Genomic DNA, 48932 nt, shown 5'->3' on the forward strand with positions numbered 1-48932 from the left:
CGTGGAACGGGATTTTTTACGCGATGCCTCTGCTCGGTTGGGCGTGATCAGAGGCGGCAGATGATTGACCCGAAGCGAGCACGTCTGCCGATCATCCGGCAATGCACGCTGCTACAACTCAACCGGTCGGACGTGTACTATCGGCCTGTGCCACAGAACGAGGCCAATCTGGCGTTGATGCGGCTGACCGACGCCTAGTTCCTGGAAACGCCGTATTATGGCTCGCGGCAAATGACATGGCATCTGCGCCGCCTGGGACATGAAGTCGGTCGCAAGCGGGTCCGGCGGCTCATGGCGATTATGGGGCTGCGGGCGATCTACCAGAAGCCACGCACGAGTGTGCCCCATCCAGAGCATCGGAAATATCCGTATCTGCTGCGGGATCTGGTCATCGACCGGTCCAACCAGGTCTGGTGTTCCGACATCACGTATCTCCCCATGAAACGGGGATTTCTCTATCTCGTGGCGATCATGGACTGGTTCACGCGCAAGGTCCTGTCCTGGTGTCTGTCGAACACGATGGACGCGGAGTTCTGTATCGAGGCGCTCCGGGATGCGTTGATGCGCTACGGCACCCCATACTGACCAGGGCTCACAATTCACGACGCCCCGTTTTACCGGGCTCCTGGAAGAGCGTCAGATCCGCATCAGCATGGATGGACGTGGGCGCTGGCTGGATAACGTGTTCATCGAGCGTCTGTGGCGGTCGATGAAATACGAATGCGTCTCCCTGCACGCCTTTGAGACCGGATCAGAACTTCGAGTGGGGCTCACGAAATGGATCACCCATTATAACGGGCAGCGTCCGCACGCGGCACTGGCTGGACGCACGCCCGATGAGGCGTATCATGACGTGCCGATGCCCTCTGGTCCGGGGTTAACCCCGGACCAGAGGGCCAACAGCAGCGCCGTCAGAATGGCGGCATGACAACAACCGGGTATAGCTTATTCAAACCCAAAAGCTGTCCGAACAGACGGGGCCACCTCTGGCTTCCTTCCACTCGCGTGAAAATAATACCCCATCAAATCCCGGGACTAAACACCTGAGAGAGGAATATCCGTCATCTATTAACTTCGTGATCCGAGACGCGAAATCACCCGAATGAAAATGAGTTCGGCAAGCAATTCGACAAGTGTCTGGGTAACGATAACAGTTGGTAGGAGAGGCACTGCACCGGGGACTGATAAAGCCAGTGGCAGCACAACCAGAGAGTTTCGTGATGCACCGCTAAATGCAACTGCCCGACCTGCAGTAGCCTGCAATCGACAAACTCGAGAGACAACCCAGCCCAGCAGGGGCGCGCATATAGCAAAGGAAATATAGAGCGGAACGATATGCAGAACCGTATTGAGTTCCTGATCTAGACGTGGAACTACAGAGGCAATCACGAGAAAGAAGACACTCGCTGTAACCGGAACGGGAAGTAAACCTAGGTTGCGTTGACAAAAGGTCTATACGCTCATTCTGAGATCTGATTCACTGTTGTCTTTAACGAAGACGATAAGGTGAAGCGGGGATGGCACGAGGGGATCTGACGGATCGTGAATGGGCGCTGATTGGTCCGCTTTTGCCATCCGAGCGTGGCCGTTGGGCACGGCCATCCGGAGACAATCGCCGGTTTCTCAACGGCATGTTGTATGTCCTGCGCACCGGTTGTCCGTGGCGGGACATGCATGAGCGCTACGGAAAATGGAACTCGGTCTATGTCAGGTTCCGGCGTTGGGCTGAACAGGGTGTCTGGGATGCCCTGCTGCAAACCCTGGTTGACCTGGGTCTGAGTGATGACTGGCAGCATATGGTGGACAGTACCGTGGTCCGCGCCCACTCCCAGGCAACGGGTGCAAAAGGGGGGCTCATACGGAAGGTTTTGCTCGATCACGCGGCGGTTTTACGAGCAAAATCCACGCCCGGTGCGACAATCAAGGACGTCCTTTCGGCTTTGCCCTTAGCGGAGGTCAGGTCTCGGATTACAAAGCCACAGATACCCTGATGGCGTTTGCGGTTCCAAACCCCAAAGCCATGCTGGCCGACCGGGGCTATGACAGCGACTGGTTCCGCCAGGATCTGCTGCTCCGTGGTATCCTGCCGGTTATTCCCTCACGAAAGGCCGCAGTGTTCCACAGAAAACAGACTGGCGGCGTTACGAAGACCGCAATCGCATTGAGCGGATGTTCAATAAACTCAAGCAGATGCGGCGTATTGCAACCCGCTACGACAAAACCGCCTTGTCCTTCATGAGCTTCCTCAATATCGCCGCCGCGAGGCTTTGGATTGAATCTTTTGTCAACGAGACCTAAGCACATCAATCAAGGGTTCTTCGATCCCTCCACCTCTCCAGGAACAGAAAGCCCCGCATGTTGTAGACGATATTGGCCAGGCCGATCCTCATGGTGGCCCGGTTGATACCCACGGTCCGGACGAACAGACCCGTCTGCGATTTCTGATCGGCAAAGACGTGCTCGACGCGGGATCGGATCACCGACTTCCCTGCGTTGGACCGCTGGATATGGCGGGGCATGGGCTTGAGATGCGGCTTTTTCCTGTGGACCTTCGAGACGAAACCCTCTTTGTCCATGAAGTCCTCATTGGCTTTCGAGCGATACGCGGTGTCAGCCCAAACGCTTGAGGCCGTATTGGTTTTATCCAGCAGGCCCTCGCGCAGTCTGGCGCCATCACTGGCGGCGGCATCCGTCGCTTTCCATTTCCGGATCAGTCGAAACTTTCGATCAATGGAAACATGCGATTTGTAGCCAAAGAACGCAATGGCGAGGTCCGTAGCCGGGAGCGTCCCGTCCTCCTGCCGCTTTGCCTTCGTGAACTTCAGTGTCCATCGCGCATGGCGATCCTTGTGGGATAACTTGGCCGGCTTGTCCTGCCAGTCCTGCGGAATGCGGCCTTCCCGAAGATCAACTTTCTCCCCGTTGGTATTGCGCTGCTTTGGCGCTGCCACCAGCGTGGCATCCAGGATCTGGCCGGACATCAGCAAATACCCGGCGTTGCGCAGAGTTGCATCAAACCGGTCAAACAGTCTTTCAATAGCTCCCGCCTGGGTCAGGCGTTCACGGAACAGCCAGACCGTTTTGGCGTCAGGCACCCGGTCCGATAACGCCAGGCCGAGGAAGCGCATGAAGGACAGCCGGTCGTTGACCAGATACTCCGTTCGCTCGTCGGAGAGATTGTTCAGCGTCTGGATCACTAGGATCTTGAACATCAACACGGGATCAAATGGGGGTCGTCCGCCTTTATTCCCATCCGAATAGGCCAGAGCCAGCTCCAGATCGGGGCGGAACACTTCAAAATCCACCGTCCGGGAAAACACTTCGAGCTGATCGCCAAGCCCGCTCAATCGCGCAAGCCGCTCTTCAACGTCAAAGCAATCAGCCTGCTTCATAGCCCTATTCCCTCAGTCAGAGCCAGACGAATGGAATCACAGAGCAGACCTCAAAACCAGGGGTTGTTTTCGAACCCCCCAAGTATAAATACCGCGTATCTTAATAAAATTCAAACGGAACTGATAATATAAATCACCATCGCATATGTATAATAATTAATTATTTATTTTAATATTTTTTAAATCTATAGAAGAGACACATTTTATCCCGTCATAGTAATTAATGTTTATCTTTATAAAATTATTAATAACTGAACTATATAAAAAATCAATTTCTGATATATAAAGTCTGTTATTAACAATGCTTGAGAACATATCAGGATTCAAACATTTTTTCGATGAGTTAAATCCGATAAGAATTTCACTAATATACGGGGGATTAAACATTTTTTCTTCAACAAAATCTATATAGTATCCGTCGATTGTAATAAATTTTTTATCTATTTTAGATACTCCTCCTTTATCTGTTTTACCATTGTATAGAATAAAATTATCATTAGCTCTAACCAAAGGAGGGAATATTCCAAAAATATTTGATACCATCTCTAATGGCATTGGTAAATTTTTACCAATATATTTAATAGTATCGTTTATGCTACTATTGTATATGTTGTATTTTAATAAGCCAACCTCATGGGAGATTCCATCTTCTGGATATAAAATTCCTAAAAAAATAGAGAAAACTACAATAAAATATTTCATGGAAATATCCTAAATTCATAAAGGGTTATAATATTATTTTTTTATATTTATATCATAATATTTTCCATAATATTCACTATAATCTTCTCCTGATCCAGTCTTTTCGGAAGTTCCATATGTCTGTGCTATCTCGGAATAAGCAGTGCTCATATTACCAGATGGAGGGTTCGAAAAACCCCCTGGTTTTGAAATCAGCTCTGTGATTCCATTCGTCAGGTTCTGACTGAGGGAATGGCGCTATGAAACAGGCGGGATTTTTTGACGTTGAAGAGCGGCTTGCTCGACTGAGCGGGCTTGGCGATCAGCTCGAAGCGTTTTCCCGGACTGTGGATTTTGAGGTTTTCCGCCCGGAACTGGAGAAGGCTCTGGCCTATTCAGATGGGAGTAAAGGCGGTCGACCGCCATTTGATCCGGTGCTGATGTTCAAGATCCTGGTGATCCAGACGCTGAACAATTTGTCCGATGAACGGACGGAGTATCTGATCAACGATCGCCTGTCGTTCATGCGCTTCCTTGGTCTGGGACTTTCAGATCGTGTTCCTGATGCCAAAACAATCTGGCTGTTCCGTGAACGCCTGACGCAGGTGGGAGCGATCGAGGGTCTGTTCAATCGCTTTGATACAACCCTGCGGAAAGCCGGATATCTGCCGATGTCCGGCCAGATCCTGGATGCCACGCTGGTGGCAGCGCCAAAGCAGCGCAATACGAACGCAGAGAAAGCCGACCTCCGGGCAGGACGTATCCCTGAAGACTGGCAGGACAAGCCGTCAAAGCTGTCGCACAAGGATCGCCATGCGCGCTGGACACTGAAGTTCACCAAAGCAAAGCGGCAGGATGATGGGACGATCCCGTCAACGGATCTTGCCATTCCGTTCTTTGGCTACAAATCGCATGTTTCCATCGATCGGAAGTTCCGGTTCATCCGGAAATGGAAGACAACGGATGCCGCCGCCAGTGATGGTGCGCGATTGAGAGAAGGGCTGCTGGATAAAACCAATACGGCCTCAAGCGTTTGGGCGGACACGGCGTATCGCTCAAAAGCCAATGAAGACTTCATGGAAAAGCAGGGCTTTGTCTCAAAGGTTCACAGGAAGAAGCCGCATCTCAAGCCCATGCCCCGCCACATCCAGCGGTCCAACGCAGGGAAATCGGTGATCCGGTCGCGTGTCGAGCATGTCTTTGCCGATCAGAAATCGCAAATGGGTCTGTTCGTCCGAACTGTCGGTATCACCCGGGCCACCATGAGGATCGGACTGGCCAATATTGTCTACAACATGCGCCGCTTCCTCTTCCTCGAAAGATTAAACGGGAACGCATAGCTATCCAGCGGGGGACAGCCCCTGATCTGCTCAAAACGCAGATGGAGGGTTCGAAAAACCCGCTGGTTTTGAAATCAGCTCTGTGATTCCATTCGTCCGGTTCTGACTGAGGGAATGGCGTTATGAAACAGGCGGGATTTTTTGACGTTGAAGAGCGACTTGCTCGATTGAGCGGGCTTGGTGATCAGCTTGAAGCATTTTCCCGGACTGTGGATTTTGAAGTGTTCCGTCCTGACCTGGAGCAGGCTCTGGCCTATTCAGACGGAAGCAAGGGCGGGCGACCGCCGTTCGATCCAGTGTTGATGTTCAAAATCCTGGTGATCCAGACGCTGAACAATCTGTCCGATGAACGGACTGAGTATCTGATCAACGATCGCCTGTCGTTCATGCGCTTCCTTGGCCTGGGGCTTTCAGATCGTGTTCCTGATGCCAAAACGGTCTGGCTGTTCCGTGAACGCCTGACCCAGGCGGGAGCGATCGAGGGTCTGTTCAATCGCTTTGATACAACCCTGCGCAGTGCTGGTTATCTGCCGATGTCGGGTCAGATCCTGGATGCAACGCTGGTGGCTGCTCCAAAGCAGCGCAACACGAACTCCGAGAAAGCCGATCTCCGGGCAGGCCGTATTCCCGAAGACTGGCAGGACAAGCCGTCAAAGCTGTCGCACAAGGATCGCCATGCGCGCTGGACACTGAAGTTCACCAAAGCAAAGCGGCAGGATGATGGGACGATCCCGTCAACGGATCTTGCCATTCCGTTCTTTGGCTACAAATCGCATGTTTCCATCGACCGGAAGTATCGGTTCATCCGGAAATGGAAGACAACGGATGCCGCCGCCAGTGATGGTGCGCGATTGAGAGAAGGGCTGCTGGATAAAACCAATACGGCCTCAAGCGTTTGGGCGGACACGGCGTATCGCTCAAAAGCCAATGAAGATTTCATGGAAAAGCAGGGCTTTGTCTCAAAGGTTCACAGGAAGAAGCCGCATCTCAAACCCATGCCACTCCATATCCAGCGGTCCAATGCAGGAAAGTCCGTGATCCGATCCCGCGTCGAGCATGTCTTTGCTGACCAGAAATCGCAAATGGGTCTGTTCGTCCGAACTGTCGGTATCACCCGGGCCACCATGAGGATCGGCCTGGCCAATATTGTCTACAACATGCGCCGCTTCCTCTTCCTCGAGAGGTTGAACGCGAGCGCGTAGCCAGCCAGCGGGTGCCAATCCTCGATCTGCTCAAAACGCAGACCGAAAACGACCCCAAAAACCAGAAATTACTCGCCAAGGCATATCAACAAACAGTTTTTCGATCCCTCCAATTTGTGATCGAACCCAAGACGCTGCCTTGGGGTAACCGCACGCTCCAGTTCCGCGACCCCGAGGGGACTATCATTAGCTTGTTCACACCTGTAACCGAAGCCGCCCGCGTCCGGTTCGGGAGTCTATGACAAAGTACGGTCGGCGCTGATAATAATTCTGTGGAGCTGTAGACCACTGGACACTTGCGGACACCGAAAGACGAGGGCTAAGCGGAATATCGGCTATCTGTTGAAAACATGATAACTCGGTCATTACTGTAATACATACCGCTCTGTCCTTCAAATAACCAAAACCGCATTATTGCGCCTCAGGCGTAGAAGAAGGATAGAGTTTGCGGGCAACCCGCTCCATGGTTAGCCCCTGGACAATAATCGTAAACACCACCACCCCGTAACAGACAGGCAATAGAAGCTCCCGCAAGTCTCCGGGCGGTAGTCCAAGTGCCAGCGAAACCGAGATGCCGCCACGCAGACCGCCCCAGGTCAGGATACCAAGAACACGCCCTCGTTCCCATTGCCTGAGATGAACCGGAAGCGTTGAAAACAGCACGCTTAATGCCCGCACGGCAATGGATAGCGGTATCACGGCAAGTGTCGCCAGCACCGCAAACAGATGCGGCGTGATCTCAAGAATTTCAAAGCCAATCAGCATGAACAACAAGACGTTTAGCACCTCGTCAATGAGTGTCCATGCGACGTCGAGTTCTTTGCGGGATGCCTCATCAAAAACGGAATGGCTATAGCTTGTGCCAAAGCACAGTCCCGCCACCACGACGGCAATCGCACCCGACATGCCAAGTTGGTTGGCAATGCTAAAGGTTCCGGTCGCAAGAGCCAGCGACGTCAACAGATCAATGTGCGGATCCCGCTGTCCCTTAAGTATACGGAGTGCAATCAATCCGGCCAGTGCGCCCAACAGACCGCCACCGATCGCCTCGCGGCAAAAACTCAGAGCAATCTCGGAGGCGGTCACTCCTTGGCTGTCCCCGGTCGCCAGTCCTATCGTGACGCCGAAGATCACCACCCCCACGCCGTCATTGAACAGACTCTCACCTGCGAAAACAGCCTGCAGGGGGGCAGGCAGTCCGAGACGTTTCAGCATCCCGACAACCGAAACGGGATCAGTCGGAGCGAGGATAGCCCCCAAGACGATGCACCATGTGAAAGGAACGGTGTGACCTAACAGAGGGAAAGCGTACCATACCGCGATCGCCAGAAATGCAACGGCCAGAACGGTTCCCAAAACAGAGAGAGCAGCCACGGAGGCAAGCTTTGCGCGCAGATGTCCGACATCCACCTGCGTGGCCCCGGCAAACAGGAGCAGAGACAGCGCGCCATTCAGGAGAGCCGTGGGAAGATTGATGGCTCCGAGAACAGATCGCGGGAGAGCCTGAAGGTCATAGGCCGGTATCAGCGGATTCAGGATCATGACCAGCAAGGAAGCCAGCAATGAGAAGACCAGCACACCGATCGTGACAGGAAGGCGAAACGTGTGGTGATTGAGAATACTGAACCCCGCCGAGAGAGTTAGAAGAAGAGCGAGGATGCTGATGGTATCCATATTGTTATGTCTGACTTTTTTCGCTTTGCATAAAGAAATATTGGAAAAATTCTCGTCTTTTCTCTCATTTGGTAACGTTTATTTTTTATCTTTTTCTCTAAATTCCGATAATTTTACATAAAGAGACGGAAGAACAAGCAAAGTTAACGCCGTACAAGATAGCAAACCACCGATAACAACGGTGGCCAATGGTTTTTCGACTTCAGCTCCTTCGCTCATTGAAAACGCCATAGGAAAGAAACCCAGACAGGCTACCGTCGCGGTAGCCATGACAGGGCGGAACCGTTCCTCGGCAGCTTCCTGGCTGGCAACACGCGCCGACAACCCTGCTGCTCGCTTTTCCCGAATGCAGGAAACAAGGACTACGCCATTTAAGGTGGCCACGCCGAACAGGGCGATAAACCCAATCCCAGCGGAGACACTAAACGGCAGGGCTCTCACGGTTAGCGCCAAAATCCCCCCGGTGGCCGCGAATGGTAGATTTAGGAAGACCAAACCAGCCACCCAAACATCTCCAAAGGCGAACACCAACAGAAAAAAGATAAGAGCTAAGGTAGTCGGTACGACAATTTCCAATCGAGCAACAGCAGACTGGAGATTGCGAAACTGCCCACCCCATTCAACACGATATCCGTGGGGCAGTTTAAGTTTCTGGACAACGGTCTTCTGTGCTTCCTGCACGAAGGAGCTCATATCACGCCCGCGTACGTTCGCCTGCACCATCATCCGTCGCTCTCCCTGATAGCGGCGGATGGCTGCTGGCCCATCATTCAGCGTAATTTTAGCGACCTGAGACAGTTCAACCATCTGGTCATCACGTGTAGCAACCGGGAGGCGTTTGATATCATCAAGAGTACGCCTTTGCGGGGCATCAATTCTTACTTCAGTCGGAATTAAAGCGTCACCAGTTGAAACCGGCGGCCCGACATGTCCCCCCAATGACTCAACAACATCAAGAATAGTCGCTGTATCTACATTAAGCCGACCTGCAGCTGTTCGGTCTACATCAATATGAAGGTATGGAATGGTTCCAACGTCCTGAGGAGCGACGTCTGCAGCACCGTTGATTTTACTGACAATGTCAGCCGTCTGCTTTGCTAGCGCTTGAAGCGTGCGGATATCAGGGCCATAAATGCCAATCGCAATCTGCGAGCGCACTCCTGCCTGCATGTCATCCATGCGCATCTGAATGGGTTGGCTCCAAGAAAAAAGCGAGCCAGGATTGTTTTGGCGCAGTGCTGCGTCAAACGCTCTAATCAACCCTTCCTGAGAATGTGCCGTCTTCCACTCTGATCGTGGCTTGAGCAGAACATAACTGTCAGTCTGCTCTACACCCGATGGGTCTGTCGGAATGGCAGACGTGCCCGTGTTACTCACAATTGTTCGTATGTCAGGGAACGTTTTCAGCGTCTTCTCGATTGCAGTGACTTCGCGGATCGAAGCACCCAATGAAATCGCCGGAAGGCGTGTTGACGTGACAATCAGATCACCTTCTTGGAGTTGTGGAATAAATTCTCCTCCAAGGCGCGCCGCCAAAAAGACAGACACCAGCAAAATGCCGACTGCAACTATAAAAATCTGATTTGTATGCGTGCGGCAGTATCGCGCTGCCGGGTTGAATCCTCGCCGTAAAAAGGCAATAAATCGCGTGTCATGGCTCTCGATACTGCCATCATGTCCATGCCTTTCAGGAACATTCTTTGTTTGAACGCTTCCAGAATGGCTCTTCATGATCATCGCACATAATGCGGGCACGCCCAAAAATGCGAATACCAAAGACGCCAGCAGTGCCAAGATGATTGTTTCCGCCATTGGCCGAAACATCCGGCCTTCGACACCTTCCAGTGTCAGGATCGGCAGATAAACCAGCATAATGATGCAAATAGCAAAAATGACTGGTCGCGCGACGGATGTTGTTACTTTCGCTACGCGCTCTTGCAGAGTCAGTCCGGCCACAATGGAAATACTAAGAACGCCTTCAACAATCACCAGTGCGCTATCAACAATCATCCCAAAATCAATGGCGCCAAGACTCAGGAGATTGGCCGAAATACCGAGATGATGCATTCCAACCATTGCAGCCAATAAAGCAAAAGGGATGATGGACATGATGACAAGAGAAGCCCTCCAGTCTCCAAGAACGACAAGCAGCACCACCAGAACAAGCAACGCGCCCAATGCAAGGTTTTCCTTGACGGTATCAATCGTCACATCTGTCAGAGTTGTACGGCTGTAATACGGCTCCAGGGTGATGCCCTCTGGGAGTGTTTTTTGAAGCGTTGGGAGAATTCTGTTTAATCGATTGAGCGTGTCACGGGCACTTGCGCCTTCCTGCAAGAGAATAACTGCATTCACAGCTTCTCCTTTACCATCCCGTGTTACAGCTCCTAGCCTTGGCAGAGCCCCCTTGCGGACAGTGCCAATATCCCTGATATGAACAACTTCTCCGTTTGGACCACTTTTGACCTGAATTTCTCCCAGTTCCTTGAGGTCATCGATAAGTGAACGCCCCACAATAATGTGCTGCTCATCGTTATGCTCTATCCACGCCCCCCCCGCAGCTTCATTACCAGTATCGACAGCTTTGAAAACATCCGAAACGGACACATTGAACCGACGCATAGCCATTGGATCGAGCGCGACTTCGTAGGTCTCCGACGCACCACCATTGACGTTGACATCCACCACCCCAGGAACCAGTCGCAGCTTAGGTACAACGGACCAGTTCAGAATACGGTTCAGATCTGTAAGAGACTGGCCTTTCCCTTTTATCTCCAATTGCATGATTTCACCCATGCCTGTGGCCATTGGTCCCATGCTAATGGAGAGGCCGTGAACTGAAATGGTATTTTTTGCCTGATCCAGAAATTGGGACACCAGGTCCCGATCGCGATAAATACTCGTGTTGTCATCGAATTGAAGATACAGAACCGACACGCCTGTGCGGGAAACCGATCTGAGATTTTTTAGCCCGACAACCCCAGATAGCACTGTCTCAATAGGGAATGTAACGAGCTTCTCCACCTCTTCCGTCGGTAATCCAGGGGCCTGAATGGTGACCAGGACCTGACGTGGAGAAATATCTGGAACAGGCTCTACAGGAAGAGAGCGAAGGTCGAAAAGACCAGCCACCATCAAAAGCAGAATACAGCCTAGAATTCCTTTACGGCCTCTGACGACATGCAAAAAGAAATTCATGATCTAGTCCCGTGCTTCGGAATGATCAGGTGTCGGCGCCAGAAGATATTGTGACTTCAGGACAAAGCTTCCTTGAGAGACGACTTTTTGCCCAGCCTTGAGACCCTCTGTCACCAAAGCTTTTCCCTCAAGAGTAGTCGCCACAGTCACATTCCGCGGGACAAATTCATGATCTGACTTTTGAATAAAGACACAATTTCTTCCATTCAGTGTCTGAATGGCGACTTCTGGAACAAGAACACCGGAGACACGATTTCTTGTCATCAAACGAGTTTTTACAAGCATATCAGGGCGTAAAACCATATCAGGATTTGTTACAAGGCTGCGTACCAGAACATGTCTGGTTCTGGGATCGATACTGGCCTCGATAAGAGTAATATTTGAAGTAATAGGAGCCTGATTTGCAGAGATGTATGTTAGCTGCTGCCCTCCAGAAGCCAACAGTCCAGCTTTCTGTGGATCAACCTGCGAGATGACCCAGACCTGCGAGAGGTCGTCAATTTCAACAGCTGGTAAGGCTGTATTCGAAACACTCTCTCCCTGAGCCACTGAAATCGTACGGATAATACCGCTGATCGGAGAGGTCACGGTAGAAACCAGACCTTCTCCTTTTTCCAATTGTATTGAATACCGCGCAAGACGTTGCCGTTCCATAGTTAACTCCGCCTGTCTCTGACGAAGCAGTTCACGTGCAGTTTTAAACAATGAGAAACGTCGCTCTACTTCGCTGGAAGAAACAACGCCTCCCTCCAAGGCGCGCCCACGTTTATACGTATCCGTTGCGTTACTTTCTTGCGCCAGGGCCTGTTGATAAGCCGCCTGCGCCTCGTTAACTCTTTGTTCTTGATCGGCCAGACTAAAGTTTTCGTACTTGAAAAGAGGGGTGCCCTTCTGAATTCTCTCTCCTGGCGTCACAAATACTTCTTGAACACGGCCGTTTCCGACTGGGTGGATACGGGCGACATGACGCTCATCAAGCGCGACATAGGCTGGAACATCCATATGATCAGACAGCGTTCCGGCTATCGCCGTAGAGATCACAATATTTTCCGCTTTAAAGGCATCCGGCGAAATCTGAACAGTCTTTTCAGCCATGCCTACGTCAGGAAAGCACAAAGAACTCATGCCCAACAGGACAAGAAAAAAAAGTGATTTTTTCATGGGGTCTCTCCTGTCAGGAGCATCATTCTGATCATAGCCGTGTGCCAGACGACATTCGCCTGAGAGGCTCTTTGCTGGGCTTCGAGTGCACTACGGCGCGCACGGAGATATTCTATGATGGGCGCTTCACCCATCTTCCAAGCCTTTTCCAAATTGTCTGCACGCTTCTGTAGTGCGGCATTTGTTGCTTTACTGTGCTGCAAAGTTATGAGTGAAGAACGAAAGCGAGTATGGATTTGTCGGTATTCGGTTTGGACTTTTCTACGTGCCAGAATGGTATCACGATCAGCCGCCGCCATAGCGCGCACCGCCTTCATTTCTCTAGGTGTGTTTCGTGCGGAGCTTGGGAGAGGAATCTGGAGCTGAACCCCTACTTGGGTATCCCAGGGACTTTCATACTGCTCTTGCCGACTTACCATCACACCAATCCGAGGGTTAGGGATTTGAGAATGACGAACGACAGCGTAAGAAGCTTTGGAAAGTTTTCTAACGGCTTCAGCCAACCTGACTCTTGGATCTTTTTCAATATCCAGAGCCATATTACGACCTTCTAAAATATGCCCCGAAAGCGATAAAAGATCGGGAATCTCATCAGAGCCCGTTAATGCCTGGATGTCTGACTGAATACTCTCTAGAGATTGAGATGCGTCAGAAATTTTACCTTCTAGTTCCTCTTTCTCGGCAATTATCGCGTCATTATCAGATCCAGATACTTCACCGTTCTGATAAGCGACTGCCGTTACATGAGCGATATTCCCCAAAAGTACGTCAGCGTGGCGAAGGTTTCTAACGGTCTCTCTTTGCAGGGTAGCCTGACTCGTCAATGTGACGATGCGCACAGCGGTCACCAATTTCTGAACTTGTGCTCTAGCCTCTGCTACGGCCTGATTCCCAAGAGCTTCGTTTGAAAGAGCACGGCTTTGACCTGGCAACCACAGAGGGAAATTAATACCTCCTTGGTACGTTGTGTAACCAACTTTACTACCAATGAAATGATCGTCGAGATATTCCCCCGTAATCATCGGACTGTCTGGGAACCAAGATCGGGCGGATTTTACTTCTTTCTTTGAAGATAGGGCATCGATATGAAAAGATGAAAGATTAGGATCGTTTTTCCATGCCCTTTGTATCGCATCGTGGAGAGTCTCCGCCCGAGCATAAGAAACAACACTTATAATAATCACCGCAGTACTGATATAATGTATCAATAAAGAGATTTTCACGAATTCATAACTTCCAGATCGGCCCAACCGAGCCAAAAGCATACATCTTGATAAGGGAAGATGTTTTTCAAAGAATGTCTTAAGAAATTAAAATAATTTTAAGACGTAAATCAAAGAAATAAATAGAATATTCTTTAGTTTTTACATAAAAATTATAATTAATATAAAATATACACTGTGAACTTTATTTATATTTAGTATTAATTAATTTATTACAATTATATATTTTATCCAGATTGGCAATCATGAACACCATATTCTCTTGATGGGATAGTGATCAATTTGCTCGTCTTCGGAAAGGAATGTTGCGTGTTCAGCTTGCGCCTGCGCCATAAGGAGATGGTCAAACGGATCACGATGATGCAGAGGCAAAGACATCAGGATCTGCAGGTGTTCGGGCTGTATTGGCAGCAGAGAAAAACCTTCCGCAGGAATCGCTGCCAGAATGTCGTTCATATCGGCATCCAGCTTTCCGATACGGATTTTGATCGCAATCTCCCATAGCGACACGATACTCACCAGAATATCGTGGGCCGGGTCTGCGATGATCTCCCGTGCAGTCTCACCCAGCCGCTCTGAGTCCGAAAGCCACCAGAGCAACGCATGAGTATCAAGCAGAACCTTCACAGATCGCGTTCCATACTTTCAAGAATGTCCGGCGGTGTCTGATCAAAATTTTCACTTATTCTGATCCGCCCGCGAAGAGCTCCTGGCTGACGGCGGGGGCGATAGGAAGGAGCCGGCGGTCGCAGTTCAGCCACAACCTCATCATGAGATGTCACCAAGATCGTGCTGCCCTGTCTGACCTGACGCAGATAAGCCGTTAGGTTTCCGCGGAACTCTCGAACACCGATTTTCTGTGGGGACGGTAAATTATCTAAAAGATGCTGACTCATAGTCTCCTCCCTATGTGTCACCATAACATGTACACATAGGGAGGAGGTAGAGATTTTCCGAGGCATATTCGATTTCAGAGGTCCGTAGCTTCAGACAATGCCAGAGCGTCCTCGACATCCACCCCAAGGTATCGAACTGTACTATCCAGTTTTGTATGGCCGAGCAGGATCTGAACGGCCCGGATATTGCCGGTTCGTTTATAAATCATGGCAACCTTTGTCCGACGGAGTGAATGAGTTCCATATTCACCGGGGATCAGTCCCACCGCCTGAACCCATTGATCCAGAAGCCGGGCGTATTGCCTTGTGCTCAGATGAGCTTTGGCGCTTAGGCGGCTTGGAAAAACATACTCATTCAGGCCACCGCCGCGATGCTCCAGCCACGCCCGCACGCTTTCCCGGGCTGTTTCTGTAATTTCGAACTGTACAGGTCGCCGAGTTTTCTGCTGGACGACCATGGCTCGGTGACGCACCTGACCGCTGGTCACGATGTCGCCGATACGAAGGCTGACAAGATCGCAGCCTCTGAGCTTGCTATCGAGAGCAAGATCAAACAAAGCCTTGTCTCTGATACGCTGCTCGCTACCCAGCCAGAACCGAATAGCCCAAACGTGCTTTTCTTTGAGCGCCCTCTTGGCTCCAACCATTTTTCCTGCATTCCAGGGCACGGACGCCTTCAACGTAGGCGATGGAAAATGCGTTTTCTTCTCCATGATATGTTCTCCTGATCAGCTGCACATGCAGCAATCAGAAGTCTGGACGAGGACATCAGCGGATAACGAGAACTATTGCCGACCGTCCGCTTTGCGGAAACTGGAACTGCTCGTCTTATGACTGAGAAGAGGCGTAAGCAGCAGGTCCGCTTACGCCTTGATTGTGTTGAAAAAGCCTTGCTGTGATTGCGGATGAAAGCACCGTGGGGTTAGCCTGATTGGCCTCTTCACCTCACTCTGCCGCCATCGCTACCCGCGGTGGGACGAGCTTGGCCATCTTGCGGAGGTTTTGGGCGGTTGCGGCGAGGAGAAACTCATCATGAGCGCCCTTTGGACCGCGCAATCGCAGGCGGTCCAGTTTTAGAATTCTCTTGAGATGGGCGAACAGCATCTCGACCTTCTTTCGCTGTCGACGCGCCGTGACATAGGCGTCCGTCAACGCGAGGTCGCGGGCCATATCCCGGGCGCCTTCATGGATCGAGCGCATGATTTTGCGGGCTGGCGTATTCGGCGTGCAGCGCTGTCGAAATGCGCAGCCGTCGCAATCGTGCTTGCTGGCACGGTAGCGAATGAACCCGTCCTGATCGACCTGTGAGCGAGACACCGCAGAGTTGCGTTGCGATGAACGCAATTCTTTGTTGGCCGGGCAAATATATCGATCGTGCTCGTGGTCAAACCTGAAATCAGACCGGGCAAACGTCCCGTCGCTGCGGGCAGATTTGTCGAACACCGGGATATGAGGTTCGATACCGCGTTCGTCGACCAGCCACGCCAGGTTCGGCGCATCGCCATAGGCGGTGTCGGCGGCCAGTCGCGCCGGCCAGACACCGAACCGCTCCTGCACGCGATCGACCATGTGGCGTTGGGCGGTGACTTCGGCCTGACGCACAGCAGTTGTGGCTTCCACATCCATGATTACGGCGTGATCCAGATCGATCAGGTAGTTCGTGCTGTAGGCAAAGAACGCTCGTTCCGGCGTGGCGGCCGTGAAGCGGGCGGCCGGATCCGTCGGCGCCAGCTTCTTCGGCACGACGGGTGTTGAGCCGCCGAAGGCTGCGTCGTCCAGCGTTTCAAGATATTCCTGCACCGCGCGGCCAGCGGCATCGGGCGGTAGTCCCTCGTCTCCGGGGACGGCCCGCTGCCGATTGACATCGGCCCGGATCAGGCTGGCGTCGACACCAAAGCTCTCGCCGCCTACCAGGTTCTCGGCAATGCAACGGCGAACGGTCGTCTCGAAAACCTGCCGAAGCAGGTCGCTCTCCCGAAAACGGCCATGCCGGTTCTTGGAAAACGTCGAGTGATCCGGCACTGCGCCGTCCAAACCAAGACGGCAGAACCACCGATAGGCGAGGTTCAGGTGAACCTCCTCGCACAGGCGACGCTCGGAACGGATTCCCATACAGTAGCCGATGATCAGCATACGGATTAGCAGTTCAGGATCGATAGAGGGGCGACCTGTATCGCTGTAGAACGGCTTCAAGTGATTACGAACCGCAGTCAGATCTGCGAAACGATCAATCAGCCGCATCATGTGGCGTTCAGGAACATGTTGCTCAAGCCTGAACTCGTAGAACAGCGCCTCCTGCATCACGATCCGCTCGCCCATCATCCGCATCGCCCTCCAGCCTGTGACGATACTGAATCAGCAGGAAACAATTACCGCAAGACGGAGTTTTTCAACACAATCGCCTTCATGTCGGACGTAAAGGATCTATCTTTATATTCTTGAAAGCGGATGTTCCCGGGTGATCACAATTCAAGATTGGATAAGGGCCCAACCACTTGAACGATGAGTAAAAATCTTCTGGAAAATCGTTGTTGGCATAAGTGAATGAAGCCTTACCGGAATCGCGAAGTAACTCCATAACATATTCGCACCGAATTATCAGGATCAGGATTTATAGCCAGAACATGATGGCTGTCGTGCAGAAATAATCGAGAAGAAGCGGCGCCCGGCATCTGTCATATCTGCGGGCTTTCCGGCCTGACATTCTGGTTCCCTCCCCTTTTTTACCACAATGGATATAAATATGACGGGTGCCTTGTGAAGTTGCTCACTTATCGAATTGCAGAAAAGCTTTGGAGAATACCGACCATCTTCCGCCTGTTTTGATCAGATTAAGATATTCACAACAGTCAGAGCCAATGGCATCATTTTCGGTAATAATGCGCACGACCGCCGTGACAGGAGTAATGTCGAGTATATCGATATGAGATGTGATTTCCGGGGAAGCTCCGTGGGCCCTGATAAATTCGGCCGCCAGATTGCCAGTGCCCCCCACAAGCTCACCGTCGACGATACCATGCGTCACGACATCTTTATGAAATATGCCGGACATGCTGTCGGCATTGCCAGTGCGCAAGGCCTCGACATATCTTTCAAGGAGCCCTCGAACATCTTTATATTCACTTACCGGTATATTTTTCTTGTTCATGATCAGCCCTTTTTTGTCCCAATGCCTAACGATAAACGTGAAATTTTAGATCTGTTGCGAAAAGGTATCAAGATACGCCTTGCATGTTGTCCCTCTCTCTGCATTCGATCTCGGTGACACGCACCTTATCCGAAATGACCCGGTAAGAGATTTCCAGCTATGAAAGACATATTCAGCCTGGCGCTCATATGTGAGATTGCCGCCGAATTTCGTGCCGTGGATATCTCTTTTGATGCCGACGCCTTCATCGCGCGTTCAATGGAGGGCCTGAACAAACTGGAACTCACCGGTCGTGCTGCACATATCGCGGACGCCATGCGTGTATATCTGCCTGTGCGGTTTGCTGAAGCCGCCGCTGTCATTGACGCATCTCTTGGTCCAGAATTGCCGCCGACCGGTAAAATTGGTGGTGCGGCGCTTCGTTACATGCCGCATGTCCTTTTTGTTCGAAAATATGGCCTTGACGACTATGAGGCAGCCATGCGGGTTCAGGCTGAACTCACCAAGAGGTTTACTGCTGAATTCAGTATCCGAGCCTTTCTGGTGAAGTATCCGGAACGAGCCTACGAGCAGATGCTGGTATGGGCTGATGACGACAACGCGCATCTGCGTCGATTGGCTTCGGAGGGGATGCGCCCGCGCCTGCCATGGGCGCCTCGTTTGCGCGCGTTTCAGCACAATCCGCGCCCTGTAATTGAATTGCTTGAACGTCTCAGAGACGACCCTGTGCCCTATGTGCGACGTTCGGTCGCGAACAATCTGAACGATATCGCTAAAGATCATCCTGAATTGGTTATCGAGACCTGCCGCCGTTGGGCGCAAGAAGCGCCTGAGGGACGTACCTGGATTGTCCGCCATGCTCTTCGCTCGCTCGTCGCCACTGGCAATCAGGATGCAATACGCATATTGGGAGGTGCAGCAAATCCTTCGATACGTTTATCAGGCGTCGCGATCGCCCCGCAGCGTGTCACACTGGGTGGAAACACGCGCGTTTCTTTTGAAGTCGTGAGCACTGCACAACAGAGCCAGCGCTTGCTAATCGGCTATACCGTGCATTTTGTGAAAGCCAACGGAAGTTCACGCGCAAAGTTTTTCAGGCTTCGCACCCTTACGATACACTCCGGAGAAAAGATCGCGCTCAGTGCTACGGTGTCTTTGGCGACTATGACCACACGTCGTCATTTTCCAGGCAACCACCGTATTGACGCCATCATCAATGGCGAAGCCCATCCCCTCGGGAACTTCGAAGTAATAACTTCAATGTCCGTCCCTGCGTGATGCAATTTACCGGGAAGAAGATTCGTTTGAATGACCGGTATATGAGGGTACATCGGTAAACCGGACGTTCTGCTTACCCCCCAAGTCAGCCGCGAGCCTCAGAATGGTTACAGACCTGCGTAAGTTGAAACGGCAATCGCGAAGAGGGCCAGAGACGATCAGGCTGTCTTTCTGGAAGCAGACGTTGTCCTTGCATGAGCATCATTGGAACACGCCTCGAAAAGACCTTTGTGGGTCTTTTTTGTGCTTCACCCCTATGTCCGATAAAGTAAAAAAATGGACATAGATTTTATGGCGGAAAACTGCGGATTTTTGGTATTCCTTGAGGTTTCTGAACGGCTGTTTGTCTAAATGCCCATCACGCCCTTCATGTCTCCGAACTATACGCCGTTGACGTATGAGCCAATGACGTATAGATTTTTGTGAATGTCAAAGCTGCAGACCGTTGTCGAACTGCCTGAATTCATAAAGCGGGCAAAAGCCCTGATGTCAGACGACGACCGGACGGCTCTGATCGACATGCTCGCTGCGATGCCAGATTCTGGCATTTCTTTAGGTGGCGGTCTGCGAAAGGTCCGCTTTTCCCGCGAGGGTGGTGGGAAGAGGGGAGGGTACAGAACTCTCTACGTTTTTGGCGGAAGACAGATGCCTCTGTTCCTGCTGACCGTTTTTGCCAAAAACGAGAAAGACAATCTGACGCGATCTGAACAGGCCGCCCTGGTAGACTTGAGCAAGACGCTTGTTGCGAAATACGGAGAACCATCATGAGCGCTTATGACAGCATTCTGCAGGGGCTGAATGAGGCTCTCGCCTATGCGGAAGCTCCGGTCGAGGACAGCGTGACCCACCAGGTCCGCGTTCCGTCGGTTGACGTAGCGGCCATCAGAACCCGGACCGGACTCTCTCAGGCACAGTTTGCCAGAAGTATCGGGGTCGCCAAGGGGACCCTTCTGAACTGGGAGCATGGCCGTCGTCAGCCAACCGGACCAGCCCAGGTTTTGCTGGCGATGTTGGAGAAGCGGCCGTCGTTGGTGAGTGATCTGCTTTCCGCGGCTCGCTGAGAAAACATAAGTCCCGATACGCTTATTAAAATGGCCGCTATGGGGGGGACAGCGGAACATCTGTTGTACAACGGAAGCCGAAAAAAGCTGACGTTGTTGGCAATCCAGCATCACGATGCTGCCCAATCATGAAAATCAGATAGGTTCCCGATCGCAATCACTGACTGAGTGAGGAACCCCGCGGCAGCATGCGTCCAAGCACTTTGTCTTTCAGGACAAACTGATGAAAAAGCGCCGCCGCGCCATGGCCTGTCGCAAGACCCATAATCAACCAGGCGTTCCAGTAATGTAGCGTCTGAAACCACGTCACGGTTTCCGCCGGGAACCGCGCGAACGGGGATGGAATCAGGAGGCCGAAAAAACTCATCGTCTGCCCGGCACCCCATCGCCAGAGATAGCCCAGCAAGATTTCCGCCAGAAGCAGCACATAGAGCGTGTACTCTGCTCCAAGGGCGAATACCCGGTCCACAGGCACGAGAAGGTCCGACAGATGCCGGCCTTTCGTCAGACGCCAGACAATGCGGAACACCATAATTGCGGTCAGCAGGATGCCGGCTGTCAGATGCGCGACCACCATCAGATGATGGACGGGTTTTGTTGGCCAGTTCCAGGTTTCGCCAAGAGCAAACTGAAGCAGCACCAGAAAGGCCGTCATCCAGTGAAGGATGATCGTCGGCCTGTCGTAACGCAGCAGGCTATCTGTGATGTCCGGCGTTGAATAAGGCATATACGTCTCGGCAAAAAAGAACCCTGAATCCACTTCCGTATCATGCTTACCTGACAGGATTCTGAACAGAACAGATTTTCCTAAAACATAAATAATATTGAAAATAACTCGCAATATCAGAATGAAATATCTGTTGTCGCGGCAAATGATGCATCTTAACCTTTATTTGTATTCACCAGAAGCAGCAGGTCATCTTATGTCGCGTCTCCATCCTTTGGCCGAACGTCATGCCGTCGAGAAACTGGGATGGCTGCGTGCGGCTGTTCTCGGCGCCAATGACGGAACGCTGTCGACCGGCAGCCTCATCGTCGGCGTTGCCAGTTCTCATGCGACACGCGGCAGCATTCTCGTCGCGGGACTGTCCGCGCTTGTCGCGGGCGCCCTGTCCATGGCGGCGGGCGAGTATGTCTCGGTCAGTTCCCAGGCCGATTCCGAACACGCCGACATCGCCCGCGAGAAACAGGAACTGGTCACGGACTGGGAGGGCGAAGTCACCGAACTGGCCGGGATTTATCAGAAGAGAGGGCTGGATAAAGACCTCTCGCGCAAGGTCGCCGTTGCCCTCATGAAGCATGATGCGCTCGGTGCCCATGCAAGGGATGAACTGGGTCTGTCCGAAGCCACGGCGGCACGCCCCATACAGGCGGCATTCGCCTCGGCAACCGCCTTTTCATCCGGAGCACTACTGCCTGTGCTGGCGGCGGTTCTGACGCCCGTGGCGTGGGTGTCCTGGGGCGTGTCCCTGACGTCCGTCGTGGTTCTCGCTGTTCTGGGGGTCGTTGGCGCGATTGCCGGCGGCGCAGCGCCTCTGCGCCCAGCACTGCGTGTGACGTTCTGGGGTATTGTGGCAATGATCGTCACGGGCGGGATCGGCCGCCTGTTCGGCGTGTGAAGCCGCGTTCCAAGCTCTGAACGAGGCATGTCCTGGGTAGTCTTGACTTCATCCCATATATCCGTGATCGTCGATTTATGGATACAGAATCCGCACTCTCGGCCCTCAACGCGCTGTCCCAGTCCACGCGGCTGGAGATCTTCCGCCTGCTGGTGCGCCACGAACCGGACGGGCTGCCCGCCGGGGACGTCGCGCGGCACCTCGATGTCCCGCAGAACACCATATCGGCCCATCTCGCCACCCTGACGCGCGCTGGCCTGCTGACCTCGCAGCGCCATAGCCGGCTGATCGTCTATCGTGCGTGTCTTCCGCGCCTGCGCGACCTGATGCTTTTCCTCGTCAGGGACTGCTGTGCGGGCAGCCCCGAACTCTGCGCGCCCCTGATCGCGAACCTGTCTTCCTGCAGCCCGAGCCCGGCCTCCTGCCCATGACCGTCACCATCTACCACAATCCGGCCTGCGGCACGTCGCGCAACGTGCTGGCACTGATCCGCAATAGCGGCGAGGAGCCCAGGATCATCGAATATCTGAAAACGCCACCCAGCCGCGCGGAACTGGTCGATCTGATCGCCCGTATGGGGGTTCCGGTGCGCGCGATCCTGCGGGAAAAGGGCACGCCCTTTCACGAACTCGGCCTCGACAACCCGGCCCTGAGCGATGATACGCTGATCGACGCCATGATCGCACACCCGATCCTGATCAACCGGCCCATCGCCGCAACGCCACTCGGTGTTGCGCTCTGCCGTCCGTCCGAAACGGTGCTGGATATTCTTCCCTCCCCACAGCGCGGCGCATTCGCCAGGGAGGACGGCGAGAAGATCGTGGATGAGGCCGGAAAGCGGATCGTCTGATGCTGGCCCTCGCCATTTTCATTGCAACGCTGGTCTTCGTCATCTGGCAGCCACGGGGTCTCGGCATCGGCTGGAGTGCGATGGCCGGTGCCGCCGTGGCACTGGCGACCGATGTCATCCACTGGCACGATATTCCTGTCGTCTGGCACATCGTCTGGGACGCCACCTTCACCTTTGTCGCGCTGATCATCATCTCGCTGCTTCTGGATGGGGCCGGGTTCTTCCATTGGGCGGCCCTGCATGTGGTGCGCTGGGGCAAAGGGCGAGGCCGGACGCTGTTTCCCCTCATCGTGCTACTGGGGGCGGCCATCGCGGCCGTGTTCGCCAATGACGGTGCGGCCCTGCTGCTCACGCCCATCGTCATTGCCATCCTCACACAACTCCGTCTGAACCATGGCGCGGCGCTGGCCTTCATCATCGCGACCGGCTTTGTCGCGGATACCACCAGCCTGCCGCTGGTGATTTCCAATCTGGTGAACATCGTCAGCGCCAATTTTTTCGACATTCCCTTTGACCGCTACGCCGCGATCATGGTCCCCGTCGATCTGGCTGCCCTTGGCGCGACACTTGCCGTCCTGTGGCTCTATTACCAGCGGCAGGTGCCCCAGACCTACCCCGTCTCTGAACTGCCAGCACCTGTCTCGGCTATTCGTGACCACCTTGTGTTCCGCGCGGCTTTTCCGCTGCTGGCCCTGATTCTGGCAGCTTATTTCCTGACCGCGCCATTTCATATTTCGGTCTGTATCGTGGCCTGCCTGGCTGCCGGCATCCTGCTGGCAGTCGCCGGATATGGACGGGTCATTCCCATCCGCCGGGTGCTCCGGGGCGCGCCGTGGCAGATCGTGATCTTCTCGCTGGGGATGTATCTGGTGGTCTACGGGCTGCGCAATGCCGGGCTGACCGATCACCTTGCGGCGGCACTGGTCTGGCTTGGCCATCAGGGACCGTTCATCGCCACGATCGGCACCGGCTTTCTGGCGGCTGTTCTGTCGTCAATCATGAACAACATGCCGAGTGTGCTGGTCGGGGCGCTGGCGATCCAGCAGGCCCGTGACATCACGCCGCTGACACGCGACCTGATGATCTATGCCAACGTCATCGGCTGCGACCTCGGGCCGAAATTCACGCCGATTGGTAGTCTCGCAACACTACTGTGGCTGCATGTGCTGGCATCCAAGAACCATCGGGTCACATGGGGGCAGTATATGAAGGTCGGACTGGCGATTACGCCGCTCGTCCTGCTGGCAACACTCGCGGCGTTGGCCCTATGGCTGCCCCGGATCAGTCACCCGTAATACACGACAGGACCGATATATATATATGACCGAACCTGAGCTGCCAGCCTTGCATCCGGAGTATCTCGAGCGGGTCGATCTCGCGCGGCTGGAACCGCAACCGCGTGTGGATCATCCGCCGCGCATCCTTCTGCTCTATGGCTCTTTGCGTCCCCGCTCGTTCAGTCGCCTGCTGGTGCTGGAGGCAGAGCGCATTCTGAAAGTCCTCGGCGCCGAGACACGGGTGTTCGACCCGACCGACCTGCCGGTAGCGGATTCCGTGCCCGCGACCCATCCGAAAGTGCAGGAACTGCGGGAACTCTCGATCTGGTCGGAAGGCCAGGTCTGGTGTAGCCCCGAACGGCACGGCAACATCACTGCCGTGTTCAAGAACCAGATCGACTGGCTGCCATTGTCCGAAGGCTCGATCCGCCCGACGCAGGGCCGCACGCTGGCCGTCATGCAGGTTTCGGGTGGATCGCAGAGCTTCAATTCCGTCAATGCCCTTCGGGTGCTGGGCCGGTGGATGCGGATGTTCACCATCCCCAACCAGTCCAGTGTGCCGATGGCCTATACCCAGTTCGGTGACGACGACCGGATGAAACCGTCTCCCCTCTATGACCGCATGGTGGATGTCATGGAGGAACTGATGAAGTTCACATGGCTATTGCGGGACCGGGCCGACTACCTTGTCGATCGCTACAGCGAGCGCAGATCAGAACACTGCCTGCCTGAAAAGCTGTGAGCCGGGAAATGGCGGAACAGTTCGATGTGTTTAGTCCCAGGATTTGATGGATAGAGCGTCAGAGTTCCTGGTCCGTTCAGACGTAATCTTTGATCTAACTGACCTGCAATCGAACTGTCACCAGGACGCCTCTGTCCGTTCCAGGTATAGGCGAACTCACCACCATGTCTGCATGCAGCTGCTGAGCTATCTGTCGCGCAATCGCCATGCCGAGGCCGCTGCCTTCGGCATCGGTCTCTCCTCTGACGAAAGGCTTTTCCATATCCCGCAAAACTTCAGATGGCAGCGTTTCGCAATCATTGCAGATCAGGACTTTATGATCTTGCGTGATGATCACACTGACGGCTTGCACAGATGAACCATGAAGAACGGCGTTTTCGAGAAGATTGCGAAACAGGATACCTGTTGCATCCATATCGCCCCGGATCATGAGATGAGATGCTCCAGAAAATTCAATCGTCTGGTTTTTTTCCCGCTCAAGTTCTTCTGCCAGAAATCGAATGACAGGCACCAGATCGAACATGCTCCCGGTGAGTGCGATCCCTGATGTCGCTCGTGAAAGCTGAAGCAGCTTTTCCATCATCCGGCCAATTCTGCGGGCCTGCTGCATGATGATCGTTGCACGCTCTTCATAGTCCGACCCTACAAGAAAATTCCTGAGAACCTGAACCTGTGCAAGAAGCGCTCCTACTGGATTACGCAACTCATGGGCCGCGTTGGCCGCAAAAGCGCGCTCTGTCGAAAGCGCCATTTTCAGACGTTCAAGCAGGAGATTGACGGCCGAGTGAATGGACACCAGTTCTTCGGGGAGATCCAATGGGGGAACGGGTGCCAGATTCGATCCTCCCCGGCTCCTGATTTCCTGCTGAAGGCTGGTCAGAGGACGCATGGCGCGACGGACACGCCAGCGGACCAAAATCCAGATCGCCGGGAAAAATATTACCATTGGCAGAACTGAAATCAGAATAGCCCGCCTGACAGCTTCATTTCTGTGAAAAGTCGGCTCACCCACCAGAATGTAATGGCGACCAGACGCTGATGGTACGACATACACTCTGAATAATGAGATGTTGTAAAATCCTGACTTCAGACGTGGTACGAATAGCGTCTCCGGCGCATTCTGTGACCTGACCTCAAGGCGACCGTCCGGTGTGGTGATCTGGTAGGCCAACGTTCGCCGGTTCACCCCGGGGAGTTGCGCGATCTGACCACCTGGGGTGGCAGAAGCCCTGTCGGTTCTGTCCAGTTCACTGATGACAAACTCCAGACGCTCGGCCACTTCCTGTAACGAGTTGTCAAGACGCTCCGTAACTTCATAGCGGGTAAAGGCCGCAACAAGAATACTGAGAAGCACCAGGGCACCAAGCACGATGATCAGTGTTCCGGACACGATACGGGACGCCAGACTCCAGCGCTTCATCGGGACGTGTTCTCCGCGAGACAATAGCCTCTCCCCCTGACCGTCATGATCAGACCCGGTCCGGTTTTCTTCCTTATCCTGCTGACGAAAACTTCAATGGCGTTGCTTTCCACATCGTCACTGAGACCATAAAGGGCGTCTTCAATCTGCTCACGACTGCAGACTGCTCCAGGCCGGCGCGCAAGAAGTTCGACAATAGCCCATTCACGCGCAGACAGATCGACTGTCTGTCCATCGCGTTCAAGCTGACGGCGCGCGAGGTCGATCCTGATAGTACCAATCATGACCACATTGTCTGGCAGGGCCGCATAACGTCTGGCAACAGCGTCAATACGGGCGACGAGTTCGTCGAGATCATAAGGTTTGACAATATAATCATCCGCGCCTTCTGACAGCCCCGCGATCCTGTCACTGACCTGATCCTGAGCTGTCGTGATCAGGATGGCCAGAGATGAACAGTCCCGCCGGATTTCCCGCAGCAGGGCCCGACCATTACCGTCTGGAAGACCAAGATCCAGAAGCAGGAAATCATAAGAAGAGGCGATCAGGGCTGCACGGGCATCGGTCAGGGTCTTGAACCAGTCGACGACGTGTCCGGCCTGGCGCACACGGTCTCTTACTGCCGAGCCCAGTGCAGGTTCGTCTTCGATAATCAGGATTTTCATGCAATGCGATTTTTCATGATACGCGCGTAGAGAGAGGGCAGCACAAGCAGGGTAAGGAGTGTCGAGGAGATCAGACCACCAATAACGACCGTAGCCAGAGGGCGTTCAACTTCGGCGCCGGCACTGGTTGAGACTGCCATGGGAATGAAACCAAGACTGGCGACCAGAGCTGTCGCCATGACCGGCCGGAAACGTTCTTCCGCGGCTTCATATGCGGCACGAGCAGCATTCAGGCCCGCCACGCGCAGCGAATTAATGGCGGTGATGAGTACCACGCCATTCAGAACCGCCACACCAAACAGCGCAATAAACCCGATCCCCGCGGAGACGCTGAATGGCAGGCCACGCAGAGCGAGGGCCAGGATGCCACCTGTCGTGGCAACTGGCAGATTGACGAAAACAAGTCCGGCCAGCCAGACGGAATTCAGCGCAATGACAAGCAGGGCAAAAATCAATACCAATGCGATCGGCACGACAACTCCCAGACGTGCCATGGCTGATTTCAGGTTCTGGAACTGACCCGCCCACACGATGCGATAACCGGGAGGCATGGTGATTTTTCTGCTGACTGCCTTCTGTGCTTCGGTAACAAAGGAGCTGAGGTCTCGTCCACGAACATTGGCCTGTACGATCAGACGACGGCGGATATTATCCCGGCTGATACGGGGAGGACCGTCCTGTACCGTGACCTCCGCGATTTCTGAAAGCAGGACCGCTCCTCGGCCATCGGCACGGCGTACCCTTAGGCGGGCAATCTGGTCACGTGTGCCTGCCTGGGCTGGATCGAAACGGACCTGCGTGCTGATCAGGGCGTTACCAACTGTTACGGGCCGTCCAATATGACCACCGACCGCTTCGACCACGTTCAGAAGTTCCTGCTGGGAAATACCCAGCCGTGCCGCCTTTCGACGATTAATGTCGATATGGATGAAAGAAACGGTACCATCTCCCTGTGGAGCCACGTCGGCCGCACCGGGAATGGTTTTCATGATGCTTGCTACCCTGTCCCCCAGACGCGCCAGCGTAGCGAGATCATCCCCATAGATCGAAACGGCAATCTGGGTCCTGACACCGGACAGGAGGTCATCCATCCGCATCTGCACTGGCTGGCTCCATGACTGCTCCATTCCAGGCAGTTCAGTGCCCAGCACCTGACTCATTGCCGTAACGAGTCCCTCCTGTGTATGCGCTGTGGTCCACTGTGATGGTGGCTTCAGAAAAATGAAACTGTCTGTCTCGTTAACACCCATCGGATCAGTCGGAATGGCTGATGTTCCTGTATTGCTGACAACGCTGGTAACCTCGGGAAAGCGACGCAGAATACGCTCCTGAAGGCTAACCTCCTTCAGGGCCTCGGGCAGCGAAATGCTGGGCAGTCGTGTCGTAGTTACCGTCAGGGCCCCCTCATCGAGAGACGGAATGAATTCGCCACCCAGATGCAGACCGGTCCAGACAGAAAAAGCAAAAATCGCGAAAGTTGTGCCAAACAAGGTCCGTGGTCGGTTTTCACACCAGTTTAGCATGGGACCATAACCACGACGAAGAAAAGCAACCAGACGGGTATCGTCATGATGGTTGGCAGACCTCATCGCCAAAGCCCCAATCACCGGTATCCCGACAATACAGTAAAACAGAGAGGCCAGCAGGGCCATGATGACCGTCTGCGCCATGGGGCGAAACATTTTTCCCTCGATATCCTGCAATGTCAGGATCGGCAGGTAGACCATCACAATAACAAGAATGCCGAAACTTACGGGACGGAGGACTTCGGTTGCCGCTGAGACTGCGAGGGAAGCCAGCGGCGTAGTCTGTCCACTGGCCCGGTCACGCGCACGATGGGTCATGAGATTTTCAACCACGACGAGCGAACTGTCGACGATCATGCCGAAGTCGATGGCGCCGAGGCTGAGCAGATTGGCGGAAATTCCGAACCAGCGCATTCCAGCCATGGCGCAGACGAGCGCAAACGGGATGACAGAGGCGATGACCAGGGAGGCCCGCCAGTCACCGATCACCACGATCAGAACACTGATGACCAGGAGTGCTCCAACGACAAGATTTTCCTTTACGGTCCTGATGGTACTGTCTGTCAGCGTCGAACGCACATAATAAGGCTCAAGCGTCACGCCTTTAGGGAGAGACTGACGAATACCGGGAAGTGCCTCTTCGATGGCGGCTAAGGTGGTGTCGGAACTCGCTCCCATGCGCATCATGATGACGCCAATGACAACCTCGCCCTGACCATCACGCGTGACGGCCCCCAGTCGTGTTCTCGGTCCCATGGAAATGTGCCCGACATCCCGCAGGAAAATGGCGGAACCGTTGGTGTTGGTCCGGACGGGAATGGACCCAAAGTCGTCAAGTGAACCGATCAGGCCGCGTCCGACAACGATTTGCTGTTCTTCACCATGCTCAATCCATCCACCTCCTGATGCGGAGTTATTGCCATCCACCGCTCGGAAAACGTCATCAACTGACACACCCAGTGCCATAAGGCGGGCCTGATCGAGAGAGACCTGAAATGTCTGTTCGGCACCGCCGTTCACGTTGACGTCCACGACGCCTGGAACCAGTTTCAACTGCGGCGCGACAGTCCATGTCATCAGACGGTTCAGATCCATCAGCGAATAACCGTCGCCTTTGATCTGCAACTGCATGATTTCACCAAGGCCTGTAGCGAGTGGCCCGATATTCACACTGACTCCCGGCACAGATATCGTGCCTCTGGCCTGCTGAATCCGTTCTTCCACACGGGCACGGTCAAGATTGATGTCCGTCTCATCCGCGAACTGGATGTAAACGACCGAGACTCCTGAACGGGAGACCGACCGGAGATCTGTCATCTCCGGGATGCCGGCCATACTGGCCTCGATCGGAAAGGTGATCAGCCGTTCGACTTCTTCCGTAGCGAGGCCCGGAGCAACAACAGAAACGAGCACCTGCCGGGGCGAAATGTCGGGCACGGCTTCCACGGGAAGGCCACGCACGATCATACACCCGGCGATGAACGTCAGGCAGATTACCCCAAGGACCAGCCAGCGTCGGGTCTGCAGGGCGGAGAGAACGCTACGCATGACGCTCTTAGTCTCCATCATTCATATCTGACACCAGCATCACCGCCTTCAGGGCAAATGCGCCTTGCGTTACGATCCGCTCACCTGCGGAGAGGCCAGAGGTAATGACTTTCTGTCCATTGCCCGTAACACCAACATGCACGTCCTGTGCTCGAAACCGGTTTGGACTCACCGACACAAACACAGTGCTTACGCCGTTGATTTCTGTGACAGCGTTCTCCGGCACAATGATGCCTGCCGTCTTTTCGCGTGTTGGCAGATGGGTATTGAGGAACATGCCTGGATGAAGACTGCCATCTGGATTGGGGGCCGTGCTTATGACGCGGACGAGGCCTGTGACCGGATCCGCCATACTCCCTACCGAAGTTATTTTCGATTTCAGTAATGTCGTCCCTGTGTCCGATGTAAGTTCGGTGGTCTGCTCGCCGCCCTGGATCACCTGAGCAGCATCCTGAGGCAGGATGTCAGAAACAATCCATACCGAGGACATGTCTGTCAGACCCATCAGTTCCGTCGCAGGGGAAATGTCGTCGGCCACACCAACGAACACGCTCTGTACTTCCGCTGTGGTCGGCGCAATGATTGACGATGTCTCATCCAGCGGACCGGTCTGGGCTTTATCTGATTCCGTAACGGAGTTGTATTCTTCTTCAAGTTGATGCTTCAGCGTATCGACATCAGCCTGTCGAGCTATAACGTCGTCTTTTGCTGCCTGGAATATGGCCAGGCGACGCCTGGTCTCTCCTGCTGCGACTGTTGTGCCTTCCAGTTCATACCCCCGGTGGTAGGCTGACGACGCATTCTGAGAGGCCGCATACGCTGTCGCCAGTGCCGCCTGCGCTCTTGTCATTTCAAGGCGGACCAGGTGTAATGAATGATCCTGATAGGTAAGAAGCGTCTCTCCTTTGTGCACATGCTGACCAGGTACCACAGCAACATTCAGAACTTTACCGGACCCTGCCGGGTGAATACGGACGACATGCCCCGCCTCGGCTGTGACGGTTCCCATTGCATCCAGATTTTTTGCGAGTGTACCACTCCTTGCGATCGAGATTACCAGAGCAGAGTTCTTCTGCGCTGCCTCTCCCATTACGACAGTCGGCGCACTGTCGGCGGCTCGTGCAGGCGACTCAGTAAAGCGAAAAATAATCATGACACAGAGTAAATATTTCCAGTCTTTCATGGAGGCAGATGAAATAGTCACTGGAATTCTCCTGCTGCGATCAATGTTCGTATGATGGCGGCGTGCCAGGCAACTTCTGCCTGATTACGGAGCTGCAAAGCCCTGCTGGCAGCGGATCTGGCTCGTAACAGTTCGACCAATGATGTCTCACCGACCTGCCATGATCGATTCATCTCGTTTGCGCGACTGTTCATACTCTCAGCGGACAGAACAGAATTTCTGAACATGTCTTTCGTGGCCGTCAGATGAGAAAAAACCTGAGCGAGTTCCTGCCTGACATTGCGGCGGGCCTGCTGCTCCTGATTGATAGCCGCAGCCAACTTGTTGCGGGCGTCCGTTTCCATGGGGACGTTGCGGACATCGCTGGGAAGCGGGATGGAAACTGTTACCCCCACGCGGTCGTCCCACGGGCTGCCATACTGTTTTTCGTGAATTGCAGCGACGCCAACTTCAGGGTTCGGCATGAAGGAGGCTTTGGCGAGATGCACGCCAGCTTCCGCTGTACGCACGGCCTGACGGGCGGCTCTGACGCGAGGGTCATTATTTTCGAGAGCTTCGGCAGAGAAGAGTCCGTCATGCGCTAACGCCACATTGTCAAAAGAGAGGATATCGGGGACGGTCGGGCGACCCAGCAAGATACGAAGCGCTGAGGTCGCTGTCTCGACCTGCTCTTCGGACTGGGAATATTCATTGGCTGCATTCGCGATTTCAGAAGCGATGATCTGCTGATCGGCAAGCGTCATCTCTCCGATGTGCTTTCCACGGATTACAGAGGCCCGGATTTTTTCCAGTGTGTCTTTCTGGATGCGTGCGATTGCCAGTCGGCGCTGAGCCATAACGACGTTGGCTGATGTATCCAGAACTCTCATGGCCACCGCCATTCGTGCCACATGCAGCCGTTCCTGGATGGTAAGCGCTTCTGCTCTCGCAACTCCCACAGTTGCGCTACCTTGTCCCGGCAGCCAGAGCGGTACAGACACGCCTCCCTGATAGGTTGTGTATCCTTCATTGCTGCCAATGGCATGATCATCGAAATACTGGCCGGAGACAGTCGGGCCGCCGGCAAACCAGGAACCGGCTGCCTCGGCCCGTGCTGCTGCTGAGCGATAGTTTGTATTCAGTTCAGTCCGATCGGGATCGACAGCCCAGGCCGCTTCAACGGCTTGGGAGAATGGGATACTTCCTGCTTTTGCAACTGAAAATGGAACAGAAGAAAGCAAGATAACCAATACATAATATATATATGGAGTTTCCATATAATGGATTATTTTATTTAATGCAGAACACAAATAAATATAATAACCATCACGATACCGCATAAAATAATGCCACCCGTACGTATTATCATGCAAAAGAAACTGCGACATGATTGATATCATACCAGATGAAGCTGACAGCTCCCTGAACGACGGCTCTGAAATGAATACCGCAAAGAATACAAGTTATGAGGGAGCACCTGGAGGGATCGAAGAACTGTTTGTTGATGCGCTTGTCTGATGATTTTAGTTTTTTAGCGCTTTGATTGAGGGTTTCCGGGGTGACTTTCGCTCTGCGTTTTGAGCAGATCACGGTCCATCGCCAGTGGGAGGACTACGCGCTCGCGTTCAATCTTTCGAGGAAAAGGAAGCGGCGCATATTATAGACGATATTGGCAAGGCCGATCCTCATGGTGGCCCGGGTGATACCGACAGTTCGGACGAACAGACCCATTTGCGATTTCTGATCGGCAAAGACATGCTCGACACGAGATCGGACCACCGACTTTCCAGCATTCGATTTCTGGATATGCCGGGGCATAGGTTTGAGATGCGGCTTTTTCCTGTGAACCTTCGAGACAAAGCCCTGCTTGTCCATGAAGTCCTCATTGGCTTTCGAGCGATACGCTGTATCAGCCCAGACGCTTGAGGCCGTATTGGTTTTATCCAGAAGGCCCTCGCGCAGTCTGGCACCATCACTGGCAGCAGCATCCGTTGTCTTCCATTTCCGGATGAACCGGAACTTCCGGTCGATGGAAACATGGGACTTGTAGCCAAAGAACGGAATGGCGAGGTCCGTGGCTGGGATCGTCCCGTCATCCTGCCGCTTCGCTTTGGTAAACTTCAGTGTCCAGCGCGCATGACGGTCCTTATGCGACAGCTTTGCGGGTTTGTCCTGCCAATCTTCAGGAATACGCCCTGCCCGGAGGTCAGCTTTCTCAGCGTTCGTATTGCGCTGCTTTGGGGCGGCTACCAATGTCGCATCCAGGATCTGGCCGGACCTTGGCAGATAACCGGCGGTCCGCAGAGTGGCATCAAACCGGTCAAACAGTCTTTCAATAGCTCCCGCCTGGGCCAGACGCTCACGGAACAGCCAGACCGTTTTGGCATCAGGTACCCGGTCCGACAGTCCCAGACCGAGGAAACGCATGAAGGACAGCCGGTCGTTGATCAAATATTCCGTTCGCTCGTCGGACAGATTGTTCAGCGTCTGGATCACCAGAATCTTGAACATCAACACGGGATCAAACGGCGGTCGTCCACCTTTGCTCCCATCTGAATAGGCCAGAGCCTTCTCCAGATCAGGGCGGAACACCTCAAAATCCACAGTCCGGGAAAATGCCTCAAGCTGATCGCCAAGCCCGCTTAACCGGGCCAGCCGCTCTTCAACATCAAAGAAACCAGGCTGCTTCATCTGCCATCATCCCCAATCAACGCAGGAGAGATGGAATCACAGAGGAACCCTCAAATCCAGAAGGTTTTTCGAACCCTCCATCTGCGCCGCCTGGGACATGAAGTGGGGCGCAAGCGGGTCCGGCGGCTCATGGCGATTATGGGTCTGCGGGCGATCTACCAGAAGCCGCGCACGACAGTGTCGCATCCGGAGCATCGGAAATATCCGTATCTGCTGCGGGATCTGGTCATCGACCGACCCAACCAGGTCTGGTGTTCCGACATCACATATATCCCCATGAAACGGGGATTTCTCTATCTCGTGGCGATCATGGACTGGTTCACGCGCAAGGTCCTGTCCTGGCGTCTGTCGAACACGATGGACGCGGAGTTCTGTATCGAGGCGCTACAAGATGCGCTGATGCGCTACGGCACCCCGGAAATTTTCAATACTGACCAGGGCTCACAATTCACGACGCCCCGTTTTACCGGGCTCCTGGAAGAGCGTCAGATCCGCATCAGCATGGATGGACGTGGGCGCTGGCTGGATAACGTGTTCATCGAGCGTCTGTGGCGGTCGCTGAAATACGAATGCGTCTACCTGCACGCCTTTGAGACCGGATCAGAACTTCGAGTGGGGCTCACGAAATGGGTCACCCATTATAACGGGCAGCGTCCGCACGCAGCACTGGCTGGACGCACGCCCGATGAGGCGTATCATGACGCGCCGACGCCCTCTGGACTGCGTGTCGTTACCACCTATTACCCACAGTCCTTCTGCATACGGTAAGAAGGAGTCCGTCTTTTGAACCTCGATCGTCAGGATGATCTCATGGCTGGTAAACGTATTCTCATGCTCGCAGGTGATTTCGTTGAAGATTACGAAATCATGGTGCCATTCCAGATGCTGCTGATGGTTGGACACAAGGTGGATGTGGTGTCTCCGGGCAAGAAGGCTGGCGAGCAGGTGGCGACGGCCATCCACGATTTCGAAGGCCATCAGACCTACACCGAAAAGCGTGGCCACAACTTCACGCTCAACGCCACCTATGCAGACACGAAAGCAGATGATTACGATGCGCTGGTCATTCCGGGCGGTCGTGCGCCTGAACAGCTCAGCACCGATGAAAGCGTGCTGGACTTGATCCGGGCCTTTGTGACGGCTGACAAGCCGATTGCTGCCGTCTGCCATGGCCCGCAGCTTCTCGCTGCTGCCAATGTCATTTCCGGTCGCAAGGTTTCTGCCTATCCCGCCTGTCGTGCTGAAATGATCCTTGCAGGCGCAGACTATCAGGCGATTGCGATTGATGGGGCTGTGACGGACGGTAAGCTGGTGACAGCACCAGCATGGCCAGCACACCCGGCCTGGATCGGCCAGTTCCTTAAGGTTCTGGGCACGAAGATCGAAGCCTGATTGTTATCCGCAGGGAAAGACCCGCCATGTGTGAACTCTACGTCCGCGCCGACCCGATCTTTTACGAAAGCCGGACACGGTCCCTGCGGATCCATGGTGTCGTCACCACGATCCGGCTGGAGAACATGTTCTGGGATGTCTTGACGGAAATTGCCGCAGCCGATGGCATGACCGTCAACCAACTCATCACGAAGCTTTCGGATGAAATTCTGGAGCTTCGGGGTGAGCTGCCCAATATGGCGTCTTTTCTGCGGGTCAGTTGCCTGCGCTATCTGGACCAGGAGCGTCAGATCCAAAGCGTTCCGGGATCTGTGGCTGTTCAGCCCGTTCCGCTGCAAAGGGTCGGTTAAACCTTACTGTCTGAATCAAAAAGCGACCTAGTTGTTTAGTCCCGTGGTTTGATGGTGTGGTATTTTCACGAGAGTGGAAGGAAGCCTTATGGGACAGATACGTCATGGGAGCGCCACGACCAGGCCTCCGCCGGAGCGGCACTCAGCATGGTCGCGGCCAGCAACTTCCATCCTATGCTATCAGGCATTGTTCTGGTCCACTCTAAACACGCGAACGATAGAGGACGCCCAAACCTGCCTTTCTGCATTTTTGATACCTCTTGACACCATGCACGGAGTGCCCAGATTGAATCTGCCGGCCGCCGAAGGGGTCGGCAGACAGAACTATCAGTTTTGATCTTGTGTCCATGTTGCTCAAAGGAGGATATGGCTATGAGAGCCACCGTTGATTTTGCTCCCCTGTTCCGTTCGAGCGTGGGCTTTGACAGAATGCTCAATGCCCTTGATCTCGCCAGCCGGATTCCGACGGTCGATAACTGGCCGCCTTACGATATCGTCAAGACCGGTGACGATGATTATCGGATCGACATGGCGGTTGCCGGACTTGCCGAGGCCGACCTTACGATCACACAGGAGCGCAATACTCTTGTCGTGACAGGACGAAAGGTACAGGAGCCGCAAAGCGCCGCCGAATATCTCCATCGGGGTATTGCGGGCAGAGAATTCGAACGCCGCTTCGATCTGGCCGAGCATATGAAAGTCACCGATGCGCACTTCGAGAACGGACTTCTGTCCATTACTCTGAAACGTGAGATACCCGAAGCGATGAAGCCGCGTCGTATCGCGATTACGTCCTCTACAGCACGTGCGGAGGAAGCCATGCCCCAGATCGAGGCGCGGAAAGAGGCAGCCTGATGGCGTGACGAAAACTCTCCCCCGGCCACTCATCCGGCCGGGGGGGGGGGAATCTCGAAGGGTCATGAGCATGAAGAGGATGAAAATATCTCTGTCGTGCGCTGCTCTGGGCTTGTCTCTACTGAGCCAGTCGGGCGCACATGCTGGTGATATTGTCCGGACGACTGCAACATCGTTCGATGCAAGGGCGACTGAGGGAACGTCCACAATCCCCAAAACCGGGGCTCGCACTCATTACGAAGACGGCACGGGTGATATGCTGGTCGACAGCTTGAACGCAAGCCAGTTGGATCAGAACTACAAGGGGCCGGTCTATTATCCCGGACAACCCATTCCGCCATTCAGGCCCATCGACACAGATCATCTGGCACCGTCAGGGCCAGAGACGGGGAAGAAGACGTCCTCATCGCACGGGACGTAGCGGGGATTAAGTAAAGGCGGCGTTATAGACCGCCTTTACTTCGGTTTTTCAGGATGAAGACCGTTCAGTCTCACAGCGGGCCGCAGAATTATCTTCAAGATGCGCCTGTTCCCTGGCATCGCGCGCGACACGCGCATCCTGCTCGCGGACCAGCCAGTAGACGACACCCAGCGCCAGAACAGCCGCCGAGAGAGCGAATAGTTCCATGGCAGTCACGTCATGCAGATCCAGCAGGATGAATTTGCGGGCAATCGCCAGGAGGGCGATCAGGACGATGGTCCGCACCCGGATGACGTTCTCATGCTGGGCAAGAACGACCAGCAGGGAGTGTTTGAACTCAAGGGCGATGATAACAGTAAAGATCGCGCCAAAAATCGCCTGGAAGATCGTCTGGTTGATCGGATCGATTCCGACATAGACGACCAGATGCCATACCACGCCGATCAGATGAATCGTCGCGATGGCGGTGACCAGCATGATGAGCGCAATCAGGGTCAGAATGATCGCCTGTTCAAAACGCTCGTAGAATGTCAGGCCCCTGAACAGCTTGATGAAGCGGGACCAGTCCCTGCTCTGCCAGGAACGTTTCATGGAGAGGTCTTCCATAGCCGTTTTCCCATCTATTAATTGCGTTATAGTTCCCACGCCCTGGGTCTGGTTTTTCTTTTAGAGCAGTTCCACTGATCCAGAGTTAAAAGGACTGGTCGAACCGCTTGGATCCCTCGGATGTGGATGCGAACTCCCCTGCGGATTGAATCAGTCTCTGGAAGGGCTAATGGCCCTTCCGGCTTACATCCGGTGCCAGCATGGCAGACAACAGGACAATATTCTGGCATGATCTCGCACGGCCTTTGGCAAGATCGATGTCAGCTGGTTTTCGAGGTCTCCCAACGGCCAGCCCAAGGCCTTGGCCATGTGCGTGCGGTCAGCGCCAGGCAGAAGTTTTCGGACCACGGCGTTGGTCGGGTCGTCGCTTCCGGGTCTGACGCGGTTCTCCAGCGAGAAACCCGCTCGTAAATCTGGTGGTCAGCCGCCCGACGCATGAGGCCGCCGTATCCGCGGTCTTTTTCCTCATAGCTGAGATAGTAGGCAAGCAGGACCGCCAGTTCTGTGCTGATCTGAACGGTCGGAAGCGACATAATTTTGTTCGGTCTGTCCGTGTGAAGAGTCATGGTGCACTCCTCAGGCCGGACCGCGTGTCATCCGATGTCAGAGCCGTCGCATCCAGAGGACTGACGCTCAAGCCAGAAACAGTGGCGGTGACGTCGATATGCACGGATCCGAACAGATGCAGGAGGGCGGCCTGAGGCGTATAGGCGCCCTTGACGGCTGCCGAGGTCCTGCCGTCCATAAGGATCGGGTCGATAAGGACCGGGCACCCGGTCTGCCGGCTCAATATCTCGATGGCGCGGGCCAGTGGCATGGATGGAATGTTTACCGGCTGCTTTTCTGTCTCGCACGACAGCATACCCTGCGGCGCATGAGCTGATGTCGGCGAGACCATTCCGACCAGCAGCATGAGGATGAGACCGACAGCGACATGTGGCCTCTCCCTCTGCTGAAGGTGCCGAGGTTGCTTGGCCGTCTGTTCCGCTCGCTCGGTCTCTCCGGCGGAATGCGACCAAACTGGCCCCCTCGTCCCAAGTGAACGGGGCACCGGAGGATGGTTATTCCAATAGTGCTGAAGTGCCTTCAGGTTGAGAAAATGGATAAAACTCGACATCTCCCTGTTCTCTCTGCTTTCGACTTCACCTTCAGAGACGCGGGGCCTCCGATGGAAGGCCCCGCTCCACCCTCTCATTCGTGCGGTCGTTCCAGAAAAGATGGCGCTTCCGCTCGGAGAAGGCGTTTCTGATCTACCCGGCGCGGTCAGTGCCTTACGCCGCGACCGGAACTGGCGGTACGGCTCTTGCCCGCATGGGGAGACGGAACGCGAGATCAGAAGCCAGGGGATCACACCCGGCAGGGGCAACCGCGCCCGCCTGGACCAGGCGTTCCAGCGTGGAGCGAAGTCTGATCCCCGGTATACCGGTATGGGCCACCAGAGACGTCAGCGTCACGCCACGTCCGTCATGACCGAGGCGGCGGAGCACGGAGAGGACACGCGGAGCGAGCGGATCGTCTCCGAAAAGGGGGCGCGTTACCATGATACGCTTCCCTCCAGTCGGTTGCGCCATCTCCGGGCGGCTGTGCGCAGGGAGCGGCGATAGCGGGAATAAAGTCCTTTCAGTGTCGACATCCACATCCTCCGATTAAAGCAACATGGACTCCAGTTGTCTGGCTCACAGAGCCTATGCCGGACCCGATGGCGTCCGGCGAAAGCAAGATTGGAAGAGATGCTTGCCTCGTCAAGGGGGCACGAAATGCAGATTCTTTTTCATGAATAATTTTATTATTTATATTTGTATTTATTTTTTGTGGCGGTGTTGCGGACGGAAACTACAGGGGTTTTGTTGATATTCGTTAACCATCATGGCGATGATCGCGGAAAATCAATATATTTTCCTTCTATGATGGTGGCCCGGGGTTTTCCGGCCACCACCTGTTTTAGAGAGCGCTTCCAGCGCGTCCGTTTGTCGGGACTTCCGTCCGCGTCTCGACGGCGGGCGTCAGAGCCGTCGAACCAGCCTTTTGATCTCCGGGATTGTCAACTGCCATCGGCGCGGGGAGCGTCGCACAGGACTTGCTTCCGGTGCGTGACACATGAACGATTGGCGCCGCCTGACCGTTTGATGTGATCGTGATCGTCTGCGTACAGGCGCTGGGTCCACCGGTGCTGACCGCCTCGAAACGCTGCCAGGACATGCTCTGTTTCGGGAGGTCATGACCAACAGCCGGAACGGCGCGCAGGACGCCGTCCAGCCGCGAGCCCAATGTCCGATCGACCGCCTCCATGAGAGCCATATTGCGTGCCATCATGCGATCAACGGCCTCGAACATGTCGATATCAGGCATTGCCGCTGTCGTTGCGATGCCCTGGACCGGGACCAGGATACCGACCTGGTGTCCCCGTGCATCAACGACGCGCAACGTATCCTGAGCCTGCGCAGGCAGGGCAGCCGCGCCGCAGGCCAGTGTAGCAACAAAGGTGCCGGCCTGAATCATACGAGAAAAATGCATTTTGGAATCCTCCGTGTCTGTTAAGCAGTGTCGGACGACGCGGAAAATATGGAGCGCCAAGAATTAGCCCGCAAGGAGTTAAATGGTGATATCTAGCAACTGTGTTTAAGCGGCGGAGCTAATGCGCCATGGCACTCCAGTTTTGAGGATAGCATTGGCGATTGTGATGAGGCGCCGTGCGATAGCGACGATCACTAGTTTATGTGGTTTACCCCGCTCTTTCATGCGCTTGGCAACAGCTTTCAGAACTGGATTATGGCAGGCAGCTGCCAATCCTGCCTGGAACAGCACGTGGCGGAGAGATCTTCTTCCCCCTGAAATGACCCGTTTCCCACGCATCGCGCCACTATCATGAGCCATTGGCGCAAGACCAGTCATTGCAGCGGCTTCTGTCGCTGTCATGCGGCCGAGCTCTGGCATTTCTGCGAGAAGCATGGCGACTGATACCGGGCCAATACCAGGAATGGAACGGAGAAGCTCTGCTTTGGCGGAGAGTTCTTCTGCCTCTCCGATAACACTTTCAATCCGTTGTTCAAGCTCGCTGATCTGGCTTTCGAGAAATGCTTTGAGACTGCTGTCCATATCCTCCAGTTCAGCGCTCACACCCTGCTTGCGGCGTGCCGAAATCTGGGCAGAAAGCCGTTTACGTGCCTCCACCATCTGAGCTCTGCGCACCGTCAGTGCCCGCAGAAACTGGAGCTTCTCATCCGGCAGTGTTCGTCCTGCTTCTGGACGAAAAGCCATAAAGCGCGCAATCAATTCCGCATCGATCTGATCGGTTTTCGCGCGTTTCCCCATGGCGAGTGCGAAAGCTTTGATCTGTGCTGGAGGCAACTGGACGGCATTGAGTCCCATACTGATGAGAACACCCCAGAGTGCCCATTCCTGTCCACCGGTTGCTTCAAATCCAACCGTGAGACCGTCCGGCATACTCTGAAGAGTTTCCAGTAATCTGGCATGGCCATCAGAGGTGGACCCGTCTGTTCGGACAGTTTTTGGGTTTGAATAAGCTATACCCGGTTATTGTTATGCCGCCCTTCTGACAGCGTTGCTGTTGGCCATCTGGTCCGGGGTTAACCCCGGACCAGATGATGTCGGCACGTCATGATACGCCTCATCGGGCGTACGTCCAGCCAGCGCCATATGCGGACGCCTTTCGTTATAATGGGCGATCCATCTGCTAAGCCCGGCCCTCAGCTCTGATCCGGTCTCGAACGCGTGCAGGTAGACGCATTCATATTTCAGCGACCGCCACAGACGCTCGATGAATACATTATCCAGCCATCGCCCACGCCCGTCCATACTGATGCGGATCTGACGCTCTTCCAGTATCCCGGTGAAACGGGGTGTCGTAAATTGCGACCCCTGGTCAGTATTGAAAATGTCCGGGGCGCCATAGCGCATGAGGGCATCCTGTAGCGCCTCGATACAGAACTCCACGTCCATCGTGTTCGACAGACGCCAGGACAGGACCTTGCGCGTGAACCAGTCCATGATCGCCACGAGATAGAGAAATCCCCGTTTCATGGGAATATATGTGATATCGGAACACCAGACCTGGTCAGGCCGATTGATGACCAGATCCCGCAGCAGATAGGGATATTTCCGATGCTCCGGATGGGGCACGGTCGTGCGCGGCTTCTGGTAGATCGCCCGCAGGCCCATGAGCCGCCGGACCCGCTTGCGGCCCACTTCATGTCCCAGGCGGCGCAGATGCCATGTCATCTGCCGTGAGCCATAATACGGCGTTTCCAGGAACTGGCCGTCGATCAGCCGCATCAACGCCAGATTGGCCTCGCTCTGTGGCGCAGGCCGATAGTAGACGCCAGACCGGTTGAGATGCAGCAGCGTGCATTGCCGCACGACCGAAAGCCGGGGACGCTGTGGGTCAATCATCTGCCGCCTCTGATCACGCCCAACCGAACAGAGGCATCGCGTAAAAAATCCCGTTCCACGAGAAGCTCGCCAATCTTCGCGTGCAGTTTCTCCACATCGGCAGGGCTGACCAGGGGCTCAGACACCGCCTTCCCCGAAAAGGTTGCCGCCATGCCCTCGACTGCCTGGCGCTTCCACTGGGCAATCATCGTCTGATGCACACCATGTTTCGAAGCCAGTTCCGCCAGCGTCAGCTCCCCACGGATCGCCTCCAGCGCAACCCGTGACTTGAACTCCGCCGCATACCTCTTGCGCGTAACCTTGCCCATAAAACCCGTCCTCTTTCAGGTCGGATTATAGACCCAATGACCGTCATTCGCCTCGTTTTCCGAGGTCAGGGGGAGCGTAAGCTCACTTTGTCAGGAGAGGAGAATGACAATGTCGACTGCGAAATTTATTGGCCTGGACGTTCACAAGGAGACAATTGCCGTGGCGGTCGCCAATGACGGGCGATCGGGAGAGATCCGGTTCCACGGGACTATTCCCAACACGCCCGATGCCATACGGCGCCTGGTGGCACGCCTGGCAGCGCCCGATGTCACGCTCCACTTCTGCTATGAAGCAGGCGGCTGTGGATATGGTATCTATCGTCAGTTGACCGACCTGGGCGTGGAATGCAGCGTCATCGCCCCATCTGTAATACCGCGCAAGCCAGCCTACAGGGTGAAGACGGACAGGAGAGACGCCCAGATGCTGGCGCGCCTGCTGCGCTCGGGCGAACTGACAGCAATCTGGGTGCCGGACGAGGCGCACGAAGCCATCCGGGATCTGATCCGGGGACGTCGGCAGGCGAAACAGGATCTGGTTGCCAGCCGGCAAACAGTATTGAGCTTCCTGCTTCGCCATGGGCGCAAATTCACCGGGCGATCGAATTGGACCAAGGCGCATTGGCGCTGGCTCAGTGAGCAGGCCTTCGACGCACCGCATCAGCAATTCGTGTTCGGTGAAGGTATCCGACGGATTGAGGAGGCACAGCATCGCTGCGACAGGCTGGACTCCATGCTGGTGGAAGCACTGCCGCAATGGTCGCTGGCTCCTCTGGTTCAGGCGTTGCAGGCCCTCCGTGGTGTCGGGCTCGTGGTGGCCGCGACCTTGGTTGCCGAAATTGGCGATCTCAGTCGCTTTGATACGCCCAAGCAACTGATGAGCTGGCTTGGCCTAGTTCCCTCGGAGGCGTCCAGCGGCGCCCGCACCCGCCGTGGTGCGATAACAAAGACGGGGAACCGGGAGGCACGGGCGATGCTGGTAGAGGCGGCATGGTCGTATCGCCTGCCGGCGCGCGAAGAGAGGCGATATCAAATGCGCGTCGAAGGCTTGCCGGAGGATATCAGGGCCATCGCGTGGAAAGCCCAGGTCCGTCTTTGTCAGCGCTACCGCTTGTTGGCATCGACCGGAAAGGCCCTGCCAAAAGTGATTACGGCGATCGCCCGCGAGCTGGTCGGGTTCATCTGGGATATCGGTCGACGTATACAGCCAATCTGATAGGGAATTCCGCGCCCGATTATTGGACCTGACGGGCGTGCCGCGAAGACCAGGCAAGATGGGTAATCCTCGTTGTAAGCTGGGGCAGGTTTCGACCGACGCCCGTCTATAGAGAGAGGAAGGCCCACGACGGAAATGGGAAATGCGGTAGCCAACCCGCGGATGAGAGCATGATCAATCGTCGTCGATCGGCTCGCGGCACACCCGTCAGGTCCACTATCAGTTTTTGGTCACACCAGACACCAGTCATGGTGTAGGCTTCTTGCAACTGCACTCCCCTAATGACGGTCATGAGAGCTTATTGCCCTGTCCGAAAAATGGGGTCCACCTCTGTCGATGCCAAAATCTCCGGTCGAAGTTTCTCGCCAAATTAGTTCAAGGTCGGCCAACTTGGCCTGAATGGCCGCGATGCCCTTTCGTTCAGTGGCATAGTATCTCCGCATGATTCAGGTTTCCAATTTTTGCAGCTCTTATACGATTATCACCGCTTCGGGGAGTAAGTCATGCTGCGTCGTGCATGGATGTCGCAGAAGGGCTGAGAGCCGCTTCAAGCCGGGCAAGCGCTGCCCTAGAAAGTGATCTCAAGAGGGGGTGTTCAGCGTCCCCGCTGCCGACGTCAAAGCCCATCGCTAGACCATCAGTTCAGCCTCGAATGAACGGGCCGGCAAGGAGCTCGTCAAAGGACCACCTTTGTATCGGTTCCGATGGAATGCAGACGGAAAGATCGTGCTGCCACCTCCCAAGGCCCTTGACGCTGAGGTTTACGCGAATTGGTAACCAATTGTTCGTAGGCGTGTTAGCAAGAATTTGGATACCAAAGACGCGCTCGACGCATAGAAGCGGAGTGTATTGCTGGTTGTCGGTGGGGTTGAAGTAGGGGATTGCTGCCAAGCGGATTATCTCAAGATTCAGGTAGCGATCAAGCCACGGTGAACCAGCAAGCAGGTTGTAATACTCGGCAAACCTCGTCCCAAAATCGCGGTGAAACGGGCTTTCGCCCATCTGATGCGATAGGCACGTCTTCACCTGCTGCGGCAAGGCGTCCACGCCGGACACCATGGCCCATTTGCCGTTGCTGGTCATCAGGTCATGGCTATCCGACAATGCCCACATCTTCGGAATGTCGGCAGCTGGAATCCGTTCGGCACTCGGGAAAACCAGACACCGAACCGTGTAGCAGCCAGTTGTCTCCCTGGTGACAGACGGCTTAGCCCTCAACGCGCGTCCGTCTCCAAGCTCATTCACAAGGACAAATCGATCTTTGACCGCGGTTTGTTCGTAACGATCGGCAAACGTGATCAAGTTATGAACATCGCCGTCAATGAAGCTCTGCAGATGGAAGCTCCATACTTCACCTTCAACGCCCAGAAATTTGCCAACGAATACGATGTCGGGTCCGATAGCGATAAGGTCGGCATTGGGCTGCCCAACTGAGAGGACATTGCGCTGTCTTTCGGCGCACTTCCCCTCGTGCTCGGCTTTCATCTCGCGAAGCACTTCAGCTGTGTAGGTCGCCTCGTCCCGGTCGATAAGGTCGGCGTGGGTTGCACACAACCAAATAGCATTGGAGATGTGAGTGCGCTCCTCGCGGGTCATTGACGCGAGATAGCGCCGCGCGCCTGGTCCAGGGGCGGCAGCATGAATGTGCGCTGCCTTACCGATCATGTTTACAGCCTCGGGCGATTCATCGCTTGGGCCTGATGTCGGCTGGGGGCAATCACGAAACGAACAATGATGATTGGCGCGAAGCGCGACTGCATTCTTTGTGCTACGGGAGAATTCGTCGCGGTTACTCATCACACCTTAATATCCGAACAGCGCGCTTGCTGCCAGCATTCCGAATGCCGCTTCCGCTTACATGCCCTCGTTAATCAAAGTCTGCTTGTTGTTGTGGTGCAGCTATCCCCGACAGTCTATTCTTGACCGGGTCTCGCCATAAGGCGAATGTCCGGTATCCGCATTCGCTGATCGTAAGCTGACTGGCAATAAGCCCTCCAAGTCAGCCGCGAGCCTCAGAATAGTTACAGACCTGCGTGAGTTGGAATGTCTCTCGCAAAGAGGGCCAGGGACGATCAGGCTGTCCTTCCGTGAGCAGACTTTGTCCTTGCATGAGCGTCCGTGGAACACGCCTTGAAAAGACCTTTGCGGGTCTTTTTTGTGCCCCACCCCTATGTCCGATAATAGAAATTAACGGACATAGGGGTGGGGAGGGGGCGCGTTTTGGAAAAATTTGCAAATTTAACCTAAGACCGATTTAACATGACTTCATGCCTGTCTTCGCTCTCTTTCCAAGCCTGTCTCGGCTCACACTGAAAGCCACCTTTAAGCCCTTTGATGTGAGGGCACTGATGCTCCATGATCCTGCGCCGACGATGCCGTGATGTTGTTGCCGACCCGTACGACGCTTCAGGTCTCTGACGTAGCGATCGACCTGACCGCGGCATCGATAACCATCGGTCGTCTCGATCAGCGGCTCCAGAATCATCCCCTGAAGGAGGCCTTTCTCTATCGCGCCCGTCTCGACGCTGTCCGGGCCCAGGCGCAGGTCGATGGGCAGGCCATTGATCCCTGGCACCTGGCGGCTGTCCTGGAAGGACTGCGCCTCCCAACGCAGGACCTTGAGGGTGCTGACCGGTTTGCTTTGGTGGAAGCGGCACAAACAGCGTTTCGGCTCTACCAGTGGCAGACCCATCCTTCAGCGACACAACGGCAGGATATTGCACGGGCTCTCTCTCATCTCCGGCCCTTCATCCGAACGTGTGGACCCTTCCTCGGTGCGGCGATCGCGTTCCATGACTGGCTGCATCAGGGAGAACAGAGGGCTCCCTTCCGGGCGGCCCTTGGCGTTTTGTGGCGCAAACGAGGCGTCATGCGCAGCGCCCTTCCCCTAACAGGTCCTGCTGCGCTTCGTGCTGGAGCGCCTCATGATCCTGTGCGATGGGTTCCGGTGTTCCTCAGAGCCGTTACGGCAGAAGCCCACTCCATGACCGAGATGCTGCGTGGCATGGAACGCCAGTGGGTCATAGCCCGCAGAGAAGCAGGCGCGCAGCGTCGGAACTCGCGAGCTCCTGCAGCCATCGATATTTTGGCCACTCGCCCTTTGACGTCCGCGACGACGCTGGCAGACCTCCTCAAGATGTCTGTCAACGCCGCCCTTGACCTTCTTGAACGGTTTGAAAGCCTGGGACTGGTGGTTGAAGTGACGCATCGGTCCGCGCGGCGTTTGTTCGCCTTGCGGGGGTTCGAGCCCCTGCGCGAGGCTCTGATGCCGCCGCGCCGGCTCGCGTCTTATCCCCTGAAAAACACGGATCCTGCGCTGCCTGACGAACTGCGCCCGTCAGATCTGTTATCAACGCTCTCCGGACAACAGGCAGCGATCTGGAAGCCCGACTTTACCGAGCTTGAGGCTGCGATGAAAGAAGCAGATCACATCCTCAGGAAAACGACTTCGCGTAGAAACAAGCCTCGAGTGTAACGCGATAATAAGGCCTGCTCTCAAGGGGAGTCCGTTTTCGAGTTGTCCGGGGGGCACGTCAGGTTGAACCGCCCATCGATCGCACCCGCTTGTGTCAGGCGTTCACGGAACAGCCAGACTGTTTTGGCATCAGGCACCCGATCTGAAAGTCCCATACCAAGGAAACGCATAAAGGAGAGGCGATCGTTGATGAGATACTCTGTCCGCTCATCAGAAAAATTGTTGAGCATCTGGATTACCAGGATCTTGAACATCAGCACCGGATCAAGTGGCGGTCTTCCGCCTTTGCTTTCGTCCGCATAAGCCAATGCTTTATCCAGGTTAGGGCGGAATACTTCAAAATCCACAGTCCGGGAAAACGCTTCGAGCTGATCACCAAGCCCACTCAACCGGGCAGCCGTTCTTCATCATCCCAAATCAACTAAGGCGAAATGTAATCACAGAGGAACCCTCAAAACCAAAGGGTTTTTCGAACCCTCCGCGTATCGCTCGAAAGCCAACGAAGATTTCATGGAAAAGCAGGGCTTTGTCTCGAAGGTTCACAGGAAAAAGCCGCATCTCAAGCCCATGCCCCGCCACATCCAGCGGTCCAACGCAGGGAAGTCGGTGATCCGGTCGCGTGTCGAGCATGTCTTTGCCGATCAGAAATCGCAGACGGGGCTCTTCATTCGGATTGTCGGTATCACCCGGGCCACCATGAGGATCGGCCTGGCCAATATCGTCTACAACATGCGGCGCTTTCTGTTCCTGGAGAGGTTGAACGCAAGCGCGTAGCCATCCAGGGGATGACAGCCCCCGATCTGCTCGAAGCGAAGGTCGAAAGCCACCCCGGGAACCGTCAATCACCACGACAAAAGCCTTAAATCAGGACCCACGCGCGCCAATCAACGGTTCTTCGATCCCTCCATCTTCCTCAATATCGCCGCCGCGAGGCTTTGGATTGAATCTTTTGTCAACGGGGCCTAAGTTTTTCGACACTGAAGTCTCGAATATATTAAAACTCTCGTCAAAAAGAGATCGCTTCAAAAGAAAATTAATTATTGAAGGTACATTTTTTGGAATGTCCTTCTTTCTGAGAAAATCTACGAGTTCAACAAAACTAAAGTTCTTATTTTTTCTTGAAAAATCGGTTATTTCAGTTAATATATTTTTTTATACCATCTATAGATTTTCCGAATTATTTTTAATATTATTTACTGACTCAGTTAATAAATAAAATGAACATATAACTGAGAAAAACAAAAACCCAGAAACTATAATAGAAGAATAACTATGATTTTCCTCTGCGGATAGAAATGGAATTAATTTACGCACAAGCGCACATGTGCAAACAATAATAACAACGACTGAAGACAAAATTAATCTTATGTTGGTATTTCTCATTTAATGAAACTCCAAATCATGTGAACATTATGGGGTTTTACAAAGATATAAAACCCCATAACACTGAATTTTAAATATGTCCGTTAATAGCCACACCAATTGCTATACCCGCAGTAATAGACCCCCCAACGACGACGGCCACAGTAGAACGTAGCGTTGAGTCTCCTGCCCCTATCTGACATGCTTCTAGAGTTCTTACTGGAGCACGAAGCCGAGGAATTAGCTCCTCGTTTAAGCGAGAATTAGAGAGGAAAGATTTATTATAAGACATATAAATAATCTCGAGTTTCGAGTTTTTTGTGCATATGAATATTCTTCATACACAATTTAAGCTTACCTACTACGTTCCGATAAAGCAACAAAAAATAAAGATGGAGGGATCGAAGAACCGTTGATTGGCGCGCGTGGGTCCTGATTTAAGGCTTTTGTCGTGGTGATTGACGGTTCCCGGGGTGGCTTTCGACCTTCGCTTCGAGCAGATCGGGGGCTGTCATCCCCTGGATGGCTACGCGCTTGCGTTCAACCTCTCCAGGAACAGAAAGCGCCGCATGTTGTAGACGATATTGGCCAGGCCGATCCTCATGGTGGCCCGGGTGATACCGACAATCCGAATGAAGAGCCCCGTCTGCGATTTCTGATCGGCAAAGACATGCTCGACACGCGACCGGATCACCGACTTCCCTGCGTTGGACCGCTGGATGTGGCGGGGCATGGGCTTGAGATGCGGCTTTTTCCTGTGGACCTTTGAGACAAAGCCCTGCTTTT

At 54.3% G+C, this 48932-nt stretch carries 45 protein-coding genes and 6 pseudogenes; 23 read left to right on the forward strand and 28 right to left on the reverse strand.

Features of this window, described 5'->3' with window-relative positions:
- The 4 genes and pseudogenes from GKO01_RS12420 to GKO01_RS16565 form a co-directional block, all read left to right on the forward strand.
- Positions 1-928, forward strand: a pseudogene (locus tag GKO01_RS12420) (IS3 family transposase); the annotation flags it as partial.
- Between the two features lie 589 nt (positions 929-1517).
- Positions 1518-1991 carry an IS5 family transposase gene (locus GKO01_RS16100; RefSeq protein WP_218017439.1) on the forward strand — a complete coding sequence of 158 codons (474 nt, stop codon included), beginning with the start codon at positions 1518-1520 and terminating at the stop codon, positions 1989-1991.
- A pseudogene (locus tag GKO01_RS16560) lies at positions 1934-2080 on the forward strand (IS5/IS1182 family transposase); the annotation flags it as partial. The gene GKO01_RS16100 and the pseudogene GKO01_RS16560, both read left to right, overlap by 58 nt.
- An 89-nt stretch (positions 2081-2169) precedes the next feature.
- Positions 2170-2298, forward strand: a complete 129-nt coding sequence (locus GKO01_RS16565) for a hypothetical protein (RefSeq protein WP_369690480.1) — start codon at positions 2170-2172, stop codon at positions 2296-2298.
- 5 nt (positions 2299-2303) lie between these two features.
- Here GKO01_RS16565 and GKO01_RS12435 read toward each other — a convergent pair whose 3' ends face one another.
- Both GKO01_RS12435 and GKO01_RS15800 read right to left on the reverse strand, forming a co-directional pair.
- Positions 2304-3392 (reverse strand): IS5 family transposase, encoded by a 1089-nt coding sequence (locus GKO01_RS12435; protein ID WP_099287313.1) that lies wholly within the window; start codon positions 3390-3392, stop codon positions 2304-2306.
- Between the two features lie 156 nt (positions 3393-3548).
- A complete protein-coding gene (locus tag GKO01_RS15800) occupies positions 3549-4094 on the reverse strand; it encodes a hypothetical protein (RefSeq protein WP_145994766.1) in 546 nt (181 codons plus the stop codon).
- 239 nt (positions 4095-4333) lie between these two features.
- Between GKO01_RS15800 and GKO01_RS12440 the strand changes: the two genes are divergently transcribed.
- Positions 4334-5413: an IS5 family transposase gene (locus GKO01_RS12440; RefSeq protein ID WP_099287314.1), complete on the forward strand. Its 1080-nt coding sequence runs from the start codon at positions 4334-4336 to the stop codon at positions 5411-5413.
- Positions 5414-5535: 122 nt separating this feature from the next.
- Positions 5536-6615, forward strand: a complete 1080-nt coding sequence (locus GKO01_RS12445; RefSeq protein ID WP_099287315.1) for an IS5 family transposase — start codon at positions 5536-5538, stop codon at positions 6613-6615.
- 411 nt (positions 6616-7026) lie between these two features.
- On the opposite strand, the gene GKO01_RS12455 is transcribed toward GKO01_RS12445, so the two are convergent.
- The 9 genes from GKO01_RS12455 to GKO01_RS12495 all read right to left on the reverse strand — a co-directional run bounded on the left by GKO01_RS12455 (position 7027) and on the right by GKO01_RS12495 (position 17915).
- A complete protein-coding gene (locus GKO01_RS12455; protein ID WP_099287316.1) occupies positions 7027-8289 on the reverse strand; it encodes a cation:proton antiporter in 1263 nt (420 codons plus the stop codon).
- A 78-nt stretch (positions 8290-8367) separates the two neighbouring features.
- The gene (locus GKO01_RS12460; protein ID WP_099287317.1) at positions 8368-11487 is read right to left on the reverse strand and encodes an efflux RND transporter permease subunit; all 3120 of its coding nucleotides are present in this window, start codon (positions 11485-11487) and stop codon (positions 8368-8370) included.
- Positions 11488-11490: 3 nt separating this feature from the next.
- Positions 11491-12648, reverse strand: coding sequence for an efflux RND transporter periplasmic adaptor subunit (locus GKO01_RS12465; protein WP_099287318.1), 1158 nt, complete (start codon positions 12646-12648; stop codon positions 11491-11493).
- Positions 12645-13871 (reverse strand): TolC family protein, encoded by a 1227-nt coding sequence (locus GKO01_RS12470; RefSeq protein WP_167383480.1) that lies wholly within the window; start codon positions 13869-13871, stop codon positions 12645-12647. Before GKO01_RS12470 ends, GKO01_RS12465 begins: the two co-directional genes overlap by 4 nt.
- Before the next feature lie 243 nt (positions 13872-14114).
- Positions 14115-14498 carry a type II toxin-antitoxin system VapC family toxin gene (locus GKO01_RS12475; protein ID WP_099287320.1) on the reverse strand — a complete coding sequence of 128 codons (384 nt, stop codon included), beginning with the start codon at positions 14496-14498 and terminating at the stop codon, positions 14115-14117.
- The gene (locus GKO01_RS12480; protein ID WP_174694293.1) at positions 14495-14833 is read right to left on the reverse strand and encodes a type II toxin-antitoxin system Phd/YefM family antitoxin; all 339 of its coding nucleotides are present in this window, start codon (positions 14831-14833) and stop codon (positions 14495-14497) included. Before GKO01_RS12480 ends, GKO01_RS12475 begins: the two co-directional genes overlap by 4 nt.
- Positions 14834-14841: 8 nt before the next feature.
- Positions 14842-15480: a tyrosine-type recombinase/integrase gene (locus GKO01_RS12485; protein WP_099287322.1), complete on the reverse strand. Its 639-nt coding sequence runs from the start codon at positions 15478-15480 to the stop codon at positions 14842-14844.
- A gap of 232 nt (positions 15481-15712) precedes the next feature.
- On the reverse strand, positions 15713-17089 hold the full coding sequence (locus GKO01_RS12490; RefSeq protein WP_099287338.1) for a transposase: 1377 nt from the start codon (positions 17087-17089) through the stop codon (positions 15713-15715).
- Between the two features lie 445 nt (positions 17090-17534).
- Positions 17535-17915, reverse strand: a complete 381-nt coding sequence (locus GKO01_RS12495) for a nuclear transport factor 2 family protein (RefSeq protein WP_099287323.1) — start codon at positions 17913-17915, stop codon at positions 17535-17537.
- 159 nt (positions 17916-18074) lie between these two features.
- On the opposite strand from GKO01_RS12495, the gene GKO01_RS12500 reads away from it, so the two are divergent.
- The 3 genes from GKO01_RS12500 (at position 18075) to GKO01_RS12510 (ending at position 20254) form a co-directional block, all read left to right on the forward strand.
- A complete protein-coding gene (locus GKO01_RS12500; RefSeq protein WP_099287324.1) occupies positions 18075-19193 on the forward strand; it encodes a DNA alkylation repair protein in 1119 nt (372 codons plus the stop codon).
- A gap of 426 nt (positions 19194-19619) precedes the next feature.
- On the forward strand, positions 19620-19961 hold the full coding sequence (locus tag GKO01_RS12505) for a type II toxin-antitoxin system RelE/ParE family toxin (protein WP_099287325.1): 342 nt from the start codon (positions 19620-19622) through the stop codon (positions 19959-19961).
- On the forward strand, positions 19958-20254 hold the full coding sequence (locus GKO01_RS12510) for a helix-turn-helix domain-containing protein (RefSeq protein ID WP_099287326.1): 297 nt from the start codon (positions 19958-19960) through the stop codon (positions 20252-20254). The genes GKO01_RS12505 and GKO01_RS12510 overlap by 4 nt, the downstream gene beginning before the upstream one ends.
- Positions 20255-20411: 157 nt before the next feature.
- Here the strand turns inward: GKO01_RS12510 and GKO01_RS12515 are convergent, their stop codons facing one another.
- Entirely contained in the window at positions 20412-20981 is a 570-nt protein-coding gene (locus GKO01_RS12515) for a cytochrome b (RefSeq protein WP_061276397.1), read from the reverse strand.
- A gap of 196 nt (positions 20982-21177) precedes the next feature.
- Here GKO01_RS12515 and GKO01_RS12520 point away from each other — a divergent pair, with 196 nt between their 5' ends.
- The 5 genes from GKO01_RS12520 (at position 21178) to arsH (ending at position 24742) form a co-directional block, all read left to right on the forward strand.
- The gene (locus tag GKO01_RS12520; RefSeq protein ID WP_035379753.1) at positions 21178-21873 is read left to right on the forward strand and encodes a VIT1/CCC1 transporter family protein; all 696 of its coding nucleotides are present in this window, start codon (positions 21178-21180) and stop codon (positions 21871-21873) included.
- A 77-nt stretch (positions 21874-21950) separates the two neighbouring features.
- Positions 21951-22304, forward strand: coding sequence for an ArsR/SmtB family transcription factor (locus tag GKO01_RS12525; protein WP_003618728.1), 354 nt, complete (start codon positions 21951-21953; stop codon positions 22302-22304).
- Positions 22301-22723: an arsenate reductase (glutaredoxin) gene (gene arsC / locus GKO01_RS12530; protein WP_061487225.1), complete on the forward strand. Its 423-nt coding sequence runs from the start codon at positions 22301-22303 to the stop codon at positions 22721-22723. The genes GKO01_RS12525 and arsC overlap by 4 nt, the downstream gene beginning before the upstream one ends.
- A complete protein-coding gene (locus GKO01_RS12535) occupies positions 22723-24018 on the forward strand; it encodes an arsenic transporter (RefSeq protein ID WP_099287327.1) in 1296 nt (431 codons plus the stop codon). The genes arsC and GKO01_RS12535 overlap by 1 nt, the downstream gene beginning before the upstream one ends.
- Positions 24019-24043: 25 nt before the next feature.
- Complete coding sequence (gene arsH / locus GKO01_RS12540; RefSeq protein ID WP_061487227.1) at positions 24044-24742, forward strand: arsenical resistance protein ArsH; 699 nt, start codon at positions 24044-24046, stop codon at positions 24740-24742.
- Positions 24743-24836: 94 nt separating this feature from the next.
- Here the strand turns inward: arsH and GKO01_RS12545 are convergent, their stop codons facing one another.
- From GKO01_RS12545 to GKO01_RS12565, 5 genes are read right to left on the reverse strand one after another with little or no spacing between them, the layout of a single operon-like run.
- Positions 24837-26162 carry a sensor histidine kinase gene (locus GKO01_RS12545; protein WP_062020861.1) on the reverse strand — a complete coding sequence of 442 codons (1326 nt, stop codon included), beginning with the start codon at positions 26160-26162 and terminating at the stop codon, positions 24837-24839.
- Positions 26159-26827: a response regulator transcription factor gene (locus tag GKO01_RS12550; RefSeq protein ID WP_062020857.1), complete on the reverse strand. Its 669-nt coding sequence runs from the start codon at positions 26825-26827 to the stop codon at positions 26159-26161. Before GKO01_RS12550 ends, GKO01_RS12545 begins: the two co-directional genes overlap by 4 nt.
- Positions 26824-29901, reverse strand: a complete 3078-nt coding sequence (locus GKO01_RS12555) for an efflux RND transporter permease subunit (protein WP_099287328.1) — start codon at positions 29899-29901, stop codon at positions 26824-26826. The genes GKO01_RS12550 and GKO01_RS12555 overlap by 4 nt, the downstream gene beginning before the upstream one ends.
- 7 nt (positions 29902-29908) lie before the next feature.
- Positions 29909-31084, reverse strand: a complete 1176-nt coding sequence (locus GKO01_RS12560; RefSeq protein ID WP_228120918.1) for an efflux RND transporter periplasmic adaptor subunit — start codon at positions 31082-31084, stop codon at positions 29909-29911.
- A 17-nt stretch (positions 31085-31101) separates the two neighbouring features.
- Positions 31102-32451 carry a TolC family protein gene (locus tag GKO01_RS12565; protein WP_228120916.1) on the reverse strand — a complete coding sequence of 450 codons (1350 nt, stop codon included), beginning with the start codon at positions 32449-32451 and terminating at the stop codon, positions 31102-31104.
- Here GKO01_RS12565 and GKO01_RS16490 point away from each other — a divergent pair.
- Positions 32450-32581: a hypothetical protein gene (locus GKO01_RS16490; protein WP_255376058.1), complete on the forward strand. Its 132-nt coding sequence runs from the start codon at positions 32450-32452 to the stop codon at positions 32579-32581. The genes GKO01_RS12565 and GKO01_RS16490 overlap by 2 nt on opposite strands.
- Positions 32582-32674: 93 nt before the next feature.
- Here GKO01_RS16490 and GKO01_RS12570 read toward each other — a convergent pair whose 3' ends face one another.
- Entirely contained in the window at positions 32675-33754 is a 1080-nt protein-coding gene (locus GKO01_RS12570) for an IS5 family transposase (protein ID WP_099287329.1), read from the reverse strand.
- A 72-nt stretch (positions 33755-33826) separates the two neighbouring features.
- Here GKO01_RS12570 and GKO01_RS12575 point away from each other — a divergent pair.
- The 5 genes and pseudogenes from GKO01_RS12575 to GKO01_RS12600 form a co-directional block, all read left to right on the forward strand.
- Positions 33827-34522 (forward strand): annotated as a pseudogene (locus GKO01_RS12575) (IS3 family transposase); the annotation flags it as partial.
- Positions 34523-34564: 42 nt separating this feature from the next.
- A complete protein-coding gene (locus GKO01_RS12580; RefSeq protein ID WP_058989288.1) occupies positions 34565-35146 on the forward strand; it encodes a DJ-1/PfpI family protein in 582 nt (193 codons plus the stop codon).
- Between the two features lie 26 nt (positions 35147-35172).
- Complete coding sequence (locus GKO01_RS12585; RefSeq protein WP_099287330.1) at positions 35173-35496, forward strand: ribbon-helix-helix domain-containing protein; 324 nt, start codon at positions 35173-35175, stop codon at positions 35494-35496.
- A gap of 372 nt (positions 35497-35868) precedes the next feature.
- On the forward strand, positions 35869-36351 hold the full coding sequence (locus tag GKO01_RS12595; RefSeq protein ID WP_099287331.1) for an Hsp20 family protein: 483 nt from the start codon (positions 35869-35871) through the stop codon (positions 36349-36351).
- A 79-nt stretch (positions 36352-36430) separates the two neighbouring features.
- Entirely contained in the window at positions 36431-36772 is a 342-nt protein-coding gene (locus GKO01_RS12600) for a hypothetical protein (RefSeq protein ID WP_143412438.1), read from the forward strand.
- 48 nt (positions 36773-36820) lie between these two features.
- Here GKO01_RS12600 and GKO01_RS12605 read toward each other — a convergent pair whose 3' ends face one another.
- The 7 genes from GKO01_RS12605 to GKO01_RS12635 form a co-directional block, all read right to left on the reverse strand.
- Positions 36821-37378 (reverse strand): phosphate-starvation-inducible PsiE family protein, encoded by a 558-nt coding sequence (locus GKO01_RS12605; RefSeq protein WP_086649765.1) that lies wholly within the window; start codon positions 37376-37378, stop codon positions 36821-36823.
- Positions 37379-37638: 260 nt separating this feature from the next.
- On the reverse strand, positions 37639-37944 hold the full coding sequence (locus GKO01_RS12610) for a hypothetical protein (protein WP_244901460.1): 306 nt from the start codon (positions 37942-37944) through the stop codon (positions 37639-37641).
- Positions 37941-38291, reverse strand: a complete 351-nt coding sequence (locus GKO01_RS16340) for a hypothetical protein (RefSeq protein ID WP_244901461.1) — start codon at positions 38289-38291, stop codon at positions 37941-37943. Before GKO01_RS16340 ends, GKO01_RS12610 begins: the two co-directional genes overlap by 4 nt.
- A gap of 358 nt (positions 38292-38649) precedes the next feature.
- Positions 38650-38919: a hypothetical protein gene (locus GKO01_RS12620; protein ID WP_061487159.1), complete on the reverse strand. Its 270-nt coding sequence runs from the start codon at positions 38917-38919 to the stop codon at positions 38650-38652.
- Positions 38920-39319: 400 nt separating this feature from the next.
- A complete protein-coding gene (locus tag GKO01_RS12625) occupies positions 39320-39892 on the reverse strand; it encodes a hypothetical protein (protein WP_099287333.1) in 573 nt (190 codons plus the stop codon).
- 105 nt (positions 39893-39997) lie between these two features.
- Positions 39998-40906, reverse strand: coding sequence for an IS110 family RNA-guided transposase (locus GKO01_RS12630; protein ID WP_280522720.1), 909 nt, complete (start codon positions 40904-40906; stop codon positions 39998-40000).
- A gap of 12 nt (positions 40907-40918) precedes the next feature.
- Positions 40919-42096, reverse strand: a protein-coding gene (locus GKO01_RS12635) for an IS3 family transposase (RefSeq protein WP_099287335.1) whose coding sequence is annotated in 2 segments (ribosomal slippage) — positions 40919-41838 and positions 41838-42096 — 1179 coding nt in all. Because the reading frame shifts where the segments join, the coding sequence is not laid out codon by codon here.
- 103 nt (positions 42097-42199) lie between these two features.
- On the opposite strand from GKO01_RS12635, the gene GKO01_RS12640 reads away from it, so the two are divergent.
- Complete coding sequence (locus GKO01_RS12640) at positions 42200-43309, forward strand: IS110 family RNA-guided transposase (protein ID WP_103143233.1); 1110 nt, start codon at positions 42200-42202, stop codon at positions 43307-43309.
- 642 nt (positions 43310-43951) lie between these two features.
- Here the strand turns inward: GKO01_RS12640 and GKO01_RS12645 are convergent.
- Positions 43952-45106, reverse strand: coding sequence for a hypothetical protein (locus GKO01_RS12645; RefSeq protein ID WP_145994768.1), 1155 nt, complete (start codon positions 45104-45106; stop codon positions 43952-43954).
- 583 nt (positions 45107-45689) lie between these two features.
- On the opposite strand from GKO01_RS12645, the gene GKO01_RS12650 reads away from it, so the two are divergent.
- Complete coding sequence (locus tag GKO01_RS12650; RefSeq protein WP_099287337.1) at positions 45690-46784, forward strand: hypothetical protein; 1095 nt, start codon at positions 45690-45692, stop codon at positions 46782-46784.
- Between the two features lie 86 nt (positions 46785-46870).
- Here the strand turns inward: GKO01_RS12650 and GKO01_RS12655 are convergent.
- Positions 46871-47173: pseudogene (locus GKO01_RS12655) on the reverse strand (transposase); the annotation flags it as partial.
- Between the two features lie 88 nt (positions 47174-47261).
- On the opposite strand from GKO01_RS12655, the pseudogene GKO01_RS12660 reads away from it, so the two are divergent.
- A pseudogene (locus GKO01_RS12660) lies at positions 47262-47558 on the forward strand (IS5/IS1182 family transposase); the annotation flags it as partial.
- 1114 nt (positions 47559-48672) lie between these two features.
- Here the strand turns inward: GKO01_RS12660 and GKO01_RS12665 are convergent.
- Positions 48673-48932 (reverse strand): annotated as a pseudogene (locus GKO01_RS12665) (IS5/IS1182 family transposase); the annotation flags it as partial.

This window comes from Gluconobacter kondonii (assembly GCF_002723995.1).
Classification (GTDB): Bacteria; Pseudomonadota; Alphaproteobacteria; order Acetobacterales; family Acetobacteraceae; genus Gluconobacter; species Gluconobacter kondonii.

Bases quoted from the DNA above. Each gene is read 5' to 3' on its own strand.
- GKO01_RS16100 (WP_218017439.1), top strand. From the start codon at position 1,518: ATGGCACGAGGGGATCTGACGGATCGTGAATGGGCGCTGATTGGTCCG.
- GKO01_RS12490 (WP_099287338.1), bottom strand. From the start codon at position 17,089: ATGATGGGCGAGCGGATCGTGATGCAGGAGGCGCTGTTCTACGAGTTC.
- GKO01_RS16565 (WP_369690480.1), top strand. From the start codon at position 2,170: ATGTTCAATAAACTCAAGCAGATGCGGCGTATTGCAACCCGCTACGAC.
- GKO01_RS12535 (WP_099287327.1), top strand. From the start codon at position 22,723: ATGCTGGCCCTCGCCATTTTCATTGCAACGCTGGTCTTCGTCATCTGG.
- GKO01_RS12555 (WP_099287328.1), bottom strand. From the start codon at position 29,901: ATGCGTAGCGTTCTCTCCGCCCTGCAGACCCGACGCTGGCTGGTCCTT.
- GKO01_RS12550 (WP_062020857.1), bottom strand. From the start codon at position 26,827: ATGAAAATCCTGATTATCGAAGACGAACCTGCACTGGGCTCGGCAGTA.
- GKO01_RS12500 (WP_099287324.1), top strand. From the start codon at position 18,075: ATGAAAGACATATTCAGCCTGGCGCTCATATGTGAGATTGCCGCCGAA.
- GKO01_RS12610 (WP_244901460.1), bottom strand. From the start codon at position 37,944: ATGACTCTTCACACGGACAGACCGAACAAAATTATGTCGCTTCCGACC.
- GKO01_RS12560 (WP_228120918.1), bottom strand. From the start codon at position 31,084: ATGAAAGACTGGAAATATTTACTCTGTGTCATGATTATTTTTCGCTTT.
- GKO01_RS12645 (WP_145994768.1), bottom strand. From the start codon at position 45,106: ATGAGTAACCGCGACGAATTCTCCCGTAGCACAAAGAATGCAGTCGCG.
- GKO01_RS12480 (WP_174694293.1), bottom strand. From the start codon at position 14,833: ATGCCTCGGAAAATCTCTACCTCCTCCCTATGTGTACATGTTATGGTG.
- GKO01_RS12435 (WP_099287313.1), bottom strand. From the start codon at position 3,392: ATGAAGCAGGCTGATTGCTTTGACGTTGAAGAGCGGCTTGCGCGATTG.
- GKO01_RS16490 (WP_255376058.1), top strand. From the start codon at position 32,450: ATGATTGATATCATACCAGATGAAGCTGACAGCTCCCTGAACGACGGC.
- GKO01_RS15800 (WP_145994766.1), bottom strand. From the start codon at position 4,094: ATGAAATATTTTATTGTAGTTTTCTCTATTTTTTTAGGAATTTTATAT.
- arsH (WP_061487227.1), top strand. From the start codon at position 24,044: ATGACCGAACCTGAGCTGCCAGCCTTGCATCCGGAGTATCTCGAGCGG.
- GKO01_RS12580 (WP_058989288.1), top strand. From the start codon at position 34,565: ATGGCTGGTAAACGTATTCTCATGCTCGCAGGTGATTTCGTTGAAGAT.
- GKO01_RS12515 (WP_061276397.1), bottom strand. From the start codon at position 20,981: ATGCCTTATTCAACGCCGGACATCACAGATAGCCTGCTGCGTTACGAC.
- GKO01_RS12505 (WP_099287325.1), top strand. From the start codon at position 19,620: ATGTCAAAGCTGCAGACCGTTGTCGAACTGCCTGAATTCATAAAGCGG.
- GKO01_RS12605 (WP_086649765.1), bottom strand. From the start codon at position 37,378: ATGGAAGACCTCTCCATGAAACGTTCCTGGCAGAGCAGGGACTGGTCC.
- GKO01_RS12600 (WP_143412438.1), top strand. From the start codon at position 36,431: ATGAAAATATCTCTGTCGTGCGCTGCTCTGGGCTTGTCTCTACTGAGC.
- GKO01_RS12640 (WP_103143233.1), top strand. From the start codon at position 42,200: ATGACAATGTCGACTGCGAAATTTATTGGCCTGGACGTTCACAAGGAG.
- GKO01_RS12440 (WP_099287314.1), top strand. From the start codon at position 4,334: ATGAAACAGGCGGGATTTTTTGACGTTGAAGAGCGGCTTGCTCGACTG.
- GKO01_RS12565 (WP_228120916.1), bottom strand. From the start codon at position 32,451: ATGTCGCAGTTTCTTTTGCATGATAATACGTACGGGTGGCATTATTTT.
- GKO01_RS12510 (WP_099287326.1), top strand. From the start codon at position 19,958: ATGAGCGCTTATGACAGCATTCTGCAGGGGCTGAATGAGGCTCTCGCC.
- GKO01_RS12495 (WP_099287323.1), bottom strand. From the start codon at position 17,915: ATGAACAAGAAAAATATACCGGTAAGTGAATATAAAGATGTTCGAGGG.
- GKO01_RS12445 (WP_099287315.1), top strand. From the start codon at position 5,536: ATGAAACAGGCGGGATTTTTTGACGTTGAAGAGCGACTTGCTCGATTG.
- GKO01_RS12620 (WP_061487159.1), bottom strand. From the start codon at position 38,919: ATGGTAACGCGCCCCCTTTTCGGAGACGATCCGCTCGCTCCGCGTGTC.
- GKO01_RS12525 (WP_003618728.1), top strand. From the start codon at position 21,951: ATGGATACAGAATCCGCACTCTCGGCCCTCAACGCGCTGTCCCAGTCC.
- GKO01_RS12570 (WP_099287329.1), bottom strand. From the start codon at position 33,754: ATGAAGCAGCCTGGTTTCTTTGATGTTGAAGAGCGGCTGGCCCGGTTA.
- GKO01_RS12465 (WP_099287318.1), bottom strand. From the start codon at position 12,648: ATGAAAAAATCACTTTTTTTTCTTGTCCTGTTGGGCATGAGTTCTTTG.
- GKO01_RS12625 (WP_099287333.1), bottom strand. From the start codon at position 39,892: ATGCATTTTTCTCGTATGATTCAGGCCGGCACCTTTGTTGCTACACTG.
- GKO01_RS16340 (WP_244901461.1), bottom strand. From the start codon at position 38,291: ATGCTGCTGGTCGGAATGGTCTCGCCGACATCAGCTCATGCGCCGCAG.
- GKO01_RS12595 (WP_099287331.1), top strand. From the start codon at position 35,869: ATGAGAGCCACCGTTGATTTTGCTCCCCTGTTCCGTTCGAGCGTGGGC.
- GKO01_RS12455 (WP_099287316.1), bottom strand. From the start codon at position 8,289: ATGGATACCATCAGCATCCTCGCTCTTCTTCTAACTCTCTCGGCGGGG.
- GKO01_RS12545 (WP_062020861.1), bottom strand. From the start codon at position 26,162: ATGAAGCGCTGGAGTCTGGCGTCCCGTATCGTGTCCGGAACACTGATC.
- arsC (WP_061487225.1), top strand. From the start codon at position 22,301: ATGACCGTCACCATCTACCACAATCCGGCCTGCGGCACGTCGCGCAAC.
- GKO01_RS12460 (WP_099287317.1), bottom strand. From the start codon at position 11,487: ATGAATTTCTTTTTGCATGTCGTCAGAGGCCGTAAAGGAATTCTAGGC.
- GKO01_RS12585 (WP_099287330.1), top strand. From the start codon at position 35,173: ATGTGTGAACTCTACGTCCGCGCCGACCCGATCTTTTACGAAAGCCGG.
- GKO01_RS12650 (WP_099287337.1), top strand. From the start codon at position 45,690: ATGTTGTTGCCGACCCGTACGACGCTTCAGGTCTCTGACGTAGCGATC.
- GKO01_RS12520 (WP_035379753.1), top strand. From the start codon at position 21,178: ATGTCGCGTCTCCATCCTTTGGCCGAACGTCATGCCGTCGAGAAACTG.
- GKO01_RS12485 (WP_099287322.1), bottom strand. From the start codon at position 15,480: ATGGAGAAGAAAACGCATTTTCCATCGCCTACGTTGAAGGCGTCCGTG.